57 protein-coding genes and 1 tRNA gene (1 of these 58 only partly in view) are annotated in these 55,239 nt (G+C 70.5%); 36 read left to right on the forward strand and 22 right to left on the reverse strand.

All coding sequences use genetic code 11. The features are described 5' to 3' along the window. Positions 1 to 105: 105 nt before the first annotated feature. Positions 106 to 1,158 (reverse strand): hypothetical protein, encoded by a 1,053-nt coding sequence (locus tag ACFC1J_RS00005; RefSeq protein ID WP_375901364.1) that lies wholly within the window; start codon positions 1,156 to 1,158, stop codon positions 106 to 108. Here ACFC1J_RS00005 and ACFC1J_RS00010 point away from each other — a divergent pair. The 23 genes from ACFC1J_RS00010 (at position 1,117) to der (ending at position 24,103) form a co-directional block, all read left to right on the forward strand. After that, a complete protein-coding gene (locus tag ACFC1J_RS00010) occupies positions 1,117 to 1,833 on the forward strand; it encodes a hypothetical protein (protein WP_375901366.1) in 717 nt (238 codons plus the stop codon). The two genes, ACFC1J_RS00005 and ACFC1J_RS00010, sit on opposite strands and share 42 nt — an antisense overlap. Next, positions 1,830 to 2,861 (forward strand): HAD-IIA family hydrolase, encoded by a 1,032-nt coding sequence (locus ACFC1J_RS00015; protein WP_375901368.1) that lies wholly within the window; start codon positions 1,830 to 1,832, stop codon positions 2,859 to 2,861. Before ACFC1J_RS00010 ends, ACFC1J_RS00015 begins: the two co-directional genes overlap by 4 nt. A 38-nt stretch (positions 2,862 to 2,899) precedes the next feature. Further along, positions 2,900 to 3,082: a hypothetical protein gene (locus tag ACFC1J_RS00020; protein ID WP_375901369.1), complete on the forward strand. Its 183-nt coding sequence runs from the start codon at positions 2,900 to 2,902 to the stop codon at positions 3,080 to 3,082. Next, positions 3,079 to 3,894 carry a TlyA family RNA methyltransferase gene (locus ACFC1J_RS00025; protein ID WP_375901371.1) on the forward strand — a complete coding sequence of 272 codons (816 nt, stop codon included), beginning with the start codon at positions 3,079 to 3,081 and terminating at the stop codon, positions 3,892 to 3,894. Before ACFC1J_RS00020 ends, ACFC1J_RS00025 begins: the two co-directional genes overlap by 4 nt. Then, positions 3,891 to 4,799, forward strand: coding sequence for an NAD kinase (locus ACFC1J_RS00030; RefSeq protein WP_375901373.1), 909 nt, complete (start codon positions 3,891 to 3,893; stop codon positions 4,797 to 4,799). Before ACFC1J_RS00025 ends, ACFC1J_RS00030 begins: the two co-directional genes overlap by 4 nt. Beyond that, positions 4,796 to 6,481: a DNA repair protein RecN gene (gene recN / locus ACFC1J_RS00035; protein ID WP_375901375.1), complete on the forward strand. Its 1,686-nt coding sequence runs from the start codon at positions 4,796 to 4,798 to the stop codon at positions 6,479 to 6,481. Before ACFC1J_RS00030 ends, recN begins: the two co-directional genes overlap by 4 nt. Positions 6,482 to 6,678: 197 nt before the next feature. Next, complete coding sequence (locus ACFC1J_RS00040) at positions 6,679 to 7,593, forward strand: carbohydrate kinase (RefSeq protein WP_375901377.1); 915 nt, start codon at positions 6,679 to 6,681, stop codon at positions 7,591 to 7,593. 36 nt (positions 7,594 to 7,629) lie between these two features. Then, positions 7,630 to 9,315 carry a CTP synthase gene (locus ACFC1J_RS00045; RefSeq protein WP_375902680.1) on the forward strand — a complete coding sequence of 562 codons (1,686 nt, stop codon included), beginning with the start codon at positions 7,630 to 7,632 and terminating at the stop codon, positions 9,313 to 9,315. 1 nt (position 9,316) lies between these two features. Further along, positions 9,317 to 9,916 (forward strand): NUDIX domain-containing protein, encoded by a 600-nt coding sequence (locus tag ACFC1J_RS00050; RefSeq protein ID WP_375901379.1) that lies wholly within the window; start codon positions 9,317 to 9,319, stop codon positions 9,914 to 9,916. A 1-nt stretch (position 9,917) separates the two neighbouring features. After that, the gene (xerD, locus tag ACFC1J_RS00055) at positions 9,918 to 10,820 is read left to right on the forward strand and encodes a site-specific tyrosine recombinase XerD (RefSeq protein WP_375901381.1); all 903 of its coding nucleotides are present in this window, start codon (positions 9,918 to 9,920) and stop codon (positions 10,818 to 10,820) included. A 122-nt stretch (positions 10,821 to 10,942) separates the two neighbouring features. Next, positions 10,943 to 12,490: an amino acid permease gene (locus ACFC1J_RS00060; RefSeq protein WP_375901383.1), complete on the forward strand. Its 1,548-nt coding sequence runs from the start codon at positions 10,943 to 10,945 to the stop codon at positions 12,488 to 12,490. A gap of 7 nt (positions 12,491 to 12,497) precedes the next feature. Next, the gene (locus tag ACFC1J_RS00065) at positions 12,498 to 13,220 is read left to right on the forward strand and encodes a FadR/GntR family transcriptional regulator (RefSeq protein WP_375901385.1); all 723 of its coding nucleotides are present in this window, start codon (positions 12,498 to 12,500) and stop codon (positions 13,218 to 13,220) included. 15 nt (positions 13,221 to 13,235) lie between these two features. Next, positions 13,236 to 14,627: a glutamine synthetase family protein gene (locus ACFC1J_RS00070; RefSeq protein WP_375901387.1), complete on the forward strand. Its 1,392-nt coding sequence runs from the start codon at positions 13,236 to 13,238 to the stop codon at positions 14,625 to 14,627. Between the two features lie 34 nt (positions 14,628 to 14,661). Beyond that, positions 14,662 to 16,065 (forward strand): aldehyde dehydrogenase family protein, encoded by a 1,404-nt coding sequence (locus tag ACFC1J_RS00075; protein WP_375901389.1) that lies wholly within the window; start codon positions 14,662 to 14,664, stop codon positions 16,063 to 16,065. Between the two features lie 32 nt (positions 16,066 to 16,097). Beyond that, a complete protein-coding gene (locus ACFC1J_RS00080; protein WP_375901391.1) occupies positions 16,098 to 16,877 on the forward strand; it encodes a 3-oxoacyl-ACP reductase in 780 nt (259 codons plus the stop codon). Further along, the gene (locus ACFC1J_RS00085) at positions 16,870 to 17,592 is read left to right on the forward strand and encodes a gamma-glutamyl-gamma-aminobutyrate hydrolase family protein (protein WP_375901393.1); all 723 of its coding nucleotides are present in this window, start codon (positions 16,870 to 16,872) and stop codon (positions 17,590 to 17,592) included. The genes ACFC1J_RS00080 and ACFC1J_RS00085 overlap by 8 nt, the downstream gene beginning before the upstream one ends. Before the next feature lie 80 nt (positions 17,593 to 17,672). Continuing rightward, positions 17,673 to 18,536 (forward strand): ParA family protein, encoded by an 864-nt coding sequence (locus ACFC1J_RS00090; RefSeq protein WP_292715812.1) that lies wholly within the window; start codon positions 17,673 to 17,675, stop codon positions 18,534 to 18,536. Then, positions 18,520 to 19,353, forward strand: coding sequence for a segregation and condensation protein A (locus ACFC1J_RS00095; protein WP_375901395.1), 834 nt, complete (start codon positions 18,520 to 18,522; stop codon positions 19,351 to 19,353). The genes ACFC1J_RS00090 and ACFC1J_RS00095 overlap by 17 nt, the downstream gene beginning before the upstream one ends. Next, on the forward strand, positions 19,343 to 19,909 hold the full coding sequence (gene scpB, locus ACFC1J_RS00100) for an SMC-Scp complex subunit ScpB (protein WP_375901396.1): 567 nt from the start codon (positions 19,343 to 19,345) through the stop codon (positions 19,907 to 19,909). The genes ACFC1J_RS00095 and scpB overlap by 11 nt, the downstream gene beginning before the upstream one ends. After that, positions 19,906 to 20,748, forward strand: a complete 843-nt coding sequence (locus ACFC1J_RS00105; RefSeq protein WP_375901398.1) for a pseudouridine synthase — start codon at positions 19,906 to 19,908, stop codon at positions 20,746 to 20,748. Before scpB ends, ACFC1J_RS00105 begins: the two co-directional genes overlap by 4 nt. Continuing rightward, positions 20,745 to 21,866 carry a prephenate dehydrogenase gene (locus tag ACFC1J_RS00110; protein ID WP_375901399.1) on the forward strand — a complete coding sequence of 374 codons (1,122 nt, stop codon included), beginning with the start codon at positions 20,745 to 20,747 and terminating at the stop codon, positions 21,864 to 21,866. Before ACFC1J_RS00105 ends, ACFC1J_RS00110 begins: the two co-directional genes overlap by 4 nt. Beyond that, positions 21,859 to 22,587 (forward strand): (d)CMP kinase, encoded by a 729-nt coding sequence (gene cmk / locus ACFC1J_RS00115; protein ID WP_375901401.1) that lies wholly within the window; start codon positions 21,859 to 21,861, stop codon positions 22,585 to 22,587. Before ACFC1J_RS00110 ends, cmk begins: the two co-directional genes overlap by 8 nt. After that, complete coding sequence (gene der / locus ACFC1J_RS00120; RefSeq protein ID WP_375901403.1) at positions 22,580 to 24,103, forward strand: ribosome biogenesis GTPase Der; 1,524 nt, start codon at positions 22,580 to 22,582, stop codon at positions 24,101 to 24,103. Before cmk ends, der begins: the two co-directional genes overlap by 8 nt. A 44-nt stretch (positions 24,104 to 24,147) precedes the next feature. Here the strand turns inward: der and ACFC1J_RS00125 are convergent, their stop codons facing one another. Continuing rightward, positions 24,148 to 24,567 carry a GNAT family N-acetyltransferase gene (locus tag ACFC1J_RS00125; RefSeq protein ID WP_375901405.1) on the reverse strand — a complete coding sequence of 140 codons (420 nt, stop codon included), beginning with the start codon at positions 24,565 to 24,567 and terminating at the stop codon, positions 24,148 to 24,150. Positions 24,568 to 24,650: 83 nt separating this feature from the next. Here ACFC1J_RS00125 and ACFC1J_RS00130 point away from each other — a divergent pair, with 83 nt between their 5' ends. Then, positions 24,651 to 25,628 carry an NUDIX domain-containing protein gene (locus ACFC1J_RS00130; RefSeq protein ID WP_375901407.1) on the forward strand — a complete coding sequence of 326 codons (978 nt, stop codon included), beginning with the start codon at positions 24,651 to 24,653 and terminating at the stop codon, positions 25,626 to 25,628. Here ACFC1J_RS00130 and ACFC1J_RS00135 read toward each other — a convergent pair. From ACFC1J_RS00135 to ACFC1J_RS00180, 10 genes are all read right to left on the reverse strand, one after another. Continuing rightward, positions 25,589 to 27,085, reverse strand: coding sequence for a DUF222 domain-containing protein (locus tag ACFC1J_RS00135; protein ID WP_375901409.1), 1,497 nt, complete (start codon positions 27,083 to 27,085; stop codon positions 25,589 to 25,591). The two genes, ACFC1J_RS00130 and ACFC1J_RS00135, sit on opposite strands and share 40 nt — an antisense overlap. A gap of 79 nt (positions 27,086 to 27,164) precedes the next feature. Continuing rightward, positions 27,165 to 27,566, reverse strand: a complete 402-nt coding sequence (locus ACFC1J_RS00140) for an RNA-binding S4 domain-containing protein (RefSeq protein WP_375901411.1) — start codon at positions 27,564 to 27,566, stop codon at positions 27,165 to 27,167. Then, a complete protein-coding gene (locus ACFC1J_RS00145; RefSeq protein WP_375901413.1) occupies positions 27,563 to 28,288 on the reverse strand; it encodes a lysoplasmalogenase in 726 nt (241 codons plus the stop codon). Before ACFC1J_RS00145 ends, ACFC1J_RS00140 begins: the two co-directional genes overlap by 4 nt. A 56-nt stretch (positions 28,289 to 28,344) precedes the next feature. Further along, a complete protein-coding gene (locus ACFC1J_RS00150) occupies positions 28,345 to 28,929 on the reverse strand; it encodes a GNAT family N-acetyltransferase (protein WP_375901415.1) in 585 nt (194 codons plus the stop codon). A gap of 47 nt (positions 28,930 to 28,976) precedes the next feature. Further along, complete coding sequence (locus ACFC1J_RS00155) at positions 28,977 to 30,224, reverse strand: ABC transporter permease (RefSeq protein WP_375901416.1); 1,248 nt, start codon at positions 30,222 to 30,224, stop codon at positions 28,977 to 28,979. Continuing rightward, positions 30,221 to 30,910 carry an ABC transporter ATP-binding protein gene (locus ACFC1J_RS00160; protein WP_375901418.1) on the reverse strand — a complete coding sequence of 230 codons (690 nt, stop codon included), beginning with the start codon at positions 30,908 to 30,910 and terminating at the stop codon, positions 30,221 to 30,223. Before ACFC1J_RS00160 ends, ACFC1J_RS00155 begins: the two co-directional genes overlap by 4 nt. After that, positions 30,907 to 31,935 (reverse strand): efflux RND transporter periplasmic adaptor subunit, encoded by a 1,029-nt coding sequence (locus ACFC1J_RS00165; RefSeq protein WP_375901419.1) that lies wholly within the window; start codon positions 31,933 to 31,935, stop codon positions 30,907 to 30,909. Before ACFC1J_RS00165 ends, ACFC1J_RS00160 begins: the two co-directional genes overlap by 4 nt. 118 nt (positions 31,936 to 32,053) lie before the next feature. Beyond that, positions 32,054 to 32,569 carry a hypothetical protein gene (locus ACFC1J_RS00170; RefSeq protein ID WP_375901421.1) on the reverse strand — a complete coding sequence of 172 codons (516 nt, stop codon included), beginning with the start codon at positions 32,567 to 32,569 and terminating at the stop codon, positions 32,054 to 32,056. 77 nt (positions 32,570 to 32,646) lie between these two features. After that, positions 32,647 to 33,807: a sensor histidine kinase gene (locus ACFC1J_RS00175; RefSeq protein ID WP_375901423.1), complete on the reverse strand. Its 1,161-nt coding sequence runs from the start codon at positions 33,805 to 33,807 to the stop codon at positions 32,647 to 32,649. A gap of 40 nt (positions 33,808 to 33,847) precedes the next feature. After that, positions 33,848 to 34,516: a response regulator transcription factor gene (locus tag ACFC1J_RS00180; RefSeq protein WP_375901424.1), complete on the reverse strand. Its 669-nt coding sequence runs from the start codon at positions 34,514 to 34,516 to the stop codon at positions 33,848 to 33,850. A 606-nt stretch (positions 34,517 to 35,122) separates the two neighbouring features. Between ACFC1J_RS00180 and ACFC1J_RS00185 the strand changes: the two genes are divergently transcribed. Continuing rightward, positions 35,123 to 36,730, forward strand: a complete 1,608-nt coding sequence (locus tag ACFC1J_RS00185; RefSeq protein WP_375901425.1) for an ABC-F family ATP-binding cassette domain-containing protein — start codon at positions 35,123 to 35,125, stop codon at positions 36,728 to 36,730. A gap of 66 nt (positions 36,731 to 36,796) precedes the next feature. Here ACFC1J_RS00185 and ACFC1J_RS00190 read toward each other — a convergent pair. The 3 genes from ACFC1J_RS00190 to ACFC1J_RS00200 form a co-directional block, all read right to left on the reverse strand. Beyond that, positions 36,797 to 36,873: transfer RNA gene (locus ACFC1J_RS00190), tRNA-Pro, on the reverse strand. Between the two features lie 127 nt (positions 36,874 to 37,000). Further along, on the reverse strand, positions 37,001 to 37,783 hold the full coding sequence (locus ACFC1J_RS00195) for an alpha/beta fold hydrolase (RefSeq protein WP_375901427.1): 783 nt from the start codon (positions 37,781 to 37,783) through the stop codon (positions 37,001 to 37,003). Then, positions 37,780 to 38,064 carry a DUF1905 domain-containing protein gene (locus ACFC1J_RS00200; RefSeq protein WP_375901429.1) on the reverse strand — a complete coding sequence of 95 codons (285 nt, stop codon included), beginning with the start codon at positions 38,062 to 38,064 and terminating at the stop codon, positions 37,780 to 37,782. The genes ACFC1J_RS00195 and ACFC1J_RS00200 overlap by 4 nt, the downstream gene beginning before the upstream one ends. A gap of 81 nt (positions 38,065 to 38,145) precedes the next feature. Here ACFC1J_RS00200 and ACFC1J_RS00205 point away from each other — a divergent pair, with 81 nt between their 5' ends. The 6 genes from ACFC1J_RS00205 (at position 38,146) to msrA (ending at position 42,869) form a co-directional block, all read left to right on the forward strand. Then, positions 38,146 to 38,778 carry a TetR/AcrR family transcriptional regulator gene (locus ACFC1J_RS00205; RefSeq protein WP_375901431.1) on the forward strand — a complete coding sequence of 211 codons (633 nt, stop codon included), beginning with the start codon at positions 38,146 to 38,148 and terminating at the stop codon, positions 38,776 to 38,778. 100 nt (positions 38,779 to 38,878) lie between these two features. Next, positions 38,879 to 39,532 (forward strand): hypothetical protein, encoded by a 654-nt coding sequence (locus ACFC1J_RS00210; RefSeq protein WP_375902682.1) that lies wholly within the window; start codon positions 38,879 to 38,881, stop codon positions 39,530 to 39,532. Positions 39,533 to 39,568: 36 nt separating this feature from the next. Continuing rightward, positions 39,569 to 40,396, forward strand: coding sequence for an SDR family NAD(P)-dependent oxidoreductase (locus tag ACFC1J_RS00215; RefSeq protein WP_375901433.1), 828 nt, complete (start codon positions 39,569 to 39,571; stop codon positions 40,394 to 40,396). A gap of 55 nt (positions 40,397 to 40,451) precedes the next feature. Then, on the forward strand, positions 40,452 to 41,708 hold the full coding sequence (locus tag ACFC1J_RS00220) for an MFS transporter (RefSeq protein WP_375901434.1): 1,257 nt from the start codon (positions 40,452 to 40,454) through the stop codon (positions 41,706 to 41,708). Positions 41,709 to 41,832: 124 nt separating this feature from the next. Next, positions 41,833 to 42,315: a peptide-methionine (R)-S-oxide reductase MsrB gene (gene msrB / locus ACFC1J_RS00225; protein WP_375901436.1), complete on the forward strand. Its 483-nt coding sequence runs from the start codon at positions 41,833 to 41,835 to the stop codon at positions 42,313 to 42,315. Further along, complete coding sequence (msrA, locus tag ACFC1J_RS00230) at positions 42,312 to 42,869, forward strand: peptide-methionine (S)-S-oxide reductase MsrA (RefSeq protein WP_375901438.1); 558 nt, start codon at positions 42,312 to 42,314, stop codon at positions 42,867 to 42,869. The genes msrB and msrA overlap by 4 nt, the downstream gene beginning before the upstream one ends. A 71-nt stretch (positions 42,870 to 42,940) precedes the next feature. On the opposite strand, the gene ACFC1J_RS00235 is transcribed toward msrA, so the two are convergent. Beyond that, positions 42,941 to 43,315 carry a UBP-type zinc finger domain-containing protein gene (locus ACFC1J_RS00235; RefSeq protein WP_375901440.1) on the reverse strand — a complete coding sequence of 125 codons (375 nt, stop codon included), beginning with the start codon at positions 43,313 to 43,315 and terminating at the stop codon, positions 42,941 to 42,943. Positions 43,316 to 43,352: 37 nt separating this feature from the next. Further along, positions 43,353 to 43,826, reverse strand: a complete 474-nt coding sequence (locus ACFC1J_RS00240) for a carboxymuconolactone decarboxylase family protein (protein WP_375901442.1) — start codon at positions 43,824 to 43,826, stop codon at positions 43,353 to 43,355. Between the two features lie 107 nt (positions 43,827 to 43,933). Here ACFC1J_RS00240 and ACFC1J_RS00245 point away from each other — a divergent pair, with 107 nt between their 5' ends. Continuing rightward, on the forward strand, positions 43,934 to 44,728 hold the full coding sequence (locus tag ACFC1J_RS00245; protein ID WP_375901444.1) for a thioesterase family protein: 795 nt from the start codon (positions 43,934 to 43,936) through the stop codon (positions 44,726 to 44,728). A gap of 47 nt (positions 44,729 to 44,775) precedes the next feature. Here ACFC1J_RS00245 and ACFC1J_RS00250 read toward each other — a convergent pair whose 3' ends face one another. Beyond that, positions 44,776 to 45,606, reverse strand: a complete 831-nt coding sequence (locus tag ACFC1J_RS00250; RefSeq protein WP_375901446.1) for a LuxR C-terminal-related transcriptional regulator — start codon at positions 45,604 to 45,606, stop codon at positions 44,776 to 44,778. Positions 45,607 to 45,706: 100 nt separating this feature from the next. Between ACFC1J_RS00250 and ACFC1J_RS00255 the strand changes: the two genes are divergently transcribed. Continuing rightward, positions 45,707 to 47,317 (forward strand): AMP-binding protein, encoded by a 1,611-nt coding sequence (locus tag ACFC1J_RS00255; protein ID WP_375901448.1) that lies wholly within the window; start codon positions 45,707 to 45,709, stop codon positions 47,315 to 47,317. Here the strand turns inward: ACFC1J_RS00255 and ACFC1J_RS00260 are convergent, their stop codons facing one another. After that, entirely contained in the window at positions 47,318 to 47,944 is a 627-nt protein-coding gene (locus ACFC1J_RS00260; protein ID WP_375901450.1) for a GyrI-like domain-containing protein, read from the reverse strand. Between the two features lie 116 nt (positions 47,945 to 48,060). Between ACFC1J_RS00260 and ACFC1J_RS00265 the strand changes: the two genes are divergently transcribed. The 3 genes from ACFC1J_RS00265 (at position 48,061) to ACFC1J_RS00275 (ending at position 49,597) form a co-directional block, all read left to right on the forward strand. After that, positions 48,061 to 48,588: a flavin reductase family protein gene (locus ACFC1J_RS00265; RefSeq protein ID WP_375901452.1), complete on the forward strand. Its 528-nt coding sequence runs from the start codon at positions 48,061 to 48,063 to the stop codon at positions 48,586 to 48,588. A gap of 55 nt (positions 48,589 to 48,643) precedes the next feature. Further along, positions 48,644 to 49,021: a hypothetical protein gene (locus ACFC1J_RS00270; protein ID WP_375901454.1), complete on the forward strand. Its 378-nt coding sequence runs from the start codon at positions 48,644 to 48,646 to the stop codon at positions 49,019 to 49,021. A 312-nt stretch (positions 49,022 to 49,333) separates the two neighbouring features. Continuing rightward, positions 49,334 to 49,597: a CopG family transcriptional regulator gene (locus ACFC1J_RS00275; protein WP_375901456.1), complete on the forward strand. Its 264-nt coding sequence runs from the start codon at positions 49,334 to 49,336 to the stop codon at positions 49,595 to 49,597. Between the two features lie 5 nt (positions 49,598 to 49,602). Here ACFC1J_RS00275 and ACFC1J_RS00280 read toward each other — a convergent pair whose 3' ends face one another. The 3 genes in view from ACFC1J_RS00280 to ACFC1J_RS00290 are tightly spaced (each overlapping or abutting the next) and all read right to left on the reverse strand, a layout consistent with a single transcriptional unit that may run on beyond the window. Continuing rightward, complete coding sequence (locus tag ACFC1J_RS00280; protein WP_375901458.1) at positions 49,603 to 53,169, reverse strand: error-prone DNA polymerase; 3,567 nt, start codon at positions 53,167 to 53,169, stop codon at positions 49,603 to 49,605. Continuing rightward, entirely contained in the window at positions 53,169 to 54,740 is a 1,572-nt protein-coding gene (locus tag ACFC1J_RS00285; RefSeq protein ID WP_375901460.1) for a DNA polymerase Y family protein, read from the reverse strand. Before ACFC1J_RS00285 ends, ACFC1J_RS00280 begins: the two co-directional genes overlap by 1 nt. Continuing rightward, on the reverse strand, positions 54,737 to 55,239 hold the 3' portion of the coding sequence (locus ACFC1J_RS00290) for a hypothetical protein (protein ID WP_375901462.1). 280 nt of this gene lie beyond the right edge of the window; the window shows 503 of its 783 coding nt (coding positions 281–783); its start codon lies off the right edge, out of view; the stop codon is at positions 54,737 to 54,739. Before ACFC1J_RS00290 ends, ACFC1J_RS00285 begins: the two co-directional genes overlap by 4 nt.

Consider the following 55,239-nt stretch of genomic DNA (forward strand, 5'->3'; position numbering starts at 1 on the left):
GCCGATGGTACTGCAGGGGGGACCCTGTGGGAGAGTAGGACACCGCCGGACTTCCTTTAACAGAAAGGCCACCCAACGCAGGGTGGCCTTTCTGCGTTAACATGCTCAACGGAAGGAGTCCCGACCATGGCCGAAGAAGGCAAGCCCGCGCGCGACCGCAAGGATGATGGCGCGAGGCAGCCTCGTCGCTATGTCGACGGCGACCGTTCCGAGCGTTCTTTCCGTCAGAACCCCGCGCGGGGCGATCGTCCGCAGCGCAATGACGGCGATCGTCCTCGTCGGGAGGGCGACCGTCCGTTCCGGGCCTCGTCGGACCGTCCCGACCGTCCGCGTCGTGAGGCCGATCGGCCTTACCGTGGCGGCGATGACCGTCCTCGTCGGGATGGCGACCGCCCGGTCCGTGCTTCTTCGGACCGCGCCGACCGTCCGAGGCGCGATGGCGACCGCCCGTTCCGGAGTGGTGACGACCGTCCTCGTCGGGATGGCGCTCGCCCGTTCCGGAGTGGTGACGACCGTCCGCGTCGTGACGGCGATCGGCCTTATCGTGGTGGCGATGACCGTCCTCGTCGGGATGGCGACCGCCCTTACCGTGGTGGCGATGACCGTCCCCGTCGTGATGGCGACCGTCCGTTCCGTGCGTCTTCGGACCGCACGGACCGTCCGCGGCGCGACGGTGATCGCCCCTATCGTGGTGGCGATGACCGTCCTCGTCGGGATGGCGACCGCCCCTATCGTGGTGGTGATGACCGTCCGCGTCGCGAGGGGGACCGCCCATTCCGCGCTTCTTCGGACCGCACGGACCGTCCCCGTCGGGATGGCGACCGGCCCTACCGCAGTGGTGACGACCGTCCCCGTCGGGACGGTGACCGCCCGTTCCGTGGTTCCTCGGACCGCACAGACCGTCCGCGTCGTGACGGCGATCGCCCGTACCGCGGCGGAGACGACCGCCCGCACCGGACGAGCGACCGGCCGCGTCGGGACACGTATGCGGCCGACCGTCCGCGCGACCCCGAACTTCCCGATGACATCACGGCCCGCGACCTGCATCCTTCTGCGCGCAACGAGCTGAAGACCCTCAGCAAGGAGAACGCGGAGCAGGTCGCGCGTCACCTCGCGATGGCGGCTCAGCTCATCGACGAGGATCCCGAGCTCGCGCATCAGCACGCCCTCGCGGCGTCGCGCCGAGCCGGCCGCGTGGCAGTCGTCCGCGAGTCCGTGGCCATCACGGCCTATGCCATGGGCGACTTCGCCCTGGCCCTGCGTGAGCTGCGTACGTACCGCCGCATCTCCGGAAGCGACGACCAGATCGCGCTCATCGTCGACAGCGAGCGCGGCATGGGGCGTCCCGATCGCGCGCTGGAAGAGGCTCGCTCGGTCGACCGGGCGGCGCTGCCGACGGCGACGCGTGTTGCTCTTGCGATCGCGATGTCGGGTGCACGCCTGGATCGCGGCGAGACGGAGCTGGCGCTCGGCGAGCTCGAGATCCCTGAGCTCAACCCCGACCTCGCCTTCGACTGGAGCCCTGCGCTCTTCTCCGCGCGCGCCGCGGTGCTCGAAGACCTCGGCCGTGGCGAGGAGGCGGCGTTCTGGCAGGAGCGCGCGGACGTCGCTGCTGCGGCGCTGGGCCATGGCGACGACGAGGAACTGATCGTCGAGGACGCCTACGACGACTTCGCTGAAGAGCCGGTGGGTATCGTGATCGACGAGGCCGACCACGCGGACACGGACATCGACTCCGTCGAGCCCCGGAACACGGAACAGGAATCGGAGCAGGAATCTGCAGAGGCAGAGGCAGAGGCAGAGCAGCCGGAGGATGCGGAGCGGGCCGAGTGAGCCTGTTCTCCCGGGACAGGCGCACGCCGCTGTCCGACGTCGACGTCGTGCTCGCCGATCTCGACGGTGTGGTGTACGCCGGCGCCGGTGCGATCCCGCACGCGATCGAGAGCCTGAAGAAGGTCGAGGCGTCGCGTCGTCTCGGCTACATCACGAACAACGCTTCCCGCACCGATGCCTCGGTCGCGGCGCACCTGAACGAGCTCGGCCTCACGGTCGCCCCGGACGAGGTCGTCACGAGTCCGCAGGCGGCGATGCGTCTCGTCAGCGGCCTGATCCCGGCCGGATCCACGATTCTGGTGGTCGGCGGGGAGGGGCTCGTCGACGAGGTCAACAAGGCCGGGTTCCGGGTCACGCGCAGTGCCGACGACGCCCCGGCCGCCGTGGTTCAGGGATTCGCGCCCGAGGTGGGGTGGAAGGACCTCGCCGAGGCGGCGTTCGCGCTGAAGCTCCCCGAGGACGAGGGCGGGATCCCCTGGATCGCGACGAACACCGACTGGACGATTCCGCAGTCGCGGGGCGTCGCCCCGGGCAACGGAACCCTGGTCTCCGCGGTGCACACGGCGATCGGCCGTCTCGCGACGGTTGCGGGCAAGCCCGAGACGCCGATCTTCGAGGAGGCCGTCGCCCGGTTCGGCGCGAAGCACCCGCTGTTCATCGGCGACCGTCTCGACACGGACATCGCCGGGGCGTCCCGCGCAGGCATCGAGTCGGTCCTGGTGCTCACGGGAATCGATCGTCCCAAGCACCTTCTCGCCGCTGCCGAGGGATCGCGCCCGACGTACATCCTCGGCGACCTGCGCGAGCTGGACGAGCCGTACCCGCAGACGCAGATCAAGGGAGACACGGTCACGGTGCGGGGCGCCTCCGTCCGCGTCGACGGTCCTGACGTCACGATCCTGAGCGAGGGCGACCGGCCGATCGACCTCGTGCGCGCCGGCGCCGCCGCGATCTGGCGCACCGGCCGGCAGATCTTCGGCTTCCGCGTGCCGGAGCGCCTGTACGCGGATCCGTTCCACCGCCCGTAATCCGTCGGAACCGCGCCCTCGCGCCGTAGGCTGAGGGGGTGAGCGAGAACACGGAACCGGATCCTTCCGACGGGCTCTGGAGTCGACTGCGCCTGATCGAAGGGCAGCCGCTGGACTCTCGCGCCGCCGCATACCAGGCCCTGCACGACGACCTGGCACGTCGGCTGGAGAGCGCTCCGCGCGACGGCGCGTCCGCGCAGCCAGGTGCCGATCGCGGATGACGGCCCGTCTGGATGCCGCTCTCGCGGAGCGCGGGCTCGCACGCTCGCGCACGCATGCGGCGACCCTCATCGACGGCGGTCTCGTCACCGTGAACGGGAAGGCCGTGATCAAAGCCTCCACCAAGGTCGAGGACGGCGACGCGATCGACGTGGCAGGCGCCGACCACTACGTCAGCCGCGGCGCCCACAAACTCATCGCCGCACTGGACGGTTTCGGTCTGGATCCCGCAGGGCGGCTGGCCCTGGACATGGGCGCGTCCACCGGCGGCTTCACCCAGGTCCTGCGCGAGCGCGGGGCGCGCCGGGTGCTCGCGGTCGATGTCGGGCATGATCAGCTCGCCCCGTCGGTGCGCCTCGATCCCGCTGTCGTGGCCATCGAGGGATTCAACGTCCGGCACATGGACGCGGAGGTCCTGGCTGCCGCGACGGGGGAGGGTGCGCGGCCCTCGCTCGTGGTCGGCGATCTGTCGTTCATCTCCCTGACGCTCGTGCTCCCCGCGATCGCGGCGACCGCGGAGGCGGATGCCGACGTCGTGCTGCTCGTCAAACCGCAGTTCGAAGTGGGACGCACTGCGGTGCGGGGCGGTCTCGTCACCAACCCGGCGATCCGCGCCGATGCGGTCGCCCGGGTGCTGTGGAGCGCGTGGGATCAGGGATTCGGCGTTCTCGGGCTCCTCCCGTCGCCGATCCTCGGCACGCACGGCAATGCTGAATACCTGGTGCACCTGCGAGCGGGGGAACGGTCCCGCGGCGGCGGAGGCAATCCGACAGAATGGATGAGCACGATCGACGAGATGGCAGGAGGCCGATGAACGAGCGCAGGATCCTCGTCGTCGCACATGCGCGCCGGGACGAGACCGTGCAGGCCGCCAGACGCGTCGTCACGGCACTCCGCGGCGCAGGGGCCCGGCCGGTCCTCTCTGCGGACGACCGCGCCGATCTGGCAGCGGAGGACGAGTTCTTCGCCGATGTCGACCTGCTCGGGGCGGACATTCCGGTCGAGGACATCGAGCTCGCCATCGTGCTCGGCGGCGACGGCACCATCCTGCGCGCGGCGGAGCTGGTCCGCGAAGGGACGGCGCCGATCCTCGGCATCAACATGGGACATGTGGGCTTCCTGGCCGAGATCGAGCGCGACGACATGGACGCCGCCGTGGCGCGCGTCATCGACCGCGACTACTCCGTGGAGGAGCGCATGGCGCTCGCCGTGCGCGTCAAGGACGCCGACGGCTCGGTCGTCTACAGCACCTGGGCGCTGAACGAGGCGACCGTGGAGAAGGCCAGCCGCGAGCGGATGATCGAGGTGATGGTCGAGATCGACGGGCGTCCGCTGACCAGCTTCGGCTGCGACGGCATGGTGGTCTCCACGCCGACCGGCGCGACCGCGTACAACTTCTCGGCGGGCGGACCGGTGATCTGGCCGGGTGTCGAGGCCATCGCCGTAGTGCCGTTGTCGGCCCACGCCCTGTTCGCGCGACCACTCGTGGTCGCGCCGGGCGCACCCGTCGCGATCGAGCTGCTGGATCGCAACGACGGCGCCGCGATCCTCTGGTGCGACGGGCGGCGCTCGCACGAGCTTCCGCGCGGCGCGCGGGTCATCGTGCGCCGCTCCTCGCGTCCCGTGCGCCTCGCGCGGCTGCACCCGAGCGTGTTCACGGACCGGCTGGTGCGCAAGTTCCAGCTTCCGGTCTCGGGCTGGCGGGGGGCCGAAGCATGATCGAGGAGATGCGCCTGCGCGATCTCGGCGTCATCGCCGAGGCGGTTCTGCCGATCGGGCCGGGATTCACCGCGATCACGGGGGAGACCGGCGCCGGAAAGACCATGGTCGTGACGGGCCTGGGACTCCTGCTGGGAGCGCGGGCGGACTCCGGCGCGGTTCGGGCCGGTGCCGCACAGGCCTCCGTCGCGGGGGTGTGGATCGTGCCGAGTGCGGGATCCGTCGCCGATACCGTCGCCGACGCGGGCGGTGAGCTCGAACCCTACGACGACGAGCGCGGCGAGCTGTATGTCTCGCGCACGCTCACCGCCGAGGGCCGCAGCCGCGCGAGCGTCGGCGGACGCGCTGCGCCGGCCGGCGTGCTGGCCGACCTCGCCGACGACCTGGTCGTCGTGCACGGACAGTCCGAGCAGCTCCGCCTGCGGTCCGCGGCCGCACAGCGCGACGCCCTCGATCGCTTCGGCGGATCCGCCATCGCGCTCGTGCGCGCCGACTACGAGGGCGCATGGGAGCGCTGGCGCACCCTCTCCGCCCAGCTCGAGGAGATCAGCGGCAACCAGGAGCGGCGCCGGCGCGAGGCCGAGGACCTGCGCGAGGCGCTCGGGCTCATCGAGGCGACCGACCCGCAGCCGGGGGAGGACGACGCGCTCGCCGAGCGCGCCGAGCGCCTCGCGAACGCCGAGGAGCTGCGTCAGTCCGCCGCGATCGCACGGGCGGCGCTCTCCGACGAGGACGGCGACAATGACATCACGACGCTGGCGGCGGAGGCGCGGCGCGCGCTGGAGCGGGCGGGCGATCCTGAACTGACGGCGATCGCCGAGAGCATCGCCGAGATCGGCTACCGTGCCACGGACATCGCGGCGCAGCTGAGCGGCTATCTCGCCGATCTCGACGAGTCGGGCCCGCACGAGCTGGCCGCCGTCGAGGAGCGCCGTGCGGCCCTCGCGGCCCTCGTGCGCGCGCACGGCACACTCGACGCCGCCCTCGAACTCTGGAACACCGGATCCGCGCGGCTCGCCGAACTGGATGACGACTCCGACCACATCGAACGGCTCACCGCGGAGCGCGACGCCGCACGCGCGGCCCTGGACGAGGCCGCTGCCGCACTCACCGCCACCCGCACCGAGGCCGCGGGGCGGCTCGGCGCCGCGGTCACCGAGGAGCTGCACGCGCTCGCGATGCCGGACGCCCGCCTGGTCGTCTCCGTCGCCGAGGGAGCCGAGAGCGCCCACGGGCGCGATGACGTCGCCATCCTCCTCGCCCCGCATCCGGGCGCGGAGCCGCGACCCGTCGCGAAGGGCGCGTCGGGCGGTGAGCTGTCACGCGTGATGCTCGCGATCGAGGTCGTCATCGCGGGCACGGATCCCGTCCCCACCTTCGTCTTCGACGAGGTCGATGCCGGCATCGGCGGCGCGGCCGCGATCGAGGTCGGGCGGCGCCTGGCCCGGCTGGCGCGCACCTCCCAGGTGATCGCCGTCACGCACCTCGCCCAGGTGGCGGCATTCGCGAACAACCACCTCAGCGTGGTGAAGGCGAACGACGGGCAGGTCACCGCGTCCAGCGTCCGCCGCCTCGCCGGCGAGGAGCGCGAGGCTGAGATGGCGCGGCTGCTCTCCGGGCTCGCCGATTCCGGCGCGGCCCTCGAGCACGCTCGCGAGCTGCTCGCCCTGCGCGAGAACTGAGCCGTCGAAGCCCCGTCGGTTCAGGTCAGGTCACGGACCGAGTGGCGCACGATCACCGACCTCCTGCCGGAGCGCGATCGCGGCGGCGCGTCGATCGCCGGGCGAGGCGGTAGCGTTCTCCTCGAGCGGTTCGAGGTCGGCGCGGTGCGCGACCTCGTAGGCGCAGGGAGCGCGGCAGACGGGAAGAGGCGGACGGCATGACGAGCGAGATCGCAGTGATCGGCGAGGCCCTCGTCGACGTCGTCGAGGGAGGCGAGACGCATCCCGGCGGATCCCCGATGAACATCGCGGTCGGGCTCGCCCGGCTGGGGCATCCCACCACCCTGCACGCGCGGATCGGCGCCGACGCCCACGGCGACCTGATCCGCGCGCACCTGGATGAGGCGGGCGTGACTCTCGGGTCAGACACGCTCGTGACGGGAGCCACCTCGACGGCGATCGCGCGCGTCGACGCCGACGGCAAGGCCAGCTACGAGTTCGACATCGACTGGGACATCCCCGTGCCCGACGTGACCGGCGCCCGCCTGGTGCACACCGGGTCGATCGGCGCTCTGCGGGAGCCGGGCGCCTCGGCGGTCCGGGCGGCGCTCGCCGCCGCGGATCCGGGCACGCTCCGCACGCTCGACCCCAACATCCGGCCGGATGTGATCGGCGGACGCGACGAGGTGCTGCGTCGGGTCGCCGACCTCGCGGCGCTCTGCCCTGTGGTCAAGCTGAGCGACGAGGACGCGGCCTGGCTCGCCCCCGACGCGACGCTCGACGAGGTGCTCGCCGACCTCGCCGCGCACGGCGCGCGGTTCGTGGTCGTCACACGCGGATCCGAAGGATGCCTGGCCCTCGTGGACGGCGTGCGGTTCACCCGTCCCGCGCGCCCCGTCGTCGTGGCGGACACGATCGGGGCGGGCGATGCGTTCATGTCCGGGCTGCTGCACGCCCTGCTGCGCGACGGCACGGACCGTCTGCTCGCGACTGGGGAGCCCGTGCCGGAGGACGCGGTTCTCGCGTCCCTGGAGACGGCGCTCCTCAGCGCTGCCCTGACCGTGGCCCGTGCAGGAGCGAACCCTCCGACGACGGCGGAACTGGACGAGGCCCTCCGCGCGTCGCGGGAGTGACGCACGGCGATCGCGCTGATAGGATTAAAGCCCGTGATGCAGAACTCAGCCGCGCGGACAGACGACGACACCACCAAGCACATCTTCGTGACGGGCGGTGTCGTTTCCTCGTTGGGCAAGGGCCTGACGGCAGCCAGCCTCGGCAACCTGCTGACCGCCCGGGGACTGCACGTCGTGATGCAGAAGCTGGATCCCTATCTGAACGTGGATCCGGGCACGATGAACCCCTTCCAGCACGGCGAGGTCTTCGTCACGGACGACGGGGCCGAGACCGACCTCGACATCGGCCACTACGAGCGCTTCCTGGACATCGAGCTCAGCCAGGCCGCGAACGTCACCACGGGGCAGATCTACTCGCAGGTCATCGCCAAGGAGCGCCGCGGAGAGTACCTCGGCGACACCGTGCAGGTCATCCCGCACATCACGGATGAGATCAAGCGCCGCATGCGTCTGCAGGCCGACGAGACGCCCCGCCCCGACGTCATCATCACCGAGATCGGCGGCACGGTCGGAGACATCGAGTCGCAGCCGTTCATCGAGTCGGCGCGTCAGATCCGCCATGAGCTCGGCCGCAAGAACGTGTTCTTCGTGCACGTGTCTCTCGTGCCGTTCATGGGCGCCTCCGGCGAGCAGAAGACCAAGCCGACGCAGCACTCGGTCGCGACCCTGCGCTCGATCGGCATCCAGCCCGACGCCCTCGTGCTGCGCAGCGACCGCCCCGTCACCGAGTCGAACAAGCGCAAGATCGCGCTCATGTGCGATGTCGACGAGGACGCGGTCGTGAACGCGATCGACGTGCCCAGCATCTACGACATCCCCACGATGCTGCACGACCAGGGTCTGGACGACTACATCGTCGACGCGCTCGGGCTCGAGAAGGCCGCGGATGTGGATTGGTCGCGCTGGCAGAAGGTCCTGCAGGCCGTGCACAACCCGAAGCACGAGGTCACGATCGGCCTCGTCGGCAAGTACATCGACCTGCCCGACGCCTACCTCTCGGTCACCGAGGCGCTCAAGGCCGGCGGCTTCGCGCACGAGGTCGCCGTCAAGATCCGCTGGATCCCGTCCGACTCCTGTGAGACGCCCGAGGGCGCGGCCAAGGCGCTGAGCGACGTCGACGGCATCTGCGTGCCGGGCGGCTTCGGCATCCGCGGCATCGAGGGCAAGCTGGGCGCTCTCCGGTTCGCCCGCGAGCAGGGCATCCCCACCCTCGGCCTGTGCCTCGGCCTGCAGTGCATGGTGATCGAGTACGCGCGCAACGTCGCGGACATCGCCGGCGCGTCGTCGAGCGAGTTCGACCCCGACACCGCAGAGCCGGTCATCGCGACCATGGCCGAGCAGGTCGAGATCCTCGACGGCGGCGACCTGGGCGGCACCATGCGCCTGGGGCTCTACAAGGCCGCACTCGGCGAGGGATCGCTCGCGGCCGAGCTCTACGGCGCCCCCGAGGCGTCCGAGCGCCACCGCCACCGGTACGAGGTGAACAACGCCTACCGCGGCCGTCTCGCGGACGCCGGGCTCTCGTTCTCCGGCCTCAACCCTGAGCTCGACCTCGTCGAATACGTCGAGCTGCCCCGCGAGGTGCACCCGTTCTACATCGCCACCCAGGCGCACCCCGAGCTGCGGTCGCGCCCGACCGACCCGCACCCGCTGTTCCGCGGTCTCGTCGGAGCCGCGATCGAGCGGCACCGCTCCAGCGAGCTGTTCGACGACGAGGACTGACGTGACGGACTCCACCACCGCGCTGCGCGACGAGGCGTTCGAGCCCGAGGTGCTCTCCAGTGCCGAGGTCTACCGCGGCGCGGTGTGGGGGATCCGCGAGGACCGCGTCCGCTACGCAGGCGGCGAGATCGTGCGTCAGTACATCGACCACCCCGGCGCGGCCGCGGTCGTCGCGATGGACGAGGACGGCCGAGTGCTGCTGATCCAGCAGTACCGGCATCCCATCCGGCAGCGCGACTGGGAGCTGCCCGCAGGGCTGCTCGACGTGGCGGGGGAGGACCCGATGGACGCCGCGCGGCGGGAGCTCGCCGAGGAGGCGGATCTCGTCGCGAGCGCCTGGGAGCCGCTGATCTCCATCTGCACGACGCCCGGAAGCAACTCTGAGGTCGTCCACATCTATCTCGCGACCGAGCTGAGTCCCGCTGACGCGGCCTTCGCGCGGACGGACGAGGAAGCCGACATCCGGCTCGCCTGGGTGCCGCTGTCCGAGGCCGCAGACGGCGTGCTGGCCGGGCGGCTGCGCAACGGGATCCTCGCCGCCGGGGTGCTCGCGGCCGAACGGCGCCTGTCGTCGGCGGGGCGGCAGAGCCGCGGGGCCTGAGGTGCAGCTCGACCGAGCGCTCGACGCGTATCTCCGGCACGTGACGATCGAGCGAGGGCTCGCCGAGCACACCCTCTCCGCCTATCGCCGCGACCTCGGCGGGTACGTGGCGTGGCTGGGGGAGCAGGGCATCGCCGACACCGACGCGATCTCCGTGGAGACCGTCGCCGCATTCGCCGCGGAGCGGGCGGGCGCAGAGCCGCCGCCCGCCGCGTCGAGCCTCGCGCGGCTGCAGTCCTCGGTGCGCGGCTGGCATCGCTTCCTCGCCAGGGAGGGGATCGCCGAGGCGGATCCGAGCGCGCGGCTGCGTCCGCCGAAGCAGCCGCGGCGCCTGCCGAAGGCGCTCACGATCGATCAGGTCGAGCAGCTCCTCGGTGCGCCCTCCGCGGAGGATCCGATCGGGATCAGGGATCGGGCGCTCCTCGAACTGCTGTACGCCACGGGCGCGCGCGTCTCGGAAGCCGTGTCGCTCGACGTCGACGACCTCGCGCACGGCGACGTGCTGCGGCTGCGCGGAAAGGGCTCCAAAGAGCGCATCGTCCCCGTGGGCTCCTACGCGCGCGCGGCGGTCGACGCCTACCTCACCCGCGTCCGTCCCGGGCTCGCGGCAAAGGGGCGCGCCTCAGCGAAGCTCTTCCTCGGGGCGCGCGGCGCGCCGCTCAGCAGGCAGAGCGCGTGGCTGATCATCCGTGCGGCCGCCGAGGCGGCGAAGATCACGGCGGAGGTGTCGCCGCACACGCTGCGGCACTCGTTCGCGACGCACCTGCTGCAGGGCGGCGCGGATGTGCGCGTCGTGCAGGAGCTGCTGGGGCACGCGTCGGTCGCGACCACCCAGATCTACACGCACGTCTCGGTGGACACGCTGCGCGACGTCTACGCGACCGCGCATCCTCGGGCGCGCTGAGACCTCGCGTGTTTCCGGCGTGTGACATTTTAAATGGTTTGAAGTCAGACCATTGACAGTGAAAGGATGAGAGCGCCAGAATCGCTGCACACGCTCCCTCCACTGAAAGCAGGCAGCATTCCATGAGCGAAACGACAGAGGCGCCGGGCTCGCACCCGATCGACGACGACGCCGCAGCCCTGGCCGCCCTGGGCTACAAGCAGGAACTGCATCGGGGGATGTCGGGGTTCAGCAACTTCGCCGTCTCCTTCTCGATCATCTCGATCCTCGCGGGATGCATCACCTCGTACGCCATCGCCCTGAAATCGGGCGGCCCCTCGGTGATCACGATCGGCTGGCCGGTCGTCGGCGTCTTCGTGCTCATGGTCGCTCTCGCCATGGCGGAGGTCTGCTCGAAGTACCCGACCGCCGGCGGTCTGTACTTCTGGGCCGGACGCCTCGCCAAGCGGAACAAGCGCCAGTGGGCGTGGACCGTGGGCTGGTTCAACTTCCTCGGCGAGGTCGCGGTGACCGCGGCCATCGACTTCGGCGCGGCGACCACGATGATGGCGTTCGCGAACCTGGTCTGGGGCGTCGAGCCGACGCCGCAGACCACCTTCGCCCTCTTCGTCGTGCTGATCGTGGTGCACGGACTGCTGAACACCTTCGGCGTCAACATCGTGAGCCTGCTCTCGAACGTGTCCGCCTGGTGGCACATCGTCGGCGTGCTCGTCATCGTCGGCGCTCTGTGGATCATGCCCACCCAGCACCAGGACGTCGGGTGGACCTTCACGCACTGGTACAACGGCACCGGCTGGTCGTTCGGCCCGTACGTCTTCCTCATGGGTCTGCTCATGGCGCAGTACACGTACACGGGCTACGACGCCTCGGCCCACGTCGCCGAGGAGACCAAGAACGCCTCGATCGCGGCGCCCAAGGGCATCGTGATGAGCGTCGTGATCTCGATCATCGGCGGCTGGATCCTGCTCTACTCGATCACGGCGGCCATCCAGGACGGCAGCGACAAGGGGATCACGGGCCTGCTCGGATCCGAGACCGGTCTGCCTCCGGCGCAGATCTTCCTGGACGCGCTGAACAACCCGACGATGGCGAAGTTCCTGCTGTTCATCGTCTGCGGCGCGCAGTTCTTCTGCGGCATGGCCTCGGTCACCGCGAACTCCCGGATGAGCTACGCGTTCTCGCGGGACAACGCGATCCCGGGGTCGCGGATCTGGGCGAAGGTCAACAAGCGCACCGGCACGCCGACCAACTCGATCTGGCTGTGCGTCGTGCTGTCGATCATCCTGACCACGCCCGCGCTGTTCAACACGACCGCATACCTCGCCGTGACATCGGTGGCGGTCATCGGCCTGTACATCGCGTACGTCACGCCGGTGTTCCTGCGCCGGCTGGACAAGGGCTTCGTCCCCGGGCCCTGGAATCTGGGGCGATGGAGCGCAGTCGTCGGCTGGATCGCCGTCGTCTGGGTGGTGTTCATCATCATCCTGTTCGTGCTCCCGCCGGTGAACCCGATCACGATCGACACGTTCAACTACGCGCCCATCGCGGTCGTCGTGGTGGCGCTCCTCTCGATCGTCCTGTGGTTCGCGTACGGCAAGCGCGACTTCATGGCATCCAGCGTCGAGGCCGAGCACCTCACCATGGCGCCGGACAAGCTCCTGGAGGAATGATCACGATATGACGGACACGATGGACTCTCCTCTGGTGGATGCGGCGCTGCATCCGGTCCGCGGCCACATGGCCTTCGAGAGCTGCGTGGAGCAGCTCGGATCGGCCATCAGGCTCGGGATCTTCCGGGTGGGGACGAAGCTGCCCGGCGAGCGCGAGCTCGCCGAGAGGCTCAGCGTCTCCCGCGCCACCCTGAGAGAGGCCATCAGCGCCCTCCGCGCCGCCGGGCTCGTCGCCACGACCCGGGGGCGCGGAGGGGGCACCGTCGTCCTGCCTGCCGCCGAGAGGTGGCCGGCGGATCAGACCCCGCCGCGCCGTGCGGAGATCGACGACGTGATCGTGTTCCGCTCCGTCATCGAGCCAGGGGCCGCCTACCGGGCGGCGCTGACCCCGCTGGACGAGGCGCAGCGCACCCTCCTCACCGACAGCCTCGGCGATCTCGCCGCTGCCGAGACGCCCGCCGACTACCGGCAGGCCGACGCCCGGCTGCACCTCGCCATCGCCACGGTCTGCGGATCCGATGAGCTGTCCCGCTCCTGCAGCGCGGTGCAGGTGCGGATCCACCAGCTCCTCGCCGAGATCCCCTTCCTCAAGACCAACATCGACCATTCCGAGACCGAGCACCGTGCGATCGTCGCCGCGATCCTGGACGGCGCCGCCGACCGGGCGCGCGAGATCATGACCGCGCACTGCGATGCGACCGCCGCACTCCTCAAGGGCCTTCTGAACTAAAGGACACCGCTGCACATGAACTCCTCCGACCTCTCTGTCCCCGCCCGCAACGACCGCATGCTCACCGTCGAGCAGCTGCGCGGGCGCATCCTCGACGGCTCGCTCGACACCGTGATCCTCGCGTTCACCGACATGCAGGGACGGTTGCAGGGCAAGCTCCTGCACGCGCGCTTCTTCCTCGACTCGGTGCTCGGCCACGGCACCGAGGGATGCAACTACCTGCTCGCCGTCGACGTCGAGATGAACACGGTCGACGGCTACGCGCACGCGTCCTGGGCGGACGGCTACGGCGACATGGAGTTCGTCCTGGACCTCGCCACCATCCGGCTGCTGCCGCACCGGCCGGGAAGCGCGATGATCCAGTGCGACCTCGCGGGGACCAACGGCGCGTCGGTGCGGGTCTCGCCGCGGGAGATCCTGCGCGCGCAGACCGAGCGCGCCGCCTCCCACGGCTGGAAGGCGCTCGCCGGCACCGAGCTCGAGTTCGTGATCTTCAACACGCCGTACGACCGGGCGTGGGACTCCGGCTACCGCGACCTGGAGCCGGCCAACCGCTACAACATCGACTACTCGATCCTCGGATCCACCCTCGTCGAGCCGCTGCTGCGCGAGATCCGCAACACGATGTACGCCTCGGGGCTCAACGTGGAGTCGGCGAAGGGGGAGTGCAACTTCGGTCAGCACGAGATCGCGTTCCTCTACGACGAGGTCATCGCCACGGCGGACAACCACACGTACTACAAGACGGCCTCGAAGGACATCGCCCGCCAGCACGGGCAGTCGATCACCTTCATGGCGAAGCCGAACCAGCGCGAGGGGAACTCCTGCCACGTGCACATGTCGTTGCGCGGCATCGACGACGACGCCCTGGTGTTCTGGGACGCGGAGCGCGGCGCCCGCACGGCGCTGTACGACCACTTCATCGCCGGCGTGCTCGCGACCATGCGCGACTTCACGCTCTTCTACGCCCCCAACATCAACTCGTACAAGCGGTTCGTGAAGGGATCCTTCGCGCCGACCGCCGTCGCGTGGGGCATCGACAACCGCACGAGCTCGGTGCGCCTGGTCGGACAGGGCAAGGGAGCGCGCATGGAGAACCGCCTCCCCGGCGGCGACATGAACCCGTATCTGGGACTCGCCGCCATGCTCGCGGGAGGACTGTACGGCATCGAGCACGAGCTGCCGCTGGAGCCGGAGACCAAGGGCAACGCATACGAGTCCGGCGCTCCGACGGTTCCCTCCACGATGCACGAGGCGCGCGAGGCGCTCGCGCAGTCCGCCATCGCGAACGAGGTCTTCGGCGAGGACGTGGTGCGCCACTACGTGAACTACGCCGACGTCGAGATCGCGGCCTTCGACGCCGCGGTGACCGACTGGGAGCTGCGCCGCGGCTTCGAGCGGCTGTGAACGGGTTCATCGGAGACTTCGAAAGGCTGAGCGCATGAGGATCCCTTCTTCCCGCTACGGCGCCGCCGGCGCCTTCACCGTGCTGAACCCTGCGACCGGACGGCCGGTGGCGGAGGTCGGACTCGCGGACCTCGTCGAGACCGATGCGGCGATCGACCGCGCCCATCGCGCCTACCCCGCGTGGCGGGCGGTCGCGCCCGGGGATCGCGCCCGGCTGCTGCGCTCGTTCGCGAATGTCGTCGAGGCGCACATCGACGAGCTCGCCGCCCTCGAGGTCGCGAACGCCGGCCACACGATCGGCAACGCGCGCTGGGAGGCCGGCAACGTCCGCGACGTGCTGAACTACTACAGCGCGAGCCCCGAGCGGCACTTCGGCAAGCAGATCCCCGTGGCCGGCGGGATCGACGTCACGTTCCACGAGCCGCTCGGCGTCGTCGGCATCATCGTGCCGTGGAACTTCCCGATGCCGATCGCCGGCTGGGGGTTCGCCCCCGCGCTCGCCGCGGGCAACACGGTGGTGCTCAAGCCCGCCGAGCTCACGCCCCTGACGGCGATGCGCCTCGGCGAGCTCGCTCTCGAGGCGGGACTGCCCGAAGGCGTCTTCACGGTCATCACCGGCAAGGGCGGCGTGGTGGGGGACCGCTTCGTCACCAACCCGCTCGTGCGCAAGGTGTGCTTCACCGGGTCCACCGAGGTGGGCAAGGGGATCATGCGCGGCTGCGCCGATCAGATCAAGCGCGTGACGCTCGAACTCGGCGGCAAGAACGCGAACATCGTGTTCGACGACGCCGACCTCGAGGCGGCGGCCGCGGCGGCCCCCGGCGGTGGCTTCGACAACGCAGGCCAGGACTGCTGCGCCCGCTCCCGGATCCTCGTGCAGGAGAGCGTGTACGACCGGTTCCTCGAGCTGCTGCAGCCCGCGGTCGAGGCGTTCCGGGTCAAGGACCCGTCCGCGGAGGATGCGGAGATGGGGCCGATGGTCTCGGCGCGCCAGCGCGACGCGGTCGCGGCGCACCTGGACGGCGCGGACATCGCGTTCCGCGGCCAGAGCGCGGCGGGCGCGGACGGGGACGGCGGGTTCTGGCTCGCCCCCGCGGTCGTGCTGCCGCGCAGCGCGAGCGATCCGGTGTGGGCGCAGGAGCTCTTCGGCCCGGTTCTCGCCGTGATGCCGTTCCGCGACGAGGCCGACGCGATCGCGAAGGCCAACGACACCGAGTACGGCCTGAGCGGATCCATCTTCAGCCGCGACGTCGGCCGTGCGCTGCGCGTCGCCCGCGGCGTCGAGAGCGGCAACCTCTCGATCAACTCGCACTCGTCGGTGCGCTACTGGACCCCCTTCGGCGGGTTCAAGCAGTCCGGGCTCGGGCGCGAGCTCGGGCCGGACGCGCCGGACTCCTTCTCCGAGGTGAAGAACGTGTTCATCTCCACGACGTACTGAACCCTCCCCACACAGCGAAAGGCAACACAGGAATGGGAAAGCTCGAAGGCAAGGTCGGCGTCATCACCGGCGGCTGCAGCGGTATCGGACTGGCGACGGCGAAGAAGTTCGTGGCGGAGGGCGCGAAGGTCGTCATCGGCGACCTGGACGAGGCGAACGGCCCCCGCATCGCGGAGGAACTCGGCGGCGTGTTCGTGAGGGTGAACGTCACCGATCAGGCCGAGGTGGAGAACCTCTTCGCGGTCGCGCACGACACCTACGGCCGCATCGACATCGCCTTCAACAATGCGGGGATCTCGCCCGCGTCGGACGATTCGATCCTCAAGACCGGCATCGACGCGTGGAACCTGGTGCAGGACGTCAACCTCACCAGTGTCTACTACTGCTGCAAGGCGGTGCTGCCGTACATGCTCGAGCAGGGGAGCGGATCCATCATCAACACAGCGTCGTTCGTGGCGATCATGGGCGCGGCGACCTCGCAGATCTCCTACACGGCGTCCAAGGGCGGGGTGCTCGCGATGACCCGCGAGCTCGGCGTGCAGTTCGCCCGCAAGGGCATCCGCGTCAATGCTCTCTGCCCCGGCCCGGTGAACACGCCGCTGCTTCAGGAGCTGTTCGCGAAGGACCCCGAGCGCGCCGCGCGCCGGCTCGTGCACGTGCCGATGGGGCGCTTCGCCGAGCCCGAGGAGATCGCGAACGCGGTCGCGTTCCTCGGCAGCGACGAGTCGAGCTTCATCACGGCGATGGACTTCCTCGTCGACGGAGGTCTCTCGAACGCGTACGTGACGCCGCTGGATTCGGACTTTGACTGAGTCGCGCCCCGTCGTCGGACTCACGACCTACCGCCAGGAAGCGTCCTGGGGCACCTGGCGGCAGGTCGAGGCCGACCTGCTCCCGAGCGACTACGCGCGCTCGATCGAGCGCGCCGGCGGCGTGCCGCTGCTGCTGCCTCCGGTCGCGGCGCCGGGGGCGGCGGGCGACGTGCTCGCGCGCCTGGACGGGCTCCTCATCGCGGGCGGAGCGGATGTGAACCCCGCCCGCTACGGGCAGGAGCCCGATCCGAGCGTGGTCGGCTGGTACGACGACCGCGACGCGTGGGAGCTCGCGCTGCTCGCGGAGGCGGAGCGGCTCCGGCTGCCTCTGCTCGGGATCTGCCGTGGCATGCAGCTCATGGCGGTCGCGGCCGGAGGATCCCTCGTGCAGCACCTCCCCGACGTGGTCGGCCACGGCGAGCACGGGGGAGGGCCGACGTCGTACGGCTCTGCCTCGGTGCGCGTCGATGCCGAGGGGCGGGTGGCGGAGCTGGTGGCGCCCGAGATCACGGTCCCCGTGCACCATCACCAGGCGGTCGCGCAGCATCCGGGCTACCGCCCGGTCGCGCACGACGCCGACGGCGTGCTGCAGGCCATGGAGGCCGCCGGCGATCGGTTCGCGGTCGGAGTGCAATGGCATCCGGAGACGGATGAGGATCCAGGCCTGTTCGACGGGCTGATCGCGGCGGCGAAGGAGAGGATGAGGGCCCGCTGATCCGGCGGATCGGCGTGTGGGGCCGGGGCCGGAACCTCGTCGGCGGCTATGATCGATCGAGCACGACGAGCAGGAGAAACGTGGCGAAGAAGACGAAGGACGACACCCCGATCGGGCCGACCGGGCGTCCCTACCAGGGCTTCCCCATCCCTGCTCCGCTGAAGGCGCACGGTCCCGCGCGGATCATCGCCCTCTGCAACCAGAAGGGCGGCGTCGGCAAGACCACGACGTCGATCAACCTCGCCGCCGCCTTCGCCGAATACGGGCGCAAGGTGCTCGCCGTCGACTTCGACCCGCAGGGCGCGCTTTCGGCGGGTCTCGGGATCCCCACGCACGACATCCCCACGGTCTACGACCTGCTGCTGGACACCAAGCGCGACGCGCATGAGGCGATCGTCCACACGCACGTCGAGGGCCTGGATCTGATCCCGGCGAACATCGACCTGTCCGCCGCCGAGGTGCACCTCGTCAACGAGGTCGCCCGCGAGACGATCCTCTCGCGCGTGCTGCGTCAGGTAGCGGGGGAGTACGACGTGATCCTCATCGACTGCCAGCCGTCGCTGGGCCTGCTCACGGTGAACGCGCTCACCGCGGCGCACGGCGTGCTGATCCCGCTGGAGTGCGAGTTCTTCGCGCTGCGCGGCGTCGCCCTGCTCATCGAGACCATCGACAAGGTGCGCGACCGCCTCAACCCCTCGATCACACTCGACGGCCTGCTCGCGACGATGTACGACGCGCGCACCCTGCACTCCCGCGAGGTGCTGGAGCGCGTGGTCGAGGCGTTCGGCGACGACGTGCTGGAGACCGTGATCGGGCGCACCGTCAAGTTCCCCGACGCCTCGGTGTCGGGTGTGCCGATCACCGAGTTCGCGCCGGAGCACCCCGCCGCACAGGCGTATCTGCGACTGGCCCGGGAGCTGGTCGCCCGTGGCGCCGTCGCCTGACGCGATCCCCGAGGACGCCCCGATCCCTGAGCCCGAGACCGGGTTCCGTGTCTCCCTGTCGAACTTCGACGGGCCTTTCGACCTGCTGCTGAACCTCATCTCGAAGCACGAGATGGACATCACAGAGGTGTCGCTGAGCAGGGTCACCGACGAGTTCATCGCGTATCTGCGCGAACTCGGCCCGGACGAGGACCTCGACGAGACCAGCGAGTTCCTCGTCGTCGCGGCGACCCTGCTCGACATGAAGGTCGCAGGGCTCCTTCCGCAGGGCGAGCTCGTGGACGCCGAGTCCGTCGCCCTCCTGGAGGCCAGGGATCTGCTGTTCGCGCGGCTGCTGCAATACCGCGCGTTCAAGGAGGTCTCGACCTGGTTCGCACGCAGCCTGCAGTACGAGGACCGGCGCCACGCCCGCGCGGTGCGGCTGGACGAGAAGCATCGCGCGCGCACGCCGGAACTGGTGTGGACGCTCAGCGCGGCCGACTTCGGAACGCTCGCTCTGCTCGCGTTCGCGCCGAAGGAGATCCCCACGGTCGGCCTCGACCACCTGCACGCGCCGCTCGTCAGCATCCGGGAACAGGCCGCGATCGTGGTGACGCTGCTGCGCAGCGCGGAATCCGTGACGTTCCGCGAGATCGTGGCGGGGGCCGTGGAGCCGGGGATCGTGGTCGCGCGCTTCCTCTCCGTGCTGGAGCTGTACCGGCACGCGGCGCTCTCCTTCGAGCAGCTGGAGCCGCTCGGCGAGCTGACCCTGCGATGGTCGGCCGAGCAGTGGACCGACGAGATGCTGGCGACGTTGGGAGCCGACTATGACCGATGACACCGAGCTGCCGCTCACGGAGAAGCTCGAGGCGATCCTGCTCATCATCGACGAGCCGCACAGCCTCGTCTCGCTCGCCGCGGCCGTCGGCGCGCCCGTGCCGGCCGTGCGGCAGGCGATCGAGTCCCTCGTCGAGGAGTACGACGGCCGAGGGCAGGGACCGCGGCGCGGTTTCGAACTGCGCGAGGTCGGCGGTGGCTGGCGGCTCTACGTGCGCGAGGAGTACGACGATCTGGTCGCAGACTTCGTGGGAGGGCAGGCTCCGGCGCGACTGTCGCAGGCGGCGCTGGAGACCCTCGCGGTGATCGCGTACAAGCAGCCGGTCACGCGCAGCCAGGTCGCCTCGATCCGCGCCGTCAACGTCGACTCCGTCGTGCGCACCCTCGTGGGCCGCGGGCTCATCACCGAGCTCTTCCAGGACTCCGAGACCGGTGCGATCAACTACGGCACGACCGACGCGCTGCTGCAGAACCTCGGCATCAACTCTCTCGACGAGCTGCCGCCGATCTCGCCGCTGCTCGACGACGGCTCCGCAGGATTCAGTGAAAGGGCATGATGTCGACCGAAATCCCCCCTGCCGGTTTCTCCGAGAACGGCGTGCGCCTGCAGAAGGTGCTCGCGAACGCGGGTGTCGCATCGCGACGCGTGATCGAGCAGTACATCGTCGAGGGACGCATACGCGTGAACGGATCCGTCGTCACCGAACTCGGCCGACGGATCGACCCGGAGAAGGACCTGGTCGACGTGGACGGCACCGCCGTGCAGCTGGACACCGGCAAGCGCTACGTCATGCTGAACAAGCCCACCGGTGTCGTCTCCTCGATGAAGGACGAGAAGGGGCGGCCGGATCTGCGCCGCTTCACGAAGGACTACGAGGAGCGCCTCTACAACGTCGGGCGCCTGGACGCCGAGACCAGCGGGCTGCTCATCCTCACGAACGACGGCGACCTCGCGCACGTGCTCGCGCACCCCTCGTTCGGCGTGACCAAGGTCTACATCGCCAAGGTCGAGGGCGTGGTCACCGCGCAGACGATCGCGAAGCTCACGAAGGGCATCGACCTCGAGGACGGACGGATCGTCGCCGACAAGGCGCGGCTGCTCGACTCGTCCGCGGGATCCAGCCTCGTCGAGCTCACCCTGCACTCCGGACGCAATCGCATCGTGCGCCGGATGCTCGCGGCGGTCGGGCACCCGGTCACCGAACTCGTGCGGCGCCAGTTCGGCCCGCTGCACCTGGGAACGCTCCCTGCGGGGAAGTCCCGCGAACTGACTAAAATCGAACTCGGCGCGCTTCTGACCCTGTCGCGCCAGGATTCCCCCGCGGACGGCCCTTCGAACCCTTCGAGAACCTCAGGGACCGAAGCCGACCGGGGAGACGCGCAGGAGAACGAGTGAGCGACACGAGCAGGACGCCGAACGAGCGTGCCGCGCGGCTGTCCGGAACCATCCGGATCGTCGGCGCGGGGCTTCTCGGCGCCAGCATCGGGCACGCCCTGACCGCGAAGGGCATCGACGTCGCCCTCGCCGACACCTCGCCCGCGCAGCTGCGGCTCGCGATCGACTACGGTGCGGGTCGCGCGGCCCGGGAGGACGACGCCCCGTCGCTCGTGGTCGTCGCCGTGCCGCCGGACGTGACGGCAGACGTCATCGAGGCGGAGCTGGCGCGGTTCCCGGACGCCGTCGTCACCGATGTCGCGAGCGTCAAGCTCGAGCCGTTGCGCCTGCTCCGCGAGCGCGGCGTCGACCTGACCCGGTACATCGGATCCCATCCGCTGGCCGGTCGCGAGCGCGGGGGAGCGATCTCGGCGCGCGCCGACATCTTCATCGGCCGCCCGTGGGTGGTGTGCCGCGACGAGGAGACCCGCGCGGCGGATCTCGCGCTCGTGGAGGGCCTCGCTCTCGACCTCGAGGCGATGCCGCTCGAGATGACTCCGGAGGAGCACGACCGCGCGGTCGCACTGACCTCGCACGTGCCGCAGGTCGTCGCGAGCCTGCTCGCCGCCCGCCTCGCCGACGCCGAGGACGGCTCGCTCCGCCTCGCCGGCCAGGGCGTGCGCGACACCACGCGCATCGCCGCCTCCGCTCCCGAGCTGTGGGTGCAGATCCTCGGTGCGAACGCCGCGCCCGTCGTCTCGGTGCTCGATGCCCTCGCGGCAGACCTCGCCGAGGTCGCCGACGCGCTGCGCGATCCCGACCGCACCGGATCCCGGCGCACGGTCGCCGAGGCGATCCGGCACGGCAACGAGGGCGTCGAGCGGCTGCCCGGCAAGCACGGCCAGAACCGCCGGTTCGAGTCCTTCGTCGTGATGATCGACGACACCGCGGGACAGCTCGGCCGCCTGTTCGGCGAGCTCGGCGAGCTCGAGGTCAACGTCGAGGACCTGCGCCTGGAGCACTCGCCGGGCGCGCAGTTCGGCCTGGCCGAGATCAGCGTGACGCCGGCCGCGCTCCGCGGCGCGGTCGAAGGACTCGAAGCCAGGGGATGGCGGATTGCGAGCATGCCCGATGACTGACCCTTCGACAGGCTCAGGGACCGCGGCGCACGCACCGTTCATCGTCGCGATCGACGGCCCGGCCGGATCCGGCAAGTCCAGCGTGTCCAAGGCCGTCGCCCGACGCCTCGGCTACGGCTTCCTCGACACGGGCGCCGCATATCGCGCGCTGGCCTGGCACGTCCTGGACCGTGGCGACGACACCGCCGACGAGGCCGCCGTGCTGGCCGCCGCGGCCGACTTCCCGTTCGCGCAGGGTCTCGACCCCGACGACCGTCTCGTGCACGTCGGAGCGACGGACGTGACGGACGCGATCCGCGAACCGCGGGTCTCGGGCGCCGTGAGCGGAGTGGCACGCGTGCCCGCCGTCCGCGTGCAGGTGAACGACGCGTTCCGCCGGATCGCCCGGGAGGCCGAATACCCCGCCGTGGTGGTGGAGGGGCGCGACATCACGACCGTGGTCGCCCCCGACGCCCCCGTGCGGATCCTGCTGACCGCGGCTCCCGAGGTGCGCGCAGCGCGCCGGGCCGCGGAGCTCGACGCGGAGGATGCCGGGGCGGTCGCCGCCGCGCTGCATCATCGCGACGCCAAGGACAGCGCGGTGGTGGACTTCCTCACCGCCGCGGAAGGAGTGGAGGTCGTGGATTCGACCGACCTCGACTTCGAGGAGACCATCGACGCCGTGATCGCGGTGATCGAGCGACGTGCGCCCGGAGCGCAGCGAGGAGCCGACAATGGCTGACGAAGAAGAATACGAGGGCGGCGAAGACCGTCTCGCCGAGAAGCTGGACGCGATGGACGAGGAGCTCGTCGAGTCGCGCGCCGCGACCCTGCGCGCGGGCCTCGAGGACTACGACCTGGACGACGAGGACGCCGAGCTGCTCGCAGGCCTCGTCGAGGGCGAGGACGGGATCCAGTTCCTGCCTGCCCTTCCCGTCGTCGCGATCGTGGGCCGGCCGAACGTCGGCAAGTCCGCGCTTGTGAACCGGATCCTGGGCCGTCGCGAGGCCGTCGTGGAGGACACCCCCGGTGTCACGCGCGACCGCGTCACGTACAAGGCCGAGTGGATGGACCGGCGCTTCACGCTGGTCGACACCGGCGGCTGGGAGCCCGACGCGAAGGGCATCGACCGTTCGGTCGCCGCGCAGGCCGAGGTCGCGATCGACCTCAGCGACGTGGTGCTCTTCGTCGTCGACGCGATGGTCGGGGCGACCTCGACCGACGAGCACGTCGTGAAGCTGCTGCGCAAGAGCGGCAAGCCGGTCTTCCTCGTCGCGAACAAGATCGACGACGCCCGGCAGGAGCCGGAGGCCGCGGCGCTGTGGAACCTGGGTCTCGGCGAGCCGTACCCGGTGTCCGCGATCCACGGACGCGGCGTCGCCGACCTCCTCGACGCGATCATGGAGAAGCTGCCCGAGGTCTCCGCCGTCGCGAAGGGCGAGATCGGCGGACCGCGCCGCGTCGCGATCCTGGGCCGGCCGAACGTGGGCAAGTCCTCGCTGCTGAACAAGGCCGCAGGGGAGGAGCGCGTCGTCGTCAACGAGCTCGCGGGCACCACCCGCGACCCCGTGGACGAGGTCGTCGAGCTGGGCGGCAAGCTGTGGCGCCTCGTCGACACCGCCGGCATCCGTCGCCGCGTGCACCTGCAGCAGGGCGCGGACTTCTACGCGTCGCTGCGCACGTCGACGGCGCTGGAGAAGGCCGAGGTTGCCGTGGTCGTGCTCGACGTGAGCCAGCCGATCAGCGTGCAGGACCTGAACATCATCGACATGGTGCTCGAGTCGGGCCGCGCGCTCGTGCTCGCGTTCAACAAGTGGGACCGCTTGTTCGACGACGACATGGAGAACCAGGACCGTCGCCGGTACCTGGAGCGCGAGATCGAGCAGGACCTGGCGCACGTCGCCTGGGCCCCGCGCGTGAACATCTCGGCGAAGACCGGCCGTCACCTGGACAAGCTGGTCCCGGCGCTGGAGACGGCGCTGGAGAACTGGGATCGCCGGATCCCGACCGGCAAGTTCAACGCCTTCCTCTCCGAGCTCGTCGCCGCCCACCCGCACCCGCTGCGGGGCGGCAAGCAGCCCAGGATCCTGTTCGGTACGCAGGCGACCACGCGTCCGCCGACATTCGTGCTGTTCACGACCGGGTTCCTCGACCCGGGCTACCGCCGGTTCATCCAGCGGCGCCTGCGCGAGCTGTACGACTTCGAGGGCACTCCGATCGTGATCAACATGCGGGTGCGCGAGCGCCGGCAGCGCTGAGGGATGCGGCGCCGACTCCAGGGTCGGCGCCGTTCCCTTCTCCGTCAGACGTTGCGGGCCGCGCGCACCATCGCCGTGTCGTCGGGTTCGGTGAATCCGAACTGCCGGTAGAGGCCGTGCGCGTCGCTCGTGAACAGCGTCCAGCGCATGTCCGCGCCAGGGCCGTCGTCGATCATGAGCTGCATCATGCGCTTGCCGAGGCCGTGGCCGCGGTGCGCGCGGTCCACGTAGACGTCGGCGAGGTAGGCGAACCCGACGCCGTCCGAGACCGCTCGGGCGAAGCCCACCTGCTCGCCGGTGCCGGCGTGATAGACGCCGACGACGCGCCAGGCGTTGCCGAGCTGGGTCTCGACATCGGCGCGCGAGCGCCAGCGGCCCCAGTAGGCCTCGGTCGAGAGCCAGGTCCACACGGCGTCGGTCTGGATGCGCGAGGGATCGTCGTCCAGTTCGTAGGCATCGTTCATGCTCACCATTCTCGCAACGGCACAGGCGTGCAACGATCCGTCGTACAGGGCCATCGACAGACGGCGTGTGAAAGGGTGGAGGGGTGACGATCGTTCCCCCGGAACCCGGCGAGCCTCGGCGCCCCCACGGGCCACTGAACAGCGGCGATGCCTGGGTGGTGTCGCCGACGGGGGAGCGGTACTGGGGGCGATACGGCGCGGCGGGGCTGCTCGCCCACGACCGGGAGCGCGGCGTCCTGCTGCAGCACCGGGTCGCCTGGAGCCACCACGGCGGCACGTGGGCGCTGCCCGGCGGGGCGCTGCACGAGGGCGAGTCGGCTCGTGAGGGCGCGATCCGCGAGGCACAGGAGGAGGCCGGCGTGCCGGACGGCGCCGTCAGGGCGCAGTTCGAGAGCGTGCTGGACCTCGGGATCTGGAGCTACACGACCGTCGTCGCCGACGTCGTGACGCCGTTCGAGCCGGTGATCAGCGATCCGGAGAGCCTGGCGCTGCACTGGGTCCCGGTCGACGAGGTGGACCGCCGTCCGCTGCACCCCGGCTTCGCCGAGGCGTGGCCGGAGCTGCGCGCGCTGCTGGACGTCCGGCCGGTCGTCGTCGTGGACGCTGCGAACGTGGTCGGATCCGTGCCGGACGGCTGGTGGAAGGACCGTGCGGGAGCGACGGCGCGCCTTCGCGACCGGCTGGACGTGTGGGCTCGTCGCGGAGTCTCGGCCGAGCGGGTGGCGCTGGATTCGACGCGCTGGCATCCGCGGGTGGTGCTCGTCGCCGAAGGCGCGGCGCGGGAGGTCGCCGATCCCGCCGACAGCGCCGATGTGGCGTGCGCGGTCGAGATCGTGCGTGCTCCGGCGGCCGGCGACGACGCGATCGTCGACGTCGCCCGCGAGCGTGCCGCGGCGGGAGATCACGTGTTCGTCGTCACGAGCGATCGCGGCCTGACCGTGCGGATCGAGGCGCTGGCGGGCGACGGCGGACCGGTCGAGGCGCGGCCCGTGCGGTGGTTGCTCGAGCAGCTCGACGAGGCTCAGACGAACATGACGCGGCGCGGCGCGCGGTCGTCGTAAGTGCGTCCGAGCGGACTCGTCCAGCGCAGGGTTCCGTCAGGGAGTTGACGCGCGGTCCAGCGATGGCCCTCGTCGATATCGGGATGCTTGAGCGCGTGATGCCCTGGGCAGAAGCCGCTCAGGTTGGTGATCTCGGTGGGCCCGCCCCGGGCGTGGTCCTCGTTGTGATCGATGTCGCAGCGCCGGGCGGGCGTGTGGCACCCCGGGAAGCGGCAGCGCTGATCCCTCGCCCTCAGGAAACGCTTCATCGCGGTGGTCGGCGTGTAGCGGTCGACCTTGGTGACCATCCCGGTGTCGTCCAGGAACAGCCGATTCCATCCGCTGGCGTGACGGGCGAGGTCCCGTGCGATGTCAGGATGCAGCGGACCGTGTCCATCGAGCTCGGCGAGCCGATCGTCCTCTCCGGCGAGGGTGGTGGCGGCGATCGTCACCTGTACGGTCGCGGTGATCCGATCCAGGCCCGTGCCGAGCGCTTCGGAGGGCGTCGCGGCGAGCAGCAGGTCGATGAAGGTATCGGTCTCGATCTCGCGACGAGTCCGGCCGTCCGCCGCGACGAACTCGGGCCGGGCGTCGGGCCCGACCTTAGTGGCTTCGCAGGTGTCGGTCTCGGGATCGTGAAGGTCGTGATCCGGATCCAGGGCGTACGTCCCCGCCGCGGCGATGCGGTCGTACGTCTGAAGCCGCGGGTCGTCGGGGAGGAGATCCTCGGGGAAGGGGAACTCCTCGGGATCTGCACCTGCGAAGCGCTGCGCGATCGGGTCGGAGAAGATCAGACCGAGGTCGTTCTCGCGACGGCTCCGCCCCGTGGCGGCGACGGCCGTCGCGAGGCTGCGGAGGCGATCCATGATCGCGACGGCATACACCTCTGGCAGCACCGCCGTCAGCAGAGCCAGCCCATCGTCGAGAGGGCGGATCGTGATCTGGCGTTCGGATGCCGCCCTGGCGTGGCGCTCCCGGATGCTCTCTCCCGCGAGGGTCGCCGCGATCTGCCGAGCGTGCGGCCGGGTGCGCGCCGGCGTCTCGTTCTCGGCGATCGTGAGGGCGGCGGCTTCGTAGACCGCCAGTACCTCGGCGTCGAGGTGGCCGTTGAGCACCGCCTCGCGAACGGGTGCGGCGGCGGCAACCAGCACGCGGACGTGCGGCGCCGTGATCGCGCCGTGCCGCAGGGCATCACGCAGCGCGGGGAAGAACTCGTTCAGAGCCTCGGCATCGTTGAAACCGAGCTCGGTGGCGGTCTTGGAGATGCGCCCGGCGGCCGAGTACTCCGCGATCATCGACCGGCGGATCATGTCGCGATGCTGCGGGTCGGCGCGAACATCCGCGTCGAACAGCTCCGCCCTGGCGGTCAGCAGCTCGGAGGCCTCGCCCTCGAGCCGTGCGATCTCGGCCCGCTTCGCCACCCATGCGTCCAGCAGCGCGCCGCGATCTGCGACGGGAGGGAGCGGGGCTTCGGTCATGCTCCCAGTATAGAACATAGCTTCGATTACAGGAGGGGGTGTGGAGAACTTTTCACCCTGATCACCGAAGAATTCTCGATCACCGGTCGGCGCGCTCTCCGTCCTGATCGCGCCCACGCAGCCGGTCGATGTCGCGGCGCTCCCGCTTGGTCGGACGACCTGCTCCGCGGTCCCGCAGACCGGCGGCGGCCATCGGGTCGCGGGGCGGTGTGCGGTCCTCGGCGGCGACGGCCGCCAGGGGAGCGCCGACGCGCTTGACCAGGGTCTGGCGGACGATCAGGATCCGGTCGAATCCGCTGATCCTGATCCGCAGCTCGTCGCCGATCTTCACGGTCTGCGCGGCCTTGACCCGATCGCCGTTGAGGCGGACGTGGCCGGCGCGGCAGGCGGTGGTCGCGGCGGAACGGGTCTTGAACACCCGCACCGCCCAGAGCCAGCTGTCGATGCGGACGGGGCCGCTGGCCCAGGGATCGGTGTTCATGTGGGCGGCTCCGCGCCGTGGTCGATGGCATCGGCGCGAGCACCGGCCGGTGCGAAGGCGGTCTCGTCGCGGCGCAGGGCCCGGAGCGCGCCGGCGACGATCAGCCCCTGCCCGATCGTGTAGGTGACCATGACGGCGGGGCTCGTCCAGTCCGGCATCGCGTCGGGCAGGAACAGGCGGAAGGCCAGGATCGAGTCGCTCGAGAGGAAGAACACGCCGCCCCAGGCGATCGTGGCGCGGCAGCGCGCGGAGGTCGCCGCCGTCCCGGCGAGCACGATGCCGTACGCGGCCACTGCTGCGAGGAGGGATCCGGTGTGCGGTCCGAGCAGGGCGATCATGAACAGCCACCAGAGCACGTACACGACGGTCCACAGCGGCAGTCGGCGCACGCGCAGGTGGCGCAGGAACAGCACGATGTAGGCGACGTGCGCGAGTCCGAAGAAGCCCAGCATGAGCGGCAGCTCTGGGGCGAACGGGAAGAACAGTCCTGCTTCGTCGCCGAGCCAGGAGAAGAGCAGCGCGACGGTCAGGAGCACGGCGGCGCCCCGGGGTGCCAGGAATTTCCAAGCGAGCACCGCCGGAACCGCGAGCAGCGGCATCAGCAGCGCCTTCGTCGGAACCGCAAGAGGGCTGTGCGCGGCGAGGGCGACCACATGGACCAGGGCGACGACGATGTACGGCGCGAACGGCCACAGGGCGCCAAGTCGGGTGCGGCTCTGCATCCCTCCATCGTAGGAGCGAGAGGACGCGCGGTCCGCCGCCGTACCGGTGGTCACCGCTATCCTGCGAGGTCGAGGCTGACCAGGGGGCGTCCTGACCGCAACTCGCCGACGACCGAGAACCCCGCGGCGAGGAAGGTCGACAGTGCTCCATGGAACAGCTCGTTCGGCGACACCTTCACCGCGGCCGTGTCGACGGGGTAGCCCTCGACGACGCGGGCGCCGGATTCGCGGGCGTAGTCGACGGCGGCCGCGAGGAGGGCGGCGTTCAACCCCTGTCCGCGATGATCGCGTCGCACGGAGAAGCACGTGACCGCCCACACACTGCCATCGTCGAGCGGCTCGTGCGTGGCGGCCACGATCGTGCGCGTGTAGGCGAGCCGGGCCTGCGCCAGGCGCGGGCCGATGCGGATCCAGCCGGCGGCCTCTCCGTCCCGGTATGCGACGATGCCCGGCGGAGGACCGGTCGTGATCTCGTCCCGCAGGATCTCGACCCGCTGGTCCTTCGTCGTGGCGTTCCAATCCTTGTTGCGCAGCACCGGCCACACGCACTGGCACGACGCGCCGTCGCCTCCGCCGGTGAGCGCGCGCTGCACGTCCTCCCACTCCGTGGGCGTCGCTGCCTTCGTCGTGATCGTCGACATGATCCGACCCTACGCGGCGGGTCGGACAGCGGCGCGGAGCGGGGGCTTCACCCGCCCAGCGCGATGGTCGGGTCGGTGCGGGCGGCTCGGACGGCGGGGTAGAGGCCTGCGACGGCGCCGATGAGGAGCGTGGCCCCGATCGCGATGGCGAGGGTGACGGGCGGGATGGCGAGCGGCCATCCTCTGAGCAGGGCGAAGCCTGCGGTCACCGCCACACCGAGGGCGGCGCCGAGGGCTCCGCCCAGTGCCGAGAGCAGCAGCGCCTCGGAGAGGAACTGCGTGCGGATGTGGCCCCGCGTTGCACCGAGCGCGCGTCGCAGGCCGATCTCGCGCCGGCGCTCCAGCACGGAGATGATCATCGTGTTCGCCACTCCGATGCCGCCGACGAGCAGTGCGACGGAGCCGAGCCCGACGAGAAGACCGGTGAACGCCTGGTCCGCGGCGTTCTTCGCGGCGAGGGCGTCGGAGGGACGGGACACGGTGACCTGGTCGGGTGTCTGCGGGCTGACGGTACGACCGAGACGGGTGCGCACCGAGTCCACGGCCGCGTCCGCTGATCGTTCGTAGACCATGGTCGGGCTTCCGTCGTAGCCGAACTGCGCGCGGGCGATCGGGATGCCGATCAGGGCGGACGTGTCCAGTTCGGGCGCGAGAGGGACCGCCTCGAGAATGCCGACCACGGTGAAGTATCGGCCGCCGAGCCACACCTGCGCTCCGGGAGAGGCCACTCCCAGTCTTTCGGCCGCCTTGGCGCCCAGCACCACGGCCGGGTAGTTCGCGGTGGCGGCGTTCAGCCATGATCCGGCCGCGAGTCTCGCTGCGGTGGTGCCGGGCAGCCGCAGGTCGGCCGCCCTCACTGTGATTGCGCCGGTCTCGGACGGATCCGTCAGATGGCTGCGATAGACGCTCACGGACAGGTCGCCGTAGCCGCTGGCGCTCTCGACGCCATCGAGCATCCCAACCTTCGCGATCGTGTCGGGAGGGAGCTTCGTATCCTGACCGAAGACGCTCTTTCCCGCCTGGGCGGTCAGCAGGTTGGTGCCGAGGCTCGCCAACTGGGCGTTGAGTTTCGCCTGGCTCGATGCGGAGATGCCGACGACGGCGATCATCGCGGCGATCCCGATGGCGATGCCGAGCGCCGACAGGATCGCGCGAGCCGGCCGGGTGCGAAGGCCCACGGTGCCCAGGCGCACGGCGTCCCTCGCGAGCAGCCGCGAGCGGGGAAGCGGTGGGGGTGCGGAGGGGCTCACCGCCGAGGCCGTGGCGGAGTTCGCCGGTGCTGATGTGATGCTCATGCGATCGACCTGCTCGCCGAGTCGGAGAGCACACGGCCATCGCGGATCGCGATCCGTCGAGGCAGTCGCTCCGCCAGCTCCGCATCGTGGGTGATGACCACGACGGTGGTTCCGCGGGCATTGATCTCGTGCAGCAGCTCGATGATCCTCGCCCCGGCCATCGAGTCGAGGTTGCCGGTCGGTTCGTCGGCCAGCAGCAGAGGCGGTTCACCGATCATCGCCCGGGCGATGGCGACGCGCTGCCGCTCTCCGCCGGAGAGCTGGTGCGAACGATGGTCATGCCGATGGGCGAGCCCCACGCGGTCGAGCACAGCGCGCGCCCGCTCCCGCCGCTCCGGGCGCGGGACTCCCGCATAGAGCAACCCGTCCGCCACATTGTCGAGAGCGGTCACGCCCTCCGCCAGGTGGAATTGCTGGAAGACGAATCCGATTCGATGGGCGCGCAGCGCCGAGAGGGCACGATCCGAGAGGCCCCTCACGTCTACTCCTTCGATGAGTGCCGTGCCGGCGGTGGGTCTGTCGAGTGTGCCGATCAGGTTGAGGAGGGTCGACTTGCCGGAGCCGCTCGGGCCGACGATCGCGACGAATTCGCCCTCGCGGATGGTCAGGTTCACTCCGGCGCAGGCGAGCGCGGGGGGTTCGCCGTAGCCCCGCTCGACGTCACGGAGCACGATGATGTCGCTCATGATCCTGGCACCACGACTTTCTGTCCTTCCTCGATCCCCGGTCCGGTGATCTCGACGCGCCCTCCGGCGAACAGGCCAGTCGTCACAGGGACGCGTGCGGTCTTGCCGGACCGGGGATCGACGATCTCGACTCCGAAACGGTTCCCGTCGAGCGCCTGGAGAGCTCCGACGGGGACGGAGAGCACGTTCTCGCGCGCCTCCGACGGGAAGTTCACGGTCACGCTCGCCTGCTGCAGGGGGCCGACCGAGGACGGGTCGGAGAGGGCGACCACCACCGGGATCACCACCGTCTTGCCTGCGCCGCTCTCCTTCTCAGTCGGTACTCCCACCGAGGCGATCGTGCCGTCTGTGGATTTTCCCGAGGGCAGATCGATGGTGACCTTGCCGCCGACCGTCGCGAGCTGCTGGTCGGCCAGTTTGAGATCGACATCCACCTTCTTGTCGAGCGCTGTGACCCCGAGCACAGGTGAGCCAGGGCCGAGCTGAGAGCCGACCGTTGCTTTCGCGGCGGCGACCCGGACATCACCGATGGAGAACACGACGCGGCCGAGGTCGATGACGCCGGTCTTCTCCTGACCGGTGGCCTTCTGCCAGGCCCCGATCGCCTCGGCGGTGCGTGCGGTGAACTCGTCGTCCGGTTCGCGGGAGAAGTAGCCGAGTGCTGCAAGGCTGCGCTCGAGCTGTACGACATCCGGACCGTTGGGCATCCCCTCCTCGAAGGCCCGCCACGCCGGGAGATCGCCGTGGAACAGGAACACGGGGACATTGTCGACGGCGAAGAGCGGCTGTCCGAGGGCGATCTGCGTGCCGGGGGCCGGCAGCGAGGTGATGACTCCGCCGACCCCGCTCGCGATGTCTCGGGCGCCCGCGTAGGCGAGCGTGCCGGTCGACTTCGTCGTTCCGGTGAGCGTACCCCGCTCGATCGGTGCTGATTCGACGTGCAGGGTCTTCTTGACGGGCGGCGGGGAGGAAGGCGTCGCGCCGAAGGCATAGGCCCCGGCCCCGGCGCCGAGGAGAACAGCCACTCCGGCGGCAGCACCGACGATCGCCCGCCGACGTCGCCGCTTTCTGTGTGCGGGGTCGACCTGGGTCCCCGGTGCGGGCGCCGAATCGTGCTCTGCGGCTTCGGCCGCCGAGGTCGTCTCAGCCATTGGGTCGCGCGCTTCCACCGTCAGCGTCGCCGGCGCCCGGCAGACACTTCTTGAGCACTTCCGGGGGGACGTCCATCGGCATGGCCGCAACGCTTCCGTTCTTCGGGTCGGGCATGTCGATGCCGTTCTCGCGGAAGCACTTCGCGCTCTTCAGCGCCTCTTCCTGCAGCTGCTCCTCCGTCTTGCCTTCGTCGCCGGGGGCGGCGGGAGGATTGCCGAGCTTCTCTCGGCACTTGGTGCTCGCCTTGTCGAAGGCGGCGGCGTTCGATTGATCGATCGTGACGCCGAGACCGCCCTTGCCGGGATCAGGGAAATCGAGACCCTCGCCACGCATGCACTGGGCGAACGCGAGTTGCCAGTCGTCGAAGCTCTTCGCTGAGGGCGTCTCGGCCCTGTCGCTGCTCGGCTGGCCGCCGCCTCCGGCGCTGCATCCCGACAGGATGGCGATCGTCAGGGGCACCGCAGCCAGGGCGGCCAGCGCGCCACGCGACCTCTTCGTGAGGAACATGGTCTCTCCTTTCGGAGCAACTCCCGTTGGCGTTGCTCTTCTGGAACCAGCTCAGCGAACTGCCCGTTGTGACGGCGTTAAGGCGCTTCTTTAGGTTTTGCTGACGTCGCGGGTGGGACAAGGGTGAAGGTCACGGTGAGCCCGCCCTGCGGGTTCGCGACGATGGCGAGTCCGGCGCTGTGGACCTCGGCGACGCTGGCGACGATCGCCAGTCCGAGTCCGTGGTGCCGATGTCCGCCTATGCGGCCCGTGCCGCGCACGAACGGTTCGGTGAGCGAGGCGACGGTGCTCGTCGTCACGACGGGACCGGTATTGGCGACCTGCACTTGCGCGCCGTTCGAGCGTTGGCCCGTTGTCAGCCGGAGAGTGCCGTCCTCGATGTTGTGACGGAGGGCGTTCTGGACCAAGTTCGCCACCGCCCGATGCAGGAGCACCGGATCGCCCAGGGCTTCCGCCGGTTCGAGATCGGTCTCCACCCGCACGCCGGACGAGGCGATCTCATCACGAAGGTCCTGCAGCACGTCCGCCGCGATCCGCGCGAGGTCGATCTTCTCGTTCCGAGTTCCCCGTGCACCGATCTCGGCGAGGGTGAGCAGCGAATCGACGGTCTCGATGTTGCGCCTGTTCGTCTGATAGACCCGTTCGGCAACCCTCCGAAGCGACTCCGTGTCGAGATCGGGATCGGCCAGCGCGACTTCCAGCATCGTCTGGTTGGTCGCGAGCGGGGTGCGCAGCTCATGGGAGGCGTTCGCAGCGAACCTGCGGTGGGACTGGAACGCTCCGTCGAGCTTTTCCAGCATGTCGTCGAAGGTGTCGGCGAGGTCGTGCACCTCGTCGCCAGGCCCCCGCATTCCGATGCGGTGATCGAGCGCTCCCGTCGCCGCGCGCTTCGCGGCGGAGTTGATCTCGGCGAGCGGACGCAGCACCCGTCCTGCGATCACCCAGCCGAGGACCGCGCCGATCACGGCGAGCACCACGAGGGCCAGGATCGAGATGGTGAGCAGGGTGTTCAGGATGTCGGAGGCGCTCGTGAGCTCAAGTGCGGCAGTGGAGTCGACGCCGGTGGGCAGCGGCGTCGCCGGGGCCGCGTCGAGTGGCGAGGCTTCCACCGTGTCCGCGGGCAGGATCGCATACGTCGGCACGTAGCGCATGAAGACGTAGATCGTTCCGAGCATCACCGCGCCGCTCGCCGTCAGGAGAGTCGCGTACGTGAGAGTCAGCCGGGCACGGATCGTCATCCGCGGCCGCCACAGACGCGGGTTCCGCGACACGGACCGATCAGTCACGTGAGCCGTCGAATCGGTAGCCGCAGCCCGGCACGGTCTGGATCATCCACGGTTCGCCCAGTTTCTTGCGCAGCGTCGAGATGGTCACCCTGATCGTGTTGGTGAACGGGTCGGCATTCATGTCCCACGCCTTCTCGAGCAGCCGTTCGGCGCTGAGTACTCCGCCGTCCGCCCGCATGAGCAACTCCAGCACGGCGAACTCCTTCCGGCTCAGCCGCACGCGCCTGCCGTTCCGTGTCACCTCGCGCCGGAACGAATCGAGTCGCACTCCGCCGTTGGCAAGGGTCGGGGGTGCGGCCGGCTGATTGCGGCGCTCGAGAGCTCGCAATCGTGCAACGAGCTCGGGGAAGTCGAACGGCTTCGCCACGTAGTCGTCAGCACCCAGCTCGAACCCCGTGACCTTGTCGTCGAGGGTCCGCGCTGCGGTCAGCATCAGCACCCGCACCTGAGGATGCCCGGCCACGATGCGCCCGCACACCTCGTCGCCGTGCACGCCCGGGATGTCCCGGTCGAGAACGATGACGTCGTAGTCGTTGATCGTGACGTACTCCAGAGCGGCGTCGCCGTCGTGCACGACATCGGCCGCGATGCCCTCCCGGCGCAGCCCGGTCTGGATCGCGTCGGCGAGAAACGGCTCGTCTTCGACGATCAATACACGCACCGCTCCTCCAAAGTTCGCGCCGGTCGGCTCCTGCAAAGCCAAGCACGGTGACCATAACGTTGGCGTAAAGCACTTCGGCGCAGGGGATCCGCCCGGAGACTCAGCGAAGCCTAGCTCCAGTCCACGACGGCGCCGTCGCGATCGTGCTCGGCGGGCTGATCGTCTGGTTCGGCCTTCCGAAGAAGGAGCACGAGGAGGAGCAGCGTGCGCGCTATCGCGCCGAAGACGTCTGAGGCTCTGCGGTAGGGTGGTCGCGATGGAAACGATCGAGGTCGACAGAGCCTAGCCACCGAACTGCCGGTGGCTTTCGCACGTGCGGCAATCGGCCGCATCAGTGATCGATCCTTTTCGCGCACACGTCCGTCTCCTTCTGAGGCGTCGACATTGCGTGTTCCTCACCGGCACGTTCGCATCGCACCGACCTCGGTCTCGAGTGCTTGAATGCGAACGCGTGGTCCCGCCCGGGTTCGCACCCGGCGTGGCTTCTCGCAGTAAGGCACTCGCATCCGCGGTCGGTTGACCTGCCGGCTCCGCCGGCATCCCGACACGGAACTGCTCCCGTCACGCCCTTCGGCGCGCGACGGGAGAGAAGAGAGAAACATCGCAATGTCTACGAAACCCGCCATCACCCTGCGCGATCTGACCCTGGAATGGCCGGACGGCACGGTCGCGCTCGATCGCGTCAACGGCACGTTCGGCGCCGGCCGGACCGGGATGATCGGCCGCAACGGCGCCGGCAAATCCACGCTGCTCCATCTCATCACGGGTGAGCTGCGACCGACCTCGGGACAGGTCGACACGAGTGGCGAGGTCGGCCACCTGCCGCAGACGCTCACGCTCCGTCAGGACACGACGGTCGCGGAGCTGCTCGGTATCCGCTCGATCCTCGACGCGATCACGGCGATCGAGTCCGGCGACGTCGAGCAGCGCCACTTCGACGCGATCGGCGAGGACTGGGACATCGAGTCCCGCGCAGCGGAGGCACTGGACCAGATCGACTTCGCCGCCGCCGATCTCGATCGCCGGATCGCCGAGGTCTCCGGGGGAGAGGGCATGCTCATCGCGATCACGGGACTGCGCCTCCGTCGCACCCCGATCACCGTCCTCGACGAGCCCACGAACAACCTCGATCGTCCCACACGCGCGAAACTGGCCGAGCTCGTCGACCAGTGGCCCGGCGCACTCGTCGTCGTCAGTCACGATCTCGAGCTGCTCGAGCACATGGATGACACCGCCGAGCTGTACGGCGGGAGGCTGGAGACGTTCGGCGGCCCATACAGCGCGTGGAAGGAACAGCAGCAGCAGGAGCAGGCCGCCGCGGTGCGGTCCGCGCGGTCCGCGCAGCAGACGTTGAAGGTCGAGAAGAAGCAGCGCGTCGAGGCGGAGACCAAGCTGGCGCGCCGCGAGCGGACGGGGAAGAAGACGCAGAAGGACGGCGGCATCCCGAAGATCCTCGCCGGGAACCGCGCCAGCAAGGCGCAGGCGTCGGCGGGAGCGCTGCGCTCCACACTCGACGACAAGGTGCAGGCCGCGCAGGCCGCGGTCGATGCCGCCGACGCGCGAGTCCGGGACGAGGAGCACATCCACCTCGCCCTGCCCGATCCCGACGTGCCCCGCGGCAGGCGCCTCGCCGAACTGGAGGACGAGGGCCGGACGATCGTGATCCAGGGGCCGGAGCGCGTCGCGCTCATCGGCGCGAACGGGGCAGGGAAGTCGACCCTGATCGAACAGCTCCTGGGGCGGACCGAGCCGGTCCCAGGGCGACCCCATGGCCGACTCGCGACCGAGCTCGTCGGCTTCCTCCCACAGCGACTCGACGGTCTCGACGACGACGCCAGCGCGATGGACAACGTGCAGGCGGTCGCTCCCGGCACGTCGGCCGGAACCATCCGCAACCAGCTCGCGCGCCTGCTCCTGCGCGGCGACAGCGTGGATCGGCCTGTGCGCACGCTCTCGGGCGGCGAGCGGTTCCGTGTCTCGCTCGCGCGGCTGCTCCTCGCCGAGCCGCCGGCGCAGCTGCTGATCCTGGACGAGCCCACCAACAACCTCGACATCGCCAGCGTCGAACAGCTGGCGGAGGCCCTCGATGCGTACCGCGGGGCGCTGCTGATCGTCAGCCACGACTTCGCATTCCTGGAGCGGATCGGCATCGACACGATCGTCGAACTCGACGCCGACGGACGGATGCGTCAGCGTCGGGGGTTTGGCGACTGAGCGGGGTCGTACGAGTAAACGCAAGAGGAGGGATGATCCGCAAGGATCATCCCTCCTCTTGCGTTTTGGTCGGGCTGACAGGATTTGAACCTGCGACCCCTTGACCCCCAGTCAAGTGCGCTACCAAGCTGCGCCACAGCCCGTTGTCCGCACCGAAGCGCGGGCAACTCCACAATCCTAACCGACTCGCGAGGTCACCGCGAACGCGGACGCGCCCGGGCGCGGCGAGCGTCGGCGCCGCACCCGATGGTCAGCGACAGCCGCCCCGCGTCAGTGTCCGTCCCGCACGAACGCTGCCAGCCGCGCGCTCATCGCCACGGGATCCCAACTGTGCCAGGCGCCGGCGAGGCTCTCGCTGGCACCGGTGGCTGCTGCGTCGGCAATCGCGTCCGCGGCCTCGACCATCCCGGGGAAGGTGTCGGTGCCCACCACGGCGAGGACGGGCGCGGTGATCCCGCGCAGTCGGGCGGCGACGCCGTCCTCCTCGACGCCAGCCAGAGCGGTGCCATCCGGGATCCAGGAGTGGATCAACTCGGGGTACGCGGGGGAGCGTCGCAGCTCGTCGAGCCACTCCGGCGGCATGCCGACCATGTACGCGGCCACCGCGTCCTCCAGGCGGCCGGCGGAGATGTGAGCCGCGACGCCCGCCCACCACGCCGGCGCCCCCTCGGGGAACTGGCCCAGGGGCGCCTCCCAGAGCACCAGACCGCCGAGGTTCGGCACCTCGCGTGCGGCGATCATGGCGATCGCGCATCCGGACGAGTGCCCGACGAGCACGACCGGCTCCGGCATCGTCGCGGCGAGCGCGGTGATCGCCGCGAGCTCGCGATCGAGCGAGATCGGACCCGCGGCGGGGGAGTCGCCGCGCCCGACCCTGTCGTGCACCACAGCCTGCACGCCGCTCTCGCCGAGCAGACGTGCGGTCTCGGTGGTCACCGGATCATCGGCACGAGTGGGCCCGGCGCCGGCGATGAACAGCACCCCTGGTGCGTCGGCCGGTCCATAGCGGTCGTAGGTGATGGTGTCTCCGGCCGAGGTGGTCAGCGTGCTCATGACGCCCTCCCGTCGAGCCGGACACGGACTTCATCGCCCGCGGCCTTGCCGATGGCCTTGCGCAGCTCTGCCTTGACGGGGCCCACGTGGGCGTCGTTGCCGGTCGGCATCAACGTGATCGCCATGGGGTGTCCGTCGATGGCTCCCGTGATCTTGACCGGGTTGCCGGTGCCGAAGATCTCGCGGGAGTTGGGGACGTCGAAGACGGTCCAGGATCCGGTCTCGGGGGCGATCCGCAGGGTCGCGTCGAACTCCACGGGGGTGTCGGGTTGGGTCAGCATCGCATTCCTCCAGTTATTAGACTCATCGGTCTTGTTTGGAGAATAGACTCTTCGGTATAATTTTAACAAGGGGGTGAGCGGATGCGACCGAGTTCGAAGCTCAAACGCGAGGCTGCGCTGGATGCCGCGGAGAAGCAGTTCCTGGCGACCGGATACGAGTCGGTCACGATGGAGTCGATCGCCCACGAGTCGGGAATCGCGAAGCAGACCCTCTACAGCTACTTCGGCAGCAAGCGGGCGCTGTTCCTCGAGCTCGTCACGACGAGCACGACCGGCGCTCGAGGAGCAGCCTTCGCCGCGTCTCCCGGCATGGACGAGGCGGCGGATCCCCGGGAGCTGCTGCGCGAGCGTCTGGTGGTCCAGCTAGCTCAGGTGCTCGATCCCCGCGTGCTCGCCCTCCGCCGCCTGGTGATCGGCGAGCTCACGCGGTCTCCCGAATTGGCGGAGGCGCTCTACCGCAACGGCCCGGCGTACGCGATCGAGGTCCTCGCGGACATCCTTGCCACGATCGCCGCGACGGGCGCGCTGGACATCGCGGATCCGAAGCAGGCCGCGACGCAGTTGAACTGGCTCGTCATGGGGGAGCCGATCAACCGGGCGATGCTGCTCGGCGACGACGCGATCCTCACCCGTGCCGAGGTCGAGAAGCACGTCGAGAACGCGGTCGACGTGTTCCTCGGCGCGTATGCGCCGAAGGACCCCTCGCAGAGCTGAAGGGGTTGTCGCAGCCCGTGATCTCCGTCAGGCTCGGGGCATGTGGATCTCCGGAGTCCTCCCTCCCGACGCTCCCGATCCGAGGATCGAACGCGTGGAGATGGTGCGTGCGCTCCCGTTCTCGATCTATGGCCTGGTGCCGCAGCCGTCGCTCGAGGACCTCGACAACATCGGCCTTGCGTTCGTCGGAGGCTTCGAGCGGTCGACGCAGAGCACCGTTTCCGTCACCTACACGCTGTGGCGCAACCCGGACGACCACGACGACCCCGCGAACCTCGCCGAGATCGATGAGATCATCCGCGACTCCCTCGAGCAGGATCCCCCCTGGCCGCGTCCGCGGTGGCTCATCGAGCAGGCCGAGTGCATGCGGTACCCCATGCTCTGGGAGGCGGTCCGCACCACGTGGACGGCCGACGCGCAGGAGTACCAGTCGCTCCCGAACCAGCTCGTGCAGCACCTGAACCACATCCTGATGAACCGCTTCCGCGCCGAGCTCGGCATCCCCGACGGCCCGCCCAGCGGTCCGCCGGGGACTGAACCCTGGCACGCGCGGCTGTCGGCCGTGAACCCGAAGGTGAACCTCGAGGTCGACGGCCACGAGGTCGATGCCGTCGAGATCGACACGGATCCCTTCGTGTACGGCATCGGCGCCCAGCTCTCACCCGAGATCGTGGTCACGGTCGTCATCCCGCGCGCCGACCTGCCCCTGATCCGGCTCGCGCTCGCCACCCGGGATCGGGGCGGCGCCGCCTGATCCCCGCCTCATCGGCGACAGGCATAGGGTTCTCGCATGACCGACGTCGCATTGATCACCGGAACCTCCTCGGGCATGGGCCTGCATGCCGCTGTCGAACTCGCCCGCCATGGGCTGCACGTCGTCGCGACGATGCGCGATGTGGGCCGTGCGGCGCCTCTGCGGGAGGCCGCGGCCGCCGCCGGCGTCGAGATCGACGTGCGCGCGCTCGACGTCGTGGACCATGCCGCTGCGGCACGCCTGGTCGCCGAGATCGAGGCGGAGCATGGCGGGATCCACGTCCTCGTGAACAATGCGGGGCAGGGGGCCGTCGCCACGGCGGAGCAACTGAGCATGCAGCAGATCCAGGATCAGCTGGACGTCAACTACCTGGCACCCGTCAACCTCACCAAGCTCGTGCTCCCAGGCATGCGCGAGCGCGGCGACGGCCGGATCCTCACCGTCACGAGCGTCGGCGGAACGGTCGGCCAGCCCTTCGCGGACGCCTACTGCGGCGCGAAGTTCGCGGTGGAGGGATTCATGCAGTCGCTCGCCGTGGTCGCGGAGCGCTTCGGCATCCGAGTCAGCGTGATCGAGCCGGCGGCGGTCGCGAGCTCCTTCGTGGCGAACGTGGTCCGCCCCGAAGAGGGCGGCCCCTACGCGGCGCTGCTCGGCGCCTACGTGAGCCGGACCTCCGGCGCCTTCGCGAACGCGCAGACGCCGGAGTCGGCGGGGGCGGCGATAGCCGCGGCGGTGATGGCGGACGAGTACCGCTTCCGCTGGCAGAGTTCGGAGGCAGCGACGGCCTTCGTGGGCGCGTCGCTCGCCGATCTCGACGGCGAGCGCGTGCTCGGCTTCACCCGGCCCTGGATCGCGGCCGGCTGACGAAACCGGGCGACCGCGCGAGGTCCGTCGGGACAGGACTCGATAGGGTGGCGCGGTGACGAGCGCTCAGGATCAGGGGGACGCGGTGCGGATCGCGAAATCTGCGGGCCCGCCGTGGCGCGAACCAGGCATGCCCGCACTGCTGGCGATGACGACGTTCGCCTTCGCGGGGTTCGCAGTGATGCTGCCGGTCGGGCCCATGCACATGGTCGCGCTCGGCGGGGACGAGTTCCTGGCGGGGCTCGTCAACGCCGTGCTGATGGCGGCCACGATCCTCACCCAGCTCGTCGTGGAGCGGATGCGCTCGTGGATGGGTTGGCGGGTCAGCCTCGCGCTCGCATGCCTCCTGCTCGGTCTGCCGGCGCTCGGCGAGATCCTCGCATCGACGCCGGGGCAGGTGCTCGCCCTCGCGGCCGTGCGCGGGATCGGGTTCGGCATCGTCACGGTGAGCGGGTCCTCCGCGGTCGGCGCGCTGTTCCCGCCCGAGCGACGCGGCCGTGCGGTCGGCGCCTACGGGCTCGCGGTCGCCGGCGCCCAGCTCGTGCTCACCCCGATCTCGCCCTGGATCGCCGATCAGGCAGGGCTCCCGGTGGCCCTGGCCGTCGCTGCGCTGCCGCTCGTCGGGATCCCGTTCGCGCTCGCCGCGGGCGCCTCGATCGCGAAGCATGCGCGCGCCGCCACGGCCGGCGTCGCGGGCGGAGCGGGATCCGCGCCTGTTCCGCACGAGAGCCCGCGCGAAGAACGCCGTGCGCTCGCGCGCCTCTGGCCGCCCATCCTCGCGCTCACCGCCGTCACGTGCGCGGGCGGCGCCATCACCACCTTCACGCCGCAGTTCGTCCCCGATGCCGTGCTCACCGTCGTCGCCCTGTTCCTCTACACCGCCGCTGCCGCGTTCGCGCGCTGGGCGGTCGGAGGCCCCGCTGACCGGATCGGTGCGGAGCGGTTCGTCCTGCCGGGGCTCGTGATCGCGGCGCTCGGCCTCGGATCCATCGCGACCGGCATCTCCGGGATCGTCGGGTCCGCGAGCCCGATCCTGCTCATCGGCGGCGCGATCCTCGTCGGCACGGCGTTCGGCACCATGCAGAACGTGACCTTGGTGCGCGCGTTCGAGGTCGCGGGGGAGCACGCGAAGGGCGTCGCCAGCACCGCGTGGAACGTCGCGTTCGATGCGGGCACGGGAATCGGCGCGCTCGCGATCGGCGCCCTCGCCGCGGGGACGTCGTTCACGCTGTCGTTCGTGGCGCTCACGGTACTGTGCCTGGTCGTCGCGTCGCTCCTCGCCGTCGTCCGCAGGGTCGCGCGACCCGCCTGATCCACTCCGTCGGGCTGTCCGCGAAACTCACAGTCGGCGCACAGCTTCACGGGACCAAAACCGGCTCGTCCCTCGTTCTCCTCAGTGACGCCGCAGCCAGCGGCGGCAGCAGAGGAGCATCACGATGAACCCCACCGACTACCGCAGGACCCCTGAGGCGCTGAACGCGCTCACCAGGCACCAGTACACGGTGACGCAGGAGGGCGGCACCGAGCCGCCGTTCCGCAATGCCTATTGGGACAACCACGATCCGGGAATCTACGTCGACGTGGTCTCGGGGCAGCCGCTGTTCTCGTCCACGGACAAGTTCGACAGTGGAACGGGCTGGCCGAGCTTCACCCGGCCGATCGACCCCGACGCCGTCACCACGACGACGGACCGCACGTTCGGGATGGTGCGCACCGAGGCGATCTCCGCCGGAGCCGGCAGCCATCTCGGTCACGTGTTCGACGACGGCCCGCGAGACGCCGGCGGACTGAGATACTGCATGAACTCGGCCGCGCTGCGCTTCATCCCGGCCGCCGCGCTCGAGGAGCAGGGCTACGGCGCGTACCGTGGACTGTTCGAGACCACCACCCCGCAGACCGCAGAGGAGAACGCATCATGACCAGCGGACCCGCCGACAACGGATCCATCGCCCAGGTTCCCGGGGCCGAGACCGCCGTCCTCGCCGGCGGCTGCTTCTGGGGGATGGAGGACCTCATCCGCCGTCAGCCCGGTGTGCTCGGCACGCGCGTCGGCTACACCGGCGGCAGCAATGACCATGCCACCTACCGGAACCACCCGGGGCACGCGGAGGCCGTCGAGATCGTCTTCGATCCGTCGAAGACCACCTACCGCGACATCCTCGCGTTCTTCTTCCAGATCCACGACCCGTCGACCCTGAACCGTCAGGGCAACGACATCGGAACGAGCTACCGCTCCGCGATCTTCCCGCTCAGCCCCGAGCAGGAACGGGTCGCGCGCGACACGATCGCCGATGTCGACGCCTCGGGTCTGTGGCCAGGCAAGGCGGTCACCACGATCGAGCCGGAAGGCCCGTTCTGGGAGGCCGAGCCCGAGCACCAGGACTACCTCGTGCGCTACCCCGAGGGCTACACCTGCCACTTCCCGCGCGCGGGCTGGGTGCTGCCGCGCAGGAACGAGGCGGTCGCGCAGTAGCGCCATCCACCTTCGGGCCCGTCGGACACCTCCGGCGGGCCCGAAGTCGTTCCCGGTCTGCCGTCGGGGCCTCAGCCGGCGTGGCCTTCGCGGTCCGCCCTGGCGCGGAGGATCCGATCCTGCCAGTCCGCCGGTACGCGCTCGGCCGGGCCCGGCACGGACTGGTCCTCGGGGTGGCTCCGCGGCGGGGCGAGCTCCGGGCCGTCGGTCATCTGCGCGGTGCGGTAGTCCCAGAACCAGTCCTCACCCGGCTCGTAGCTCTGAATGAACCGGTGGCCGGTCTCGGCGTAGTGCGCCGTGGCGTGCTGCCCGAGCGAGTCGTCGCAGCATCCGACATGTCCGCACCCCGCGCAGCGGCGCAGATGGAACCACCAGCCGCCGTCGCGCTCGCACTCGGCGCACCCCGGTCCTGAGGGCGGTCGCCGGGTGTCGGTTCCCTGGATCATCTGCCACCTCCTGGCATCGAACGGCGGATCAGGTCGATCAGCGGATCAGCTCGCCCACGGCGTCGCGCGGGCGCACGGGGTGCTCGCTGAGGATCGAGATCCGGTTGAACATGTTGATCGTCAGCGCGACCCATTCCGCCGCGGCGAAGATCTCATCGCCGAGCAGCCCGCGCGACGCGGCGAGATCGGCCTTCGCCTCCTCGCCGAGCGGCATGCGGGTCGCGGCCTCGGCGATCGCCAGCATCGCCTTCTCACGCTCCGTGTACAGCGAGGACTCGCGCCACGCCGGGAGCACGTCGAGCTTCTGCTGCGTGATGCCGGCGGCGCGGGCCTCGCGCATGTGCAGGTCGAGGCAGAACGCGCACGCGTTGAGCTGAGAGGCGCGCACCTTGATGTACTCGGCCTCCGCGGTGGTGAGGCCGCGCCCGGCGGTCGCCGCGGCCACCGCTTCGGAGTACGCGGAGGCGGCCTTCCAGGCCTCGGGGATCGCCTTGTCCAGGTACGGGCGCATGCTGTTCCTCTCGAGCGCGTTCTGATCGACGAGTTCAACGTACCGCGGTGCGCGCTGTTCCCGGGGTGCGGTCCGCGACGATCCCCGGTGCGACGTAGGATCCGATCATGCCCGCCTATTTCGAGCGCATCGACGCGTCCGCCTTCCGTCCGACCTCGGCCGTCGAAGGGGCGTGGAGCACCGAGGAGCAGCACATCGCGCCGTCGCTCGGGCTCATCGCGCACGCGATCGAGACGGAGCACGCCGAGCGCCGGGGCCGGGACCTGCAGCTCGGCCGGATCTCCTACGACATCCTCGGAACGATCCCGATCGAACGGGTGGACCTGGACATCCGGATCCTCCGCCCCGGGCGCACGATCGAGCTGGTCGAAGCGGTGCTGAGCCACGAGGGTCGTGCCGCGGTGATCGCGCGCGCCTGGCTCATGCAGGTCGCCGACACCGCGGCGCTCGCCGGGAGCTCGCTGCCCGCGATGCCCGGGCGCCACGAGCTCGAGCCCTGGTCGGCCGGCGAGATCTGGCAGGGCCGCCACGTGCGCACCGTGGACATGCACCGGCGTCAGGTCGAGCCGGGGCGGGCCTGGGCCTGGCTGCGGCCGCAGCTTCCGCTGCTCGAGGGTGAGGAGATCAGCCCCACTGCGCGACTGCTCGGTCTCGTCGACATCGCGAACGGGCTGACCCCGCGCATGGCACCGGCCGAGGTCGCGTTCCCCAACGTCGACCTGACCTGCCACCTCGTGGCGGTTCCCACCGGGGAGTGGATCGGGTTCGACACGACCGTCACCGTCGGGCCGGCGGGGCTCGGCCTGACGGACACCGTGCTGCACGACGATCGCGGCGCGGACGGCGTCGTCCCGCTCGGCACGGTGCAGCAGATCCTCACCGTGCGCCCGATACGCGGCTGAGCACGGCCGTCGGCGCCGGACGCGCGCGGATTGAGGCGGATCCGCGGTCAGGGCAGGATGCCGGCGGTCCGTGCCAGCGTCACGGCCTCGGTCCGCCGATGGGCGCCGAGCTTGCGCATCGCCGCGCGCAGGTAGCTCTTCACGGTCTCCGCGGCGAGGTCGAGGCGCACGCCGATCTCGGCGTTGGTGCAGCCGATTGCGACGAGCGCGAGCACGTCGATCTCGCGGGCCGTCAGCGCGGGACGCTCGTGTGCGGGCGAGGCCGCCGTGAGCCGGGTGGCGATGTCGTCGATGCGGCGGCGCAGTCCTTCGTCTCCGACGCTGCCGGCCAGCGCCCGCAGCTCCGCGTGAGCGATCCGCACCTCCTCCCATTCCGGACGCGTCGGCCCCGTGCGGGCCGCGCGCATGAGCGCCGCCGTCTCCACGGCGCGCAGCCGCCGGGCCGTCGCCTCGGAGACCGCGATCTCGAAGGCCAGCCGCTGCGCGGACAGCTGCATCGCGTCGAGCGTGCGTGCGCCCAGCTGCGCCGAGGTGCGCAGCGCGCCGTAGAGGACCGCGCGCACCGAGCCGTCGACGACCACCGGCGCTCCCACGATCGAACGCAGCCGCTCCTGCGAAACCGGCCCGTCGTACTGGTGGCTGATGCCGTCGTCGTGGAGGTAGTCCGTCACGGTCTGGATCCGCGCACCGGCGAGCACACGGCCGCCGAGCCCGTTGCCCGAGCGGATCACCAGCCCGTCCAGCACGGAGGTCAGGCATCCGGCTGTGGCGGTGATCGGGTACAGCCGCCCGCTCGGATCCACCGCGCCGGCGAAGGCCACGGGCAGCCCGGTATCACGCCGCACCGCGGCGACGGCCGTCTTCAGCGAAGGCTCCACATCGACTCCCTGCGTCGATCACACTGTGCCACCACCGCCCCCATGGGTCCACCCCCATTCGGGGGTGCCGCGCGGAGAACGGGCGCCGGATCCTGTGCTCATGCGCAATGAAGCACAGATCTCGTACTCGTCCGGAATCGCATCGACCCCTCTGCTCGGGCAGACCATCGGGGAGATGCTCGATCGGATCGCCGACCTGCATCCCGACCGGGAGGCGCTCGTGGAGTCGGCCACCGGGCGGCGCTGGACGTTCGCACAGCTGCGCGCCGAAGTCGACCGGCTGGCGCTCGGCCTGCGCGCCCGAGGCGTGGAGAAGGGCGACCGCGTCGGCATCTGGTCGCCGAACTGCGCCGAGTGGGTGCTGACGCAGTACGCGACCGCGCGGCTCGGGGCGATCCTGGTCAACATCAATCCGGCCTATCGGACGAGCGAGGTCGAGTACGTGATCGGGCAATCCGGGCTGCGACTCATGGTGAGCGCGACCTCGTTCCGGACCACGGACTACGCGGCGATGCTCGCGGAGGTCGGGTTCGAGGATGTGCTGTTCATCGGGACGCCGGACTGGGACGAGACGCTCGCCGCCGGGGCGGCAGCGGATCCGGCCGCGCTCGCCGCGTGCGCCGCGTCGCTCACCTTCGACCAGCCCATCAACATCCAGTACACCTCGGGCACGACCGGATTCCCCAAGGGCGCCACCCTCTCGCACCACAACATCCTCAACAACGGGTTCTTCGTGGGGGAGGGCGTGCACTACACCGAAGAGGACCGCGTGTGCGTGCCGGTGCCGCTGTACCACTGCTTCGGCATGGTCATGGGGGTGCTCGGGGCGCACACGCACGGTGCGTGCGTCGTGCTGCCCGCGCCGGTCTTCGACCCCGAGAAGACCCTCGAGGCCGTGCACGCCGAGCGCTGCACGTCGCTGTACGGCGTGCCGACGATGTTCATCGCCGAGCTCGCGCACCCGCGCTTCGCCGAGTTCGATCTGACATCGTTGCGCACCGGGATCATGGCCGGATCCCCGTGTCCGGTCGAGGTGATGGAGCGGGTGGTCGCCGAGATGCACATGCCGGAGGTAGCCATCTGCTACGGCATGACCGAGACGTCCCCGGTGTCCACGATGACCTCACGCGAGGACGATCTCGCGGCGCGCACGCAGACCATCGGCGCCGTCATGCCGTTCGTCGAAGTGAAGATCGTCGACGAGGACGGCCTCGTCGTCCCGCGCGGGACGCCGGGGGAGTTCTGCACGCGCGGGTACTCGGTCATGCTCGGCTACTGGAACGAACCGGACAAGACCGCGGAGGCGATCGACGCCGGACGCTGGATGCACACCGGCGACATCGCGACCATGGACCTGGACGGTCGGCTCAACATCGTCGGCCGGATCAAGGACATGATCCTGCGCGGTGGCGAGAACATCTACCCGCGCGAGATCGAGGAGTTCCTCTACCGCCATCCCGACGTCGGCGACGTGCAGGTGATCGGGGTGCCCGACGCGAAGTACGGCGAGGAGGTCATGGCCTGGATCGTGATGCGGCCCGACGCCGAGCCGCTCACGGCCGAGACCGTCCGGGAGTTCGCCGCGGGCCGGCTCGCGCACTTCAAGATCCCGCGGTATGTGCACCTCGTCGACGCGTTCCCGATGACCGTGACCGGCAAGGTGCGCAAGGTCGAGATGCGCGAGATGGCCGTGGAGATCCTGGGGCTGTGATCAGACGCGCGCGACCGGCTGGCGCAGGATCGTTCGGCGCTTCTCGGGAGCCACGCGGCGGGCATCGCTCAGATAGATCTCGTGGTGCAGGCCTGCCAGGCGCAGCCCCTGCCCCGGGATCACCTCATCGTGCAGGCGCTCGAGGAGCGGCGCCTCGTCGTCGAAGGAGCCGACGTGCAGCGTCTGCATGCAGAGGCCTTCCGACAGGGACAGTATCCGCAGGTCGTCGAGTCGCGGCGGGGCCTTCTTCGCGCGGACGGTCGCGACGGCGGCGTCCACGAGCGCGTCGTCGATCCACTCGGGGATGAGGAGCAGCATCGTCCAGTCCCAGCGCGACTTGTCGCGCGCCGTGGTGAACGCGTCCATGTCATCCGCCCACCACAGCCCTTCCAGCGGCGGAACGACGTAGTCCCTGTCGAGTTCGCGCTTGCTGGCGAACTTCAGTGCGTAGGCGACCGGGTACAGGGTCTCGAGCGCCTCGGCGTAGGCAGGAGCGGTGTTCGGGTCGCCGTGTCCGTCGATCGCGAGATAGCGGTTCGCGGGCAGGTCGACGAGGCGGAACTCGCCGGTGCGCGCACGATAGCCGTCCAGGCTCTTGGTGAGGTCGATCTTGCTCCCCGTCGTCATGGGGACATTCCAGCACGGGGGTCCGACACCGGATCGGAGCCGACACCCCGGGAACGGGCATACCGTTGAGGGTGGGCGCGAACGCGGCGTCCACGGCAACGACAGAGAGAAGCGCGATGGGCACCCCGGGTCTGGAGAACGACGTCACCGAGAAGTTCAAGGGGGCGTTCCGGCATCACCCCGCCGGCGTCGCATTGGTGACGGGGATCGCGCCCGACGGTCCTGTCGGGCTCACGCTCTCGAGCGTCGCCTCGGTGAGCGCCGATCCCGCCGTGCTGGTCTTCTCCGTCACGCGTGCGACCGGCAGCGCGGGCGGAATCCTCGCGGCTCCCAGCGTGCTCGTGCACTTCCTCGTCGCGGGGCAGGAGCCCATCGCCGATGCGTTCGCCCGCTCTGGCCAGCCGCGCTTTACTGCCGAGCAGGGGTTCCAGACGCTGCCCACGGGCGAGCCGTTCCTCCCGACGGCCCGGGTCGCGGTGCGCGGCACCATCCGCGAGACGCACCCGGTCGGCCCCTCGGCGCTCGTGCTCCTCGATGTGCTCGACGTGATCGAGGGCACTCCCGGTGCGCCCCTGCTCTACGTCGACCGCCACTACGACAGCCTGGTCTCCTCGGCGGCTGCGGTCGAGGTCCCGCGGGGCTGACCGGCGCATGTCCGGATGGCTTGCCAGCCGGACCGTTCTGAACGAAGGTGGAGCCATGTCCGTGACCCTGATCCTTCCGCTCTCGGCGCCGCTCGGCGTCGGGCGCATCGTCGCCGTGGACGAGGAATCCCGTTCCGTGCGCATCCGCGACCTGACCACGGGCGTCGTCTACCGCGTGCCGGGATCCGTCCTGCCCGAGCTCGGAGCGCTGCCCTGGCGCGGCCGCGTGGAGGAGTGCAACGTGCTGGCGACCGAGGAGGGCGTGGTCACGGAGCTCGTGCTCGATGCGGTCCCGGGCGGGGCCGTCGACCTCCGCGGAGCCGCGGTCGCACTCGAAGGCGCAGAGGAGGCGGCGGCCGCGGCCAAGGCGCAGGCAGCGATCTGGGGCGGCACGGATCGTCCTCCGCAGGAGGAGCAACCGCGCTTCTGGTGAGCACTGTTTTGTACTACGATTATTTGTAGTACAAAATCTAGGGGGCGATGTGCGGGTCGTGGTGCATCCGAGAGTCTCAGCGAAACGCCCGGAGCTGACCGAGGATGATGTTCAGGCAGCTTTCCACGGAGCGCTCCGCTCGCGCGCCAGGGACACCGATCCGGTGCAGTGGGTCGGCGTGGGGATGGATTCCCACGGACGTCTCCTGGAGTTCATCGCGGTGGAGACGCAGCCGGACGTCTGGCTCGTCTTTCATGGAATGCCGGCGACCAAGAAGGTGCTTCACGAAGTAGGGCTAGGGAGGTAGAGATGATGAGCAGGCACACCGCGGCGAACGGAACGACGTTCACGGACGAAGACATCGAGCAGTGGGCGACGGAGGCTGAATCAGATGCAGGCTACGCCGGTGGCCATCTTGGTCCGGCCGTTCCTGGACGCCCTGTCAGCGTCGGCGCGCAGGCGCGTCCCTTCACTCTTCGCCTTGACGCGAAACGGCGAGCAAAGCTGGATGAGATCGCGCAGGAGCGGCACATGACGGCTTCCCAGCTCGTGCGCGATCTGATCGATGCGCTGTAGCGCCATCATTGAAAATCTCTTGATCTGAGCGCAACGCCCACCTGCAGCGCCTCGAACGCGTCGGCCAGCAGATTGGTGACCCCTTCGGGGGAGCGCTCCAGGATGCCGCGCACGATCAGCGCGGGTGACTCCCGGGCGATCCGGCGGTAGCGCAGCCACACCCCCTGCGTGCAGATGACGTTCACCAGGCCGTGCTCGTCCTCGAGGTTGAGGAAGGTCACGCCGCCCGCCGTGGACGGACGCTGCCGGTGCGTCACGAGGCCCGCCGTCTCGACCCGGCGGCCGCTCTCGTGGGTGCGCAGCGCGGAGGAGGTGAGCACCCCGCGCGCATCCAATCCGGGGCGGAAGTGCGCGAGCGGGTGGTCGTCGGTGGACACCCCGGTCGCCCACAGGTCGGCGGTGAGGATCTCATAGCTGGTCTGGTCGCCGAACAGCGGCGGCTGCACCGCGACGACCGTGTCCGGCAGATAGCGGGCGCGGTCCTCCGCCGCGGCTCCGGCGAGCCAGATCGCCTCCCGGCGCTGCAGCCCGAGGGAGTCGAAGGCCCCGGCAGTGGCGAGGGACTCCACCTGGGCGGCGGTGAGGTCGGTGCGGCGCACGAGGTCGTTCAGATCCCGGTACGGACCGCGGGAATCGCGTTCGGCGACGATCCGCTCAGCCGTCTTCCCGCCGATCCCGGTGACGCCGGCGAGGCCGAGACGGACGGCGTAGCGTCCGTCCCTGCGGTGCGCGGCGGACTCGTCCTGCGCCTTCGGGTCGAACTTCTTCGGCTTCACGCCGGGGGGCCGTGCCGGGAACTGATGCGTGCAGGCGTCTCGGCCAGTGAGTCCCGTCACGGCGGGATCCACGGGTTCCAGGGTCTCCGTCGCCCCGGACAGACGGATGTCGGGCCGGCGCACCTCGACCCCGTGTCGGCGTGCGTCGGCGGTGAGGGTCGCGGCGGAGTAGAACCCCATCGGCTGGGAGCGCAGGAGGCCGGCGAGGAACGCGGCGGGGTAGTGCAGCTTGAGCCAGGAGCTCGCGTACACGAGCAGCGCGAACGAGAGCGAGTGGGATTCTGCGAAGCCGAAGTCGGAGAACGCCTGGATCTGCGCGTAGATCCGGTCCGCCGTCGGCTCGTCCAGTCCGTGTCGGCGCATGCCCGTATACAGGCTCTCGCGGATCTTCTCGATCTTCTCCAGACCGCGCTTGGATCCCATCGCCCGGCGCAGGGTGTCGGCCTCGTCGGCGGTGCAGTCACCGAGCGTCGTGGCCATCTGGATGAGCTGCTCCTGGAACACCGGGATGCCCAGGGTGCGGTACAGAATCGGCTCCAGCTTCGGATGCGCATAGACCACGTCCTCCTGGCCGAGCTTGCGGCGCACGAAGGGGTGCACCGCCCCGCCCTGGATGGGCCCGGGACGGATGAGGGCGATCTGGATCGCGAGCTCGTAGAACTCCCTCGGCTGCAGGCGGGGAAGCAGCCCCATCTGCGCCCGGGACTCGACCTGGAACACCCCGATCGTGTCGGCGCGGCAGAGCATGTCGTAGACCGCTGGTTCCTCCTTCGGCAGGGAGTCCAGCGTCCACTCCTCGCCGGTGGCCTCGCGCACCAGGTCGAAGCAGTGCCGGAGAGCCGCGAGCATCCCGAGCCCGAGCAGGTCGAACTTCACCAGCCCCATCCAGGCCGCGGCGTCCTTGTCCCACTGGATCACGGTGCGCTTGTCCATGCGGGCGTGCTCGACAGGGACGACCTCGCCGACCGGACGCCGGGTGAGCACCATGCCGCCGGAGTGGATCCCCAGATGCCGGGGCGCGCGCAGCAGCTCATCGGCATAGGCGACCACCTGCTCCGGGATGTCGTGGTCGGGGACGGGGCTCAGATCCAGCCCCCAGCGCTCCACCTGGCGGGACCAGGCGTCCTGCTGGCCCGGGGAGTGCCCGAGCGCGCGGGCCATGTCGCGCACGGCGTTCTTCGGCCGGTACTGGATCACGTTCGCGACCTGCGCCGCGTTCTCCCGCCCGTAGGTCTCGTATACCCACTGGATGATCTCCTCGCGCCGTCCCGAATCGAAGTCCACGTCGATATCGGGTTCCTCCGTGCGGGTGCTGGCGAGGAAGCGCTCGAAGGGCAGGTTGAAGAAGATCGGGTCGACCGCGGTGATGCCGAGCAGGTAGCAGATCACGCTCGCGGCGGCGGATCCGCGTCCCTGGCACAGGATCCTGCGATCCTTCGCCTCCTTCACGATCCCGTGCACGATGAGGAAGTAGCCCGGGAAGTCCTTCTCCTCGATCACGTTCAGCTCCCGCTCGATGCGGGCACGGCCCTCGGCGGTCAGCTCCTGGGGAGTGCGATCCGGATACTTCTCCGGCACCGCCGCCCAGACCAGCGCCCGCAGGTGACTCATCGGGGTCTCGCCCGCGGGCACGCTCATCGTGGGCAGGGCGGGCTTGGCGCGGCGCAGCGGGAAGGCGCAGGCCTCGGCGATCTCGAGGCCCGCCGCGATCGCCCCCGGATAGCGGGCGAAGCGCGCCGTCATCTCCGCCCCGGAGCGCAGGTGCGCCGTGCCGTGCGCGGGCAGCCAGCCCTCGAGCTCCCGCATGCTGCGGGTGGCGCGCACAGCGGCGATCGCCTCCGCGAGCTCGGCCCGCTTCGGCACCGCGTAGTGCACGTTGTTCGTCGCCACCACGGGCAGGCGGTATCGGGCGGCGAGATCGGCGAGGGCGTCGTTGCGGCGGGTGTCCAGCGGATCGCCGTGGTCGATGAGCTCGACGGCGACCCGGTCGGCGCCGAACAGGTCGACGAGGGTGAGCAGCGCTCGCTCTGCGCCCTCCGGCCCCTCCCGTTCGAGGGCGCTGCGGACGCCGCCCTTGCGGCAGCCGGTGAGGATCGTCCAGTGCCCCTCGGCGCGGTTCGCCAGCGACTCGATCTCGTAGAGCGGCCGCCCCTTCTCGCCCCCGCGCAGCTGCGCCTCGGTGATCGCGGCGGAGAGGCGGTGGTAGCCCTCCTCGCCACGGGCCAGCACGAGCAGGTGCTCGCCGAGCGGATCCGGGAGACCTCGGCGCTCCGGGGGCGGCAGGAGCCCGGCGCGACCTCGGGCGCCGGGGCCGTGCGCAGCGGAGCCCGGGAGCGACAGCTCCGCGCCGAACACGGTCTGCAGCGGCGGCCCGGCGGGCTCGGCGTCGGCGTCCTCCGCCTTCCTGTTCTTCTCCGCGTTCGCCAGGGACTCGGCGGCCTCGGCGAAGCTCGCGGCGCCGTAGAAGCCGTCGTGGTCGGTGATCGCGAGGGCGGTGAGCCCGAGCCGCTGCGCCTCGGCGATGAGGTCCTCGGGGGAGGAGGCGCCGTCGAGGAAGGAGTACGAGGAGTGCGCGTGCAGCTCGGCGTAGGGGACCGCGTTCTTCGGGCGCTCGATCCCGTCCATCCGGATGGGCGGGCGCTTGTGCATGCGGGAGGGCGCGTCCACGGCGATCTGCTGGTGCAGCGGACCGGCACCGTTCGAGGCTTCACTGCCCGGGGCTCCGCCGCGGGGCGCTCTGCCGCTGAGAGTGCGCTCCAGCGCGGCCCACGACATGTCCGGGTTGTGGAAGCCCATCAGTGGTACCTCCCTTCGGCGAGCCAGTGTCCGCCACCGGCTCCGCCGGCGGTGGTGATGTGCAGCACCAGCCAGGCCCGCTCCTGCTCGTCCACGAGCTGGAGGCGCTCGCCGCGGAACGCACCCGCCGGATCCCCGCGCCGGTCCCGCACCGGCCAGGGACCCGCCCAGGAGAGCACCGCGCAGGCGTCGACGGCGGCCGGCTCGGCGGTGAGCAGCCCGCGATCGTCGACGCCGACCGTGCTGCCGTCTGCCGCAGTCACCGCGATCGGCCGCGGCGGGGCGAACACCTCGGCCGGCAGCGGATCAGGCAGCTGTCCCGGCCAGGGCTGATCCGCGGGACGGGCCGGCACGACCCGCTCGCCCCAGGGCGTGAGCTGCTGCCGGTCGGAGACGAGGCGCCCGCCGGCCACGACGGCGGTGACCACGCCCTCGTGGCCGAGCAGGGTCTGCACGCGGGAGACGGCGTGGTGCAGCCGCTCGTCGGTGCCGGATCCGAAGAGACCGGGCTGATGGTGCGCGGCGTCGTCGACGGCGATAGGGGCGATCCGCACCCGGACGATGCCCCGGAACCGGTGCGCCTCGTCGTCGTCGCCGGCTGCGGCGGTCTCGGCGGCCAGCGACTCCAGCTGCCAGCGCACGCGGTCGACCAGGTCGGAGGCCTCGAAGCAGGTGGGATGCAGCCAGGTGCGCGAGATGACCTGCTCGTCGTCATCCGTGAGATCGATCCGCACCTCGGTGCACACCAGCGAGGCCTTCGCGAGGGCGAGGATCACGGCATCCGCACTCTGCCGGACGGCGAACGCGATCTGATCGGACTGTCCGAGGGGCGACTCGAACTCGGCCTCCGACACGAGCTCCGGATCCGGGGGGCGCGGCACGACGGGCCGGGAGTCCGCGCCCGCGGCCAGGGCGTGCAGACGCGCGCCGTGCTCGCCGAACCGCGCGCGCAGCCGTTCCGCCCCGAGGGCGGTGAGCTCGCCAAGGGTGCGCACGCCGAGGCGGAGCAGCAGCGCGGTCACCTCCGGATCCTGCAGGGCCTGCACGGGCAGCGGAGCGAGGAAGGCGGCGGAGGCGCCCGCGTCGACCACGAGCACCGGATCCGCGCCGCGCGCCGCGAGCTCGGCCGTGAACGGCCCGTCCGCGATCCCGATCCGCACCTCGGGATGCCCCTCCTCGGCGAGCCGGACGTGCAGAGCGCGTGCGGCCTCGCCCTCTCCGCCGTGGAAGCGGGCGACACCGCGGGCGCGGAGCAGCGCGAGCCCCGGCCGGAGCAGCTGCGCCCCGGGGGCCTGCTCCTCGATCAGGCGCAGGACGGGCAGGAACGCCCGTTCGTCCCTGGCCGGATCCGCGGGCAGGATGCGCAGGCTCGGCAGCAGCCCCTGCGCCTCCCGGCGGCGCTGGCCGACCCGGACGCCCTGCGCGCGCGCCGCCGCACTGCAGGCGACCACCCTGTTCGCGTGCAGGATCGCCGCGGGCGCGTCCGCCTCGGCGCCCAGGGCCGCACGCAGCGGCCAGTCCGGGAACCACAGCACGATCACCCTGGCCGGTTCCTGCACCGCGGGGCTCATCCCGCCACCGCCAGGAGCGCGGAGACGTCGGCGAGCGGACGCGGGGCGGCGTGCATGGACGGGAGCGGGACGAGGCGGGGCACCGTCGGGGCGACGGTCTCGACCATGCCGTGGGCGCCCGGCAGCCGCACCCGCACGCTCTGCGGAGCGGGGGAGCGCCGGGTGCGTGCGGTGACCGTCACCTCGCACTCCTCCAGCGCGCCCCAGCCGGACCCCAGCCCGCGCCAGTGGGGATCGTGCACCTGGAGGGAGCCCTCGCTCTGCGGCCAGGCGGCGGAGGTGCCCGATGCTCCGGAGACGACCAGCAGCGTGCAGCCGCGATCGCGGAGCCGGGCGCTCAACCGGCTCAGCTCCGCATCCCGCACCGGAGACGAGGGGCGGATCGCGATGAGCGGGATCACCTCGCTCAGTGCGGAGACGACGGAGAGCCAGCGCGGCCCCGGGGCGGGGACGAGGAGGAGGCGGTCCAGATCCACGCCGTGCCCGGCGAGAGCCTCGA

Origin of the sequence: Microbacterium sp. NPDC056052, assembly GCF_042266785.1 — a bacterium.
Classification (GTDB): Bacteria; Actinomycetota; Actinomycetes; order Actinomycetales; family Microbacteriaceae; genus Microbacterium.

Bases quoted from the DNA above. Each gene is read 5' to 3' on its own strand.
- ACFC1J_RS00215 (WP_375901433.1), top strand. From the start codon at position 39,569: ATGACCGACGTCGCATTGATCACCGGAACCTCCTCGGGCATGGGCCTG.
- ACFC1J_RS00205 (WP_375901431.1), top strand. From the start codon at position 38,146: ATGCGACCGAGTTCGAAGCTCAAACGCGAGGCTGCGCTGGATGCCGCG.
- ACFC1J_RS00060 (WP_375901383.1), top strand. From the start codon at position 10,943: ATGAGCGAAACGACAGAGGCGCCGGGCTCGCACCCGATCGACGACGAC.
- ACFC1J_RS00275 (WP_375901456.1), top strand. From the start codon at position 49,334: ATGAGCAGGCACACCGCGGCGAACGGAACGACGTTCACGGACGAAGAC.
- ACFC1J_RS00285 (WP_375901460.1), bottom strand. From the start codon at position 54,740: ATGAGCCCCGCGGTGCAGGAACCGGCCAGGGTGATCGTGCTGTGGTTC.
- cmk (WP_375901401.1), top strand. From the start codon at position 21,859: ATGACTGACCCTTCGACAGGCTCAGGGACCGCGGCGCACGCACCGTTC.
- ACFC1J_RS00075 (WP_375901389.1), top strand. From the start codon at position 14,662: ATGAGGATCCCTTCTTCCCGCTACGGCGCCGCCGGCGCCTTCACCGTG.
- msrB (WP_375901436.1), top strand. From the start codon at position 41,833: ATGAACCCCACCGACTACCGCAGGACCCCTGAGGCGCTGAACGCGCTC.
- ACFC1J_RS00255 (WP_375901448.1), top strand. From the start codon at position 45,707: ATGCGCAATGAAGCACAGATCTCGTACTCGTCCGGAATCGCATCGACC.
- ACFC1J_RS00160 (WP_375901418.1), bottom strand. From the start codon at position 30,910: ATGAGCGACATCATCGTGCTCCGTGACGTCGAGCGGGGCTACGGCGAA.
- ACFC1J_RS00240 (WP_375901442.1), bottom strand. From the start codon at position 43,826: ATGCGCCCGTACCTGGACAAGGCGATCCCCGAGGCCTGGAAGGCCGCC.
- ACFC1J_RS00210 (WP_375902682.1), top strand. From the start codon at position 38,879: ATGGTGCGTGCGCTCCCGTTCTCGATCTATGGCCTGGTGCCGCAGCCG.
- ACFC1J_RS00030 (WP_375901373.1), top strand. From the start codon at position 3,891: ATGAACGAGCGCAGGATCCTCGTCGTCGCACATGCGCGCCGGGACGAG.
- ACFC1J_RS00125 (WP_375901405.1), bottom strand. From the start codon at position 24,567: ATGAACGATGCCTACGAACTGGACGACGATCCCTCGCGCATCCAGACC.
- ACFC1J_RS00170 (WP_375901421.1), bottom strand. From the start codon at position 32,569: ATGTTCCTCACGAAGAGGTCGCGTGGCGCGCTGGCCGCCCTGGCTGCG.
- ACFC1J_RS00065 (WP_375901385.1), top strand. From the start codon at position 12,498: ATGACGGACACGATGGACTCTCCTCTGGTGGATGCGGCGCTGCATCCG.
- der (WP_375901403.1), top strand. From the start codon at position 22,580: ATGGCTGACGAAGAAGAATACGAGGGCGGCGAAGACCGTCTCGCCGAG.
- ACFC1J_RS00270 (WP_375901454.1), top strand. From the start codon at position 48,644: ATGTCCGTGACCCTGATCCTTCCGCTCTCGGCGCCGCTCGGCGTCGGG.
- ACFC1J_RS00040 (WP_375901377.1), top strand. From the start codon at position 6,679: ATGACGAGCGAGATCGCAGTGATCGGCGAGGCCCTCGTCGACGTCGTC.
- ACFC1J_RS00265 (WP_375901452.1), top strand. From the start codon at position 48,061: ATGGGCACCCCGGGTCTGGAGAACGACGTCACCGAGAAGTTCAAGGGG.
- ACFC1J_RS00045 (WP_375902680.1), top strand. From the start codon at position 7,630: ATGCAGAACTCAGCCGCGCGGACAGACGACGACACCACCAAGCACATC.
- ACFC1J_RS00010 (WP_375901366.1), top strand. From the start codon at position 1,117: ATGGCGGCTCAGCTCATCGACGAGGATCCCGAGCTCGCGCATCAGCAC.
- ACFC1J_RS00260 (WP_375901450.1), bottom strand. From the start codon at position 47,944: ATGACGACGGGGAGCAAGATCGACCTCACCAAGAGCCTGGACGGCTAT.
- ACFC1J_RS00080 (WP_375901391.1), top strand. From the start codon at position 16,098: ATGGGAAAGCTCGAAGGCAAGGTCGGCGTCATCACCGGCGGCTGCAGC.
- ACFC1J_RS00195 (WP_375901427.1), bottom strand. From the start codon at position 37,783: ATGAGCACGCTGACCACCTCGGCCGGAGACACCATCACCTACGACCGC.
- ACFC1J_RS00145 (WP_375901413.1), bottom strand. From the start codon at position 28,288: ATGCAGAGCCGCACCCGACTTGGCGCCCTGTGGCCGTTCGCGCCGTAC.
- ACFC1J_RS00025 (WP_375901371.1), top strand. From the start codon at position 3,079: ATGACGGCCCGTCTGGATGCCGCTCTCGCGGAGCGCGGGCTCGCACGC.
- ACFC1J_RS00245 (WP_375901444.1), top strand. From the start codon at position 43,934: ATGCCCGCCTATTTCGAGCGCATCGACGCGTCCGCCTTCCGTCCGACC.
- scpB (WP_375901396.1), top strand. From the start codon at position 19,343: ATGACCGATGACACCGAGCTGCCGCTCACGGAGAAGCTCGAGGCGATC.
- ACFC1J_RS00070 (WP_375901387.1), top strand. From the start codon at position 13,236: ATGAACTCCTCCGACCTCTCTGTCCCCGCCCGCAACGACCGCATGCTC.
- ACFC1J_RS00185 (WP_375901425.1), top strand. From the start codon at position 35,123: ATGTCTACGAAACCCGCCATCACCCTGCGCGATCTGACCCTGGAATGG.
- ACFC1J_RS00235 (WP_375901440.1), bottom strand. From the start codon at position 43,315: ATGATCCAGGGAACCGACACCCGGCGACCGCCCTCAGGACCGGGGTGC.
- msrA (WP_375901438.1), top strand. From the start codon at position 42,312: ATGACCAGCGGACCCGCCGACAACGGATCCATCGCCCAGGTTCCCGGG.
- ACFC1J_RS00175 (WP_375901423.1), bottom strand. From the start codon at position 33,807: ATGACGATCCGTGCCCGGCTGACTCTCACGTACGCGACTCTCCTGACG.
- ACFC1J_RS00155 (WP_375901416.1), bottom strand. From the start codon at position 30,224: ATGAGCATCACATCAGCACCGGCGAACTCCGCCACGGCCTCGGCGGTG.
- ACFC1J_RS00005 (WP_375901364.1), bottom strand. From the start codon at position 1,158: ATGCGCGAGCTCGGGATCCTCGTCGATGAGCTGAGCCGCCATCGCGAG.
- ACFC1J_RS00135 (WP_375901409.1), bottom strand. From the start codon at position 27,085: ATGACCGAAGCCCCGCTCCCTCCCGTCGCAGATCGCGGCGCGCTGCTG.
- recN (WP_375901375.1), top strand. From the start codon at position 4,796: ATGATCGAGGAGATGCGCCTGCGCGATCTCGGCGTCATCGCCGAGGCG.
- ACFC1J_RS00105 (WP_375901398.1), top strand. From the start codon at position 19,906: ATGATGTCGACCGAAATCCCCCCTGCCGGTTTCTCCGAGAACGGCGTG.
- ACFC1J_RS00200 (WP_375901429.1), bottom strand. From the start codon at position 38,064: ATGCTGACCCAACCCGACACCCCCGTGGAGTTCGACGCGACCCTGCGG.
- ACFC1J_RS00140 (WP_375901411.1), bottom strand. From the start codon at position 27,566: ATGAACACCGATCCCTGGGCCAGCGGCCCCGTCCGCATCGACAGCTGG.
- ACFC1J_RS00280 (WP_375901458.1), bottom strand. From the start codon at position 53,169: ATGGGCTTCCACAACCCGGACATGTCGTGGGCCGCGCTGGAGCGCACT.
- ACFC1J_RS00150 (WP_375901415.1), bottom strand. From the start codon at position 28,929: ATGTCGACGATCACGACGAAGGCAGCGACGCCCACGGAGTGGGAGGAC.